This is a genomic window from Nocardia albiluteola (genome assembly GCF_018860155.1).
Taxonomy (GTDB): domain Bacteria; phylum Actinomycetota; class Actinomycetes; order Mycobacteriales; family Mycobacteriaceae; genus Nocardia; species Nocardia albiluteola.
Genome location: NZ_JAHKNI010000025.1, coordinates 1 through 57671 on the forward strand (window position 1 = coordinate 1; position 57671 = coordinate 57671).

The 57671-nt window shown below is 64.9% G+C and carries 51 protein-coding genes and 3 pseudogenes; 16 read left to right on the forward strand and 38 right to left on the reverse strand.

The genetic code is table 11. The annotated features are described in order from the left end of the window. Positions 1-348 precede the first annotated feature (348 nt). Entirely contained in the window at positions 349-1152 is an 804-nt protein-coding gene (locus KO481_RS40200) for an SDR family oxidoreductase (RefSeq protein WP_215923817.1), read from the reverse strand. A 324-nt stretch (positions 1153-1476) separates the two neighbouring features. On the opposite strand from KO481_RS40200, the gene KO481_RS40205 reads away from it, so the two are divergent. Further along, a complete protein-coding gene (locus tag KO481_RS40205) occupies positions 1477-2139 on the forward strand; it encodes a sigma factor-like helix-turn-helix DNA-binding protein (RefSeq protein WP_308166967.1) in 663 nt (220 codons plus the stop codon). A gap of 23 nt (positions 2140-2162) precedes the next feature. Here the strand turns inward: KO481_RS40205 and KO481_RS40210 are convergent, their stop codons facing one another. Further along, entirely contained in the window at positions 2163-2783 is a 621-nt protein-coding gene (locus KO481_RS40210) for a class I SAM-dependent methyltransferase (protein ID WP_215923818.1), read from the reverse strand. 240 nt (positions 2784-3023) lie between these two features. On the opposite strand from KO481_RS40210, the gene KO481_RS40215 reads away from it, so the two are divergent. Next, on the forward strand, positions 3024-3755 hold the full coding sequence (locus KO481_RS40215; protein ID WP_215923819.1) for a hypothetical protein: 732 nt from the start codon (positions 3024-3026) through the stop codon (positions 3753-3755). A gap of 111 nt (positions 3756-3866) precedes the next feature. Here KO481_RS40215 and KO481_RS40220 read toward each other — a convergent pair whose 3' ends face one another. Genes KO481_RS40220 through KO481_RS40235 form a run of 4 tightly spaced genes read right to left on the reverse strand, consistent with a single transcriptional unit; the run spans position 3867 to position 9644 of the window. Further along, a complete protein-coding gene (locus KO481_RS40220; protein ID WP_215923820.1) occupies positions 3867-5696 on the reverse strand; it encodes an ABC transporter substrate-binding protein in 1830 nt (609 codons plus the stop codon). After that, positions 5693-7789, reverse strand: a complete 2097-nt coding sequence (locus tag KO481_RS40225; RefSeq protein ID WP_215923821.1) for an ABC transporter ATP-binding protein — start codon at positions 7787-7789, stop codon at positions 5693-5695. The genes KO481_RS40220 and KO481_RS40225 overlap by 4 nt, the downstream gene beginning before the upstream one ends. After that, positions 7786-8700, reverse strand: coding sequence for an ABC transporter permease (locus KO481_RS40230; protein WP_215923822.1), 915 nt, complete (start codon positions 8698-8700; stop codon positions 7786-7788). Before KO481_RS40230 ends, KO481_RS40225 begins: the two co-directional genes overlap by 4 nt. Beyond that, entirely contained in the window at positions 8700-9644 is a 945-nt protein-coding gene (locus tag KO481_RS40235) for an ABC transporter permease (protein ID WP_215923823.1), read from the reverse strand. Before KO481_RS40235 ends, KO481_RS40230 begins: the two co-directional genes overlap by 1 nt. A 382-nt stretch (positions 9645-10026) precedes the next feature. Between KO481_RS40235 and KO481_RS40240 the strand changes: the two are divergent. Then, positions 10027-10635 (forward strand): annotated as a pseudogene (locus tag KO481_RS40240) (IS701 family transposase); the annotation flags it as partial. A gap of 234 nt (positions 10636-10869) precedes the next feature. Further along, on the forward strand, positions 10870-11415 hold the full coding sequence (locus tag KO481_RS40245; protein WP_215923825.1) for a hypothetical protein: 546 nt from the start codon (positions 10870-10872) through the stop codon (positions 11413-11415). A 158-nt stretch (positions 11416-11573) separates the two neighbouring features. Here KO481_RS40245 and KO481_RS40250 read toward each other — a convergent pair whose 3' ends face one another. Next, entirely contained in the window at positions 11574-12950 is a 1377-nt protein-coding gene (locus KO481_RS40250) for a DoxX family protein (RefSeq protein WP_215923826.1), read from the reverse strand. A 528-nt stretch (positions 12951-13478) separates the two neighbouring features. On the opposite strand from KO481_RS40250, the gene KO481_RS40255 reads away from it, so the two are divergent. Both KO481_RS40255 and KO481_RS40260 read left to right on the forward strand, forming a co-directional pair. Further along, the gene (locus KO481_RS40255; protein ID WP_215923827.1) at positions 13479-14174 is read left to right on the forward strand and encodes a response regulator transcription factor; all 696 of its coding nucleotides are present in this window, start codon (positions 13479-13481) and stop codon (positions 14172-14174) included. Then, a complete protein-coding gene (locus tag KO481_RS40260; protein ID WP_215923828.1) occupies positions 14167-15279 on the forward strand; it encodes a sensor histidine kinase in 1113 nt (370 codons plus the stop codon). The genes KO481_RS40255 and KO481_RS40260 overlap by 8 nt, the downstream gene beginning before the upstream one ends. A 494-nt stretch (positions 15280-15773) precedes the next feature. Here the strand turns inward: KO481_RS40260 and KO481_RS40265 are convergent, their stop codons facing one another. The 3 genes from KO481_RS40265 to KO481_RS40275 all read right to left on the reverse strand — a co-directional run bounded on the left by KO481_RS40265 (position 15774) and on the right by KO481_RS40275 (position 18653). After that, positions 15774-16517, reverse strand: a complete 744-nt coding sequence (locus KO481_RS40265) for a class I SAM-dependent methyltransferase (protein WP_215923829.1) — start codon at positions 16515-16517, stop codon at positions 15774-15776. Between the two features lie 492 nt (positions 16518-17009). Then, positions 17010-18296, reverse strand: a complete 1287-nt coding sequence (locus KO481_RS40270) for an Rv0964c family protein (RefSeq protein ID WP_215923830.1) — start codon at positions 18294-18296, stop codon at positions 17010-17012. 30 nt (positions 18297-18326) lie between these two features. Further along, entirely contained in the window at positions 18327-18653 is a 327-nt protein-coding gene (locus KO481_RS40275; protein WP_215923831.1) for a WXG100 family type VII secretion target, read from the reverse strand. A 508-nt stretch (positions 18654-19161) separates the two neighbouring features. On the opposite strand from KO481_RS40275, the gene KO481_RS44975 reads away from it, so the two are divergent. Further along, positions 19162-19362: a tetratricopeptide repeat protein gene (locus tag KO481_RS44975; RefSeq protein WP_504740225.1), complete on the forward strand. Its 201-nt coding sequence runs from the start codon at positions 19162-19164 to the stop codon at positions 19360-19362. Positions 19363-19449: 87 nt separating this feature from the next. On the opposite strand, the gene KO481_RS40280 is transcribed toward KO481_RS44975, so the two are convergent. Beyond that, positions 19450-20478 (reverse strand): DUF1003 domain-containing protein, encoded by a 1029-nt coding sequence (locus KO481_RS40280; RefSeq protein ID WP_215923832.1) that lies wholly within the window; start codon positions 20476-20478, stop codon positions 19450-19452. Positions 20479-20664: 186 nt separating this feature from the next. After that, positions 20665-23016 (reverse strand): arylsulfatase, encoded by a 2352-nt coding sequence (locus KO481_RS40285; protein WP_215923833.1) that lies wholly within the window; start codon positions 23014-23016, stop codon positions 20665-20667. A gap of 142 nt (positions 23017-23158) precedes the next feature. Between KO481_RS40285 and KO481_RS40290 the strand changes: the two genes are divergently transcribed. Then, the gene (locus KO481_RS40290; RefSeq protein ID WP_215923834.1) at positions 23159-24457 is read left to right on the forward strand and encodes a PucR family transcriptional regulator; all 1299 of its coding nucleotides are present in this window, start codon (positions 23159-23161) and stop codon (positions 24455-24457) included. A gap of 91 nt (positions 24458-24548) precedes the next feature. Here the strand turns inward: KO481_RS40290 and KO481_RS40295 are convergent, their stop codons facing one another. The 5 genes and pseudogenes from KO481_RS40295 to KO481_RS44585 form a co-directional block, all read right to left on the reverse strand. After that, complete coding sequence (locus KO481_RS40295) at positions 24549-24989, reverse strand: hypothetical protein (RefSeq protein ID WP_215923835.1); 441 nt, start codon at positions 24987-24989, stop codon at positions 24549-24551. A gap of 129 nt (positions 24990-25118) precedes the next feature. Beyond that, entirely contained in the window at positions 25119-25298 is a 180-nt protein-coding gene (locus KO481_RS40300) for an acyl-CoA dehydrogenase family protein (protein ID WP_308166968.1), read from the reverse strand. A 49-nt stretch (positions 25299-25347) separates the two neighbouring features. Further along, positions 25348-26901 (reverse strand): aldehyde dehydrogenase family protein, encoded by a 1554-nt coding sequence (locus KO481_RS40305; protein WP_215923837.1) that lies wholly within the window; start codon positions 26899-26901, stop codon positions 25348-25350. Between the two features lie 44 nt (positions 26902-26945). Then, positions 26946-27368 (reverse strand): annotated as a pseudogene (locus tag KO481_RS44580) (SDR family NAD(P)-dependent oxidoreductase); the annotation flags it as partial. 78 nt (positions 27369-27446) lie between these two features. Beyond that, a pseudogene (locus KO481_RS44585) lies at positions 27447-27905 on the reverse strand (AMP-binding protein); the annotation flags it as partial. A gap of 127 nt (positions 27906-28032) precedes the next feature. Here KO481_RS44585 and KO481_RS40315 point away from each other — a divergent pair. Next, positions 28033-28650: a TetR/AcrR family transcriptional regulator gene (locus KO481_RS40315; protein ID WP_215923838.1), complete on the forward strand. Its 618-nt coding sequence runs from the start codon at positions 28033-28035 to the stop codon at positions 28648-28650. 1897 nt (positions 28651-30547) lie between these two features. After that, the gene (locus tag KO481_RS40320) at positions 30548-31267 is read left to right on the forward strand and encodes a FadR/GntR family transcriptional regulator (protein WP_215923839.1); all 720 of its coding nucleotides are present in this window, start codon (positions 30548-30550) and stop codon (positions 31265-31267) included. 231 nt (positions 31268-31498) lie between these two features. Here the strand turns inward: KO481_RS40320 and KO481_RS40325 are convergent, their stop codons facing one another. Both KO481_RS40325 and KO481_RS40330 read right to left on the reverse strand, forming a co-directional pair. Further along, entirely contained in the window at positions 31499-32266 is a 768-nt protein-coding gene (locus KO481_RS40325; protein WP_308166969.1) for a sulfite exporter TauE/SafE family protein, read from the reverse strand. 102 nt (positions 32267-32368) lie between these two features. Continuing rightward, entirely contained in the window at positions 32369-33049 is a 681-nt protein-coding gene (locus tag KO481_RS40330) for a carboxymuconolactone decarboxylase family protein (protein WP_215923840.1), read from the reverse strand. Positions 33050-33222: 173 nt separating this feature from the next. On the opposite strand from KO481_RS40330, the gene KO481_RS40335 reads away from it, so the two are divergent. Then, complete coding sequence (locus KO481_RS40335) at positions 33223-34257, forward strand: AraC family transcriptional regulator (RefSeq protein ID WP_215923841.1); 1035 nt, start codon at positions 33223-33225, stop codon at positions 34255-34257. A gap of 24 nt (positions 34258-34281) precedes the next feature. Here the strand turns inward: KO481_RS40335 and KO481_RS40340 are convergent, their stop codons facing one another. The 3 genes from KO481_RS40340 to KO481_RS40350 all read right to left on the reverse strand — a co-directional run bounded on the left by KO481_RS40340 (position 34282) and on the right by KO481_RS40350 (position 38379). After that, positions 34282-35622, reverse strand: coding sequence for a DUF1254 domain-containing protein (locus KO481_RS40340; protein WP_215923842.1), 1341 nt, complete (start codon positions 35620-35622; stop codon positions 34282-34284). 49 nt (positions 35623-35671) lie between these two features. Further along, positions 35672-37183 carry a flavin-containing monooxygenase gene (locus KO481_RS40345; RefSeq protein WP_308166970.1) on the reverse strand — a complete coding sequence of 504 codons (1512 nt, stop codon included), beginning with the start codon at positions 37181-37183 and terminating at the stop codon, positions 35672-35674. A gap of 665 nt (positions 37184-37848) precedes the next feature. Further along, positions 37849-38379, reverse strand: coding sequence for a cupin domain-containing protein (locus KO481_RS40350; protein WP_215923843.1), 531 nt, complete (start codon positions 38377-38379; stop codon positions 37849-37851). Between the two features lie 96 nt (positions 38380-38475). Between KO481_RS40350 and KO481_RS40355 the strand changes: the two genes are divergently transcribed. Next, on the forward strand, positions 38476-39240 hold the full coding sequence (locus KO481_RS40355; RefSeq protein ID WP_215923844.1) for a hypothetical protein: 765 nt from the start codon (positions 38476-38478) through the stop codon (positions 39238-39240). A gap of 166 nt (positions 39241-39406) precedes the next feature. Here KO481_RS40355 and KO481_RS40360 read toward each other — a convergent pair whose 3' ends face one another. The 9 genes from KO481_RS40360 to KO481_RS40400 all read right to left on the reverse strand — a co-directional run bounded on the left by KO481_RS40360 (position 39407) and on the right by KO481_RS40400 (position 47890). Continuing rightward, positions 39407-40798: an MFS transporter gene (locus KO481_RS40360; protein WP_215923845.1), complete on the reverse strand. Its 1392-nt coding sequence runs from the start codon at positions 40796-40798 to the stop codon at positions 39407-39409. Between the two features lie 31 nt (positions 40799-40829). Beyond that, on the reverse strand, positions 40830-41198 hold the full coding sequence (locus KO481_RS40365) for an antibiotic biosynthesis monooxygenase family protein (RefSeq protein WP_215923846.1): 369 nt from the start codon (positions 41196-41198) through the stop codon (positions 40830-40832). A gap of 129 nt (positions 41199-41327) precedes the next feature. Further along, positions 41328-41522, reverse strand: coding sequence for a ferredoxin (locus KO481_RS40370; RefSeq protein WP_215923847.1), 195 nt, complete (start codon positions 41520-41522; stop codon positions 41328-41330). After that, the gene (locus tag KO481_RS40375; protein ID WP_215923848.1) at positions 41522-42724 is read right to left on the reverse strand and encodes a cytochrome P450; all 1203 of its coding nucleotides are present in this window, start codon (positions 42722-42724) and stop codon (positions 41522-41524) included. The genes KO481_RS40370 and KO481_RS40375 overlap by 1 nt, the downstream gene beginning before the upstream one ends. A gap of 61 nt (positions 42725-42785) precedes the next feature. Next, entirely contained in the window at positions 42786-43970 is a 1185-nt protein-coding gene (locus KO481_RS44590; protein ID WP_215923849.1) for a cytochrome P450, read from the reverse strand. Beyond that, entirely contained in the window at positions 43967-45124 is a 1158-nt protein-coding gene (locus KO481_RS40385) for an NAD(P)/FAD-dependent oxidoreductase (protein WP_245402227.1), read from the reverse strand. The genes KO481_RS44590 and KO481_RS40385 overlap by 4 nt, the downstream gene beginning before the upstream one ends. A gap of 131 nt (positions 45125-45255) precedes the next feature. Further along, positions 45256-45879, reverse strand: a complete 624-nt coding sequence (locus KO481_RS40390) for a pyridoxamine 5'-phosphate oxidase family protein (protein ID WP_215923851.1) — start codon at positions 45877-45879, stop codon at positions 45256-45258. A 122-nt stretch (positions 45880-46001) separates the two neighbouring features. Then, positions 46002-46808 (reverse strand): MarR family winged helix-turn-helix transcriptional regulator, encoded by an 807-nt coding sequence (locus KO481_RS40395; protein ID WP_215923852.1) that lies wholly within the window; start codon positions 46806-46808, stop codon positions 46002-46004. Between the two features lie 245 nt (positions 46809-47053). After that, positions 47054-47890, reverse strand: a complete 837-nt coding sequence (locus KO481_RS40400; protein ID WP_215923853.1) for a fumarylacetoacetate hydrolase family protein — start codon at positions 47888-47890, stop codon at positions 47054-47056. A 384-nt stretch (positions 47891-48274) separates the two neighbouring features. Here KO481_RS40400 and KO481_RS40405 point away from each other — a divergent pair, with 384 nt between their 5' ends. From KO481_RS40405 to KO481_RS40420, 4 genes are all read left to right on the forward strand, one after another. Next, positions 48275-49360 carry an S-(hydroxymethyl)mycothiol dehydrogenase gene (locus KO481_RS40405; RefSeq protein WP_215923854.1) on the forward strand — a complete coding sequence of 362 codons (1086 nt, stop codon included), beginning with the start codon at positions 48275-48277 and terminating at the stop codon, positions 49358-49360. Continuing rightward, positions 49357-49986 (forward strand): MBL fold metallo-hydrolase, encoded by a 630-nt coding sequence (locus KO481_RS40410; RefSeq protein ID WP_215923907.1) that lies wholly within the window; start codon positions 49357-49359, stop codon positions 49984-49986. Before KO481_RS40405 ends, KO481_RS40410 begins: the two co-directional genes overlap by 4 nt. A gap of 67 nt (positions 49987-50053) precedes the next feature. Then, positions 50054-50728, forward strand: coding sequence for an RsbRD N-terminal domain-containing protein (locus KO481_RS40415; RefSeq protein ID WP_215923855.1), 675 nt, complete (start codon positions 50054-50056; stop codon positions 50726-50728). Positions 50729-50842: 114 nt separating this feature from the next. Beyond that, a complete protein-coding gene (locus KO481_RS40420) occupies positions 50843-51043 on the forward strand; it encodes a helix-turn-helix domain-containing protein (RefSeq protein ID WP_215923908.1) in 201 nt (66 codons plus the stop codon). 106 nt (positions 51044-51149) lie between these two features. On the opposite strand, the gene KO481_RS40425 is transcribed toward KO481_RS40420, so the two are convergent. The 7 genes from KO481_RS40425 to KO481_RS40455 form a co-directional block, all read right to left on the reverse strand. Further along, on the reverse strand, positions 51150-51851 hold the full coding sequence (locus KO481_RS40425) for an MBL fold metallo-hydrolase (RefSeq protein ID WP_215923856.1): 702 nt from the start codon (positions 51849-51851) through the stop codon (positions 51150-51152). Between the two features lie 28 nt (positions 51852-51879). Next, complete coding sequence (locus KO481_RS40430) at positions 51880-52185, reverse strand: Dabb family protein (RefSeq protein WP_215923857.1); 306 nt, start codon at positions 52183-52185, stop codon at positions 51880-51882. 3 nt (positions 52186-52188) lie between these two features. Beyond that, the gene (locus KO481_RS40435; protein ID WP_215923858.1) at positions 52189-53115 is read right to left on the reverse strand and encodes a VOC family protein; all 927 of its coding nucleotides are present in this window, start codon (positions 53113-53115) and stop codon (positions 52189-52191) included. 12 nt (positions 53116-53127) lie between these two features. Then, entirely contained in the window at positions 53128-54000 is an 873-nt protein-coding gene (locus tag KO481_RS40440; RefSeq protein WP_215923859.1) for a fumarylacetoacetate hydrolase family protein, read from the reverse strand. A 40-nt stretch (positions 54001-54040) separates the two neighbouring features. Further along, positions 54041-55657, reverse strand: a complete 1617-nt coding sequence (gene mhpA, locus KO481_RS40445) for a bifunctional 3-(3-hydroxy-phenyl)propionate/3-hydroxycinnamic acid hydroxylase MhpA (RefSeq protein ID WP_215923860.1) — start codon at positions 55655-55657, stop codon at positions 54041-54043. Between the two features lie 522 nt (positions 55658-56179). Continuing rightward, positions 56180-56755, reverse strand: a complete 576-nt coding sequence (locus KO481_RS40450; RefSeq protein WP_215923861.1) for a cupin domain-containing protein — start codon at positions 56753-56755, stop codon at positions 56180-56182. Then, complete coding sequence (locus KO481_RS40455; RefSeq protein ID WP_215923862.1) at positions 56755-57495, reverse strand: hypothetical protein; 741 nt, start codon at positions 57493-57495, stop codon at positions 56755-56757. The genes KO481_RS40450 and KO481_RS40455 overlap by 1 nt, the downstream gene beginning before the upstream one ends. Between the last annotated feature and the right edge of the window lie 176 nt (positions 57496-57671).

Genomic DNA, 57671 nt, shown 5'->3' on the forward strand with positions numbered 1-57671 from the left:
AGGATGCGGCGATCGGTGACTACGTCCGCTGGCGCAACCAGCACGCCCGACCGATCCGAGACTTCGCCGTCGGCTCGAAAATCCGCCGCCCGGATTACCTACCCAACGTTGCGTGACGCGGCACTAGAGCACCAGAACCGATGAGCCCGCGGACAACGACGCCAAGATCGCGGCAAAAATTCCGGCGGCGACCGAGCTTCCAACGATCATAGTGAACCTCCTGAATGATCCTCATACTGGTCCGACCCGAAACCATTGTGCGGCTCGATAATTCGAATAGCCAGCCCCGCGGAGCCAGTACTTATGGGGGCTGGCGCGGCGGGCAGTGCATTGCGATCCTTCGAATGATCAGGCCAGCGGGGCGATGCCCGCGGCGGTGAGGGTGTAGGCGTGATGGGCGTGGTCCGTGGTGACGAGTTCGAGCACCGACTTGCCGACCTGCTCGGGGGTGAGCGCGGGCCCGCGCGACCGCAGGAACGTCTCGACGTCGAGTCCCTCCCGGGCGGCGTAGGCCGCCACCGCCGTCGCGCCTAGATCCGTGGCGGGGGTCAACTGCGGTAGCACCGAGACGAATTCGATGCCCAGCGCCGCGCGTTCGGACTCGTCGGCGGCATATCGTGCGATGAATCGGACGGTCGCCTTCGCCCCGGCATAGCCTCCGCTGAGCACCGACCCGTGCAGGGCCGCGCCGCTGGAGAACACGATCACCGAGCCGCCGGGCTCCAGCGGATTGCGCAGAATCTCGCCCGTCCACGAGAATGCCTGCGCCACATCGATATTCCAGTTGGCGCTGAAGCTCTCCCAGGTGTGCTCGTGGAGGGGACGCATCGACGGGGCGGCGCCCGCGCACAGCACGACCGCGCGCGGGCGGTACTCGTGCAGGAGCAGGCTCGCCGTCGGCGGATCGGCGGCGTCGGCGACCACCGCGGTGAAATTCGGGCCGAGTTCGTCGCGCACCGCGTCGAGGTGCCCGCCGGTCGGTCCGACGCCGATGACGTGCGCCCCGGCGCCCACCAGCGCTCCGGCGATACCGCGGCCGAAGCCGCGCCCGGCTCCGGTCACGACGGCCGTCGTTCCGCCGAGGTCGCCGGACTTACCCAATTCATTCACGGCCTTCTCGCTTTCGTCGAGTGATTTCAGGTCCACACTCATTCAGATACGTCGCACCATCACGATTCATCGGTTCCGCATGGCCGGGCATCGCAGAGCGTGGGGTCTCGGCCGATCGGGTGCTGCCGCGCGACGATTACGGACCGAGCGATGAATTCGGAGTTCCGGAGGGATCTGTATTGCGGAGGGGTCTACCCGGCCCCCGCGACGTCCAGATCAGGAGTACCACCGTGCCGGTCCAGGAGGATTTCATCGAGCGGGGGCGCCGTTCCGTGCCGAGCTGATCGCACACTGCTACCGCATGCTGGGCTGTACCGCATCGCGACCACCGCCTGCCTGCGCGCGCTGGAGAACCGCTCCCGGCGCGTGCTGCCCGCCGGGCTGGGCGCGGGCTCGACCGACCCCGAGGCGATCCTGGATCGCGAGCTTGGCGCGTACGAGTGGCTGCAGCCGCTGCCGGACGCCTTTACGCCCGAAACCGCCACGGTCGCAAGGGAGAGCGTGCGGCTGGCGGTGATGACGGCGATGCAGGAACTGCCCGCCCGCCAGCGCGCGGTGCTCATCCTGCGCGACGTCGTCCAGTTCAGCGCCGCCGAGGTCGCCGAGCTGCTCGAGACGACGCCCGCCGCGGTCAACAGCGCCCTGCGGCGGGCCCGCGCCCATCTCGCCGAGGTCGCCCAGAACGACGACGCGTCCGAACCGGACGACGCCGAACGCCGCGCGCTTCTCGATCGCTATCGCGGCGCATTCGAAAACGCCGACCTGAAGGCCCTCACCGAACTCCTGACCGCCGATGTCAGGCTCGAAATGCCGCCCGTGCCGGTGTGGTTCACCGGCCGCGACGCGGTGACCCGATTCCTCGTCAAACGCGCCTTCGCCACCCCCGGCGACATCGTCCTGATCCCCACGGCCGCGAACGGTCAGCCCGCCGTCGCCGAATACCGCCGCGACGCAACGGGTGTCCTGCGGGCCCCGCCTACCACCGGACGGCGTCGCCCCCAATCGGGTGCCGGTCGCTGGGGCAGATAGGCGTGATCGGTTGGGGCCAAGCCCTATTCGGCTGCTCCGACGGAGAACACCGCGACCAGAAAGTCGGATTCCTCGGTGAACGGCCGCAGATCCCAGGTCGACAGCAGCAGGTCCGCGCGCAGCCCCGCGGACTCGGCATCGGCGAGGAATTCGTCGAACGCGTACCCACGCCCGCTCCCGAACCCGACGACCACCCGGCCGTCGGGCGAAACGTGCCGCGCCAACCCGGCCAGCACGTCGCGTCGCGTGGACTCGGCCACGAAACCCATCACATTCCCCGCGCACAGCACCGCATCGAACCCCGCGGCGATCCCCCGCGCCGGCAGATCCAGCCGGGCCAGGTCGCCGACGAGCCAGCGCGGCCCCGGGTAGTCGGCCTCGGCGGCCTCGATCAGCGTGGGATCCACGTCCACCCCGACCACCTCGTGCCCGGCCCGGTGCAGATATCCGCCCGACCGCCCGGCCCCGCATCCGGCGTCCAGCACCCGCCCGCCCCGCCCGAGCATGGCGTCGACCATCCGCGCCTCGCCGAAGATGTCCTTCCCCTCGGCCGCCAGATTCCGGAACCGCTCCGCGTACCGCGCCGAATGCGTCGGATCGGCGGCGGTGATCTCTTCCCATTTACTCGGTACGCGTGAATTCATCGTCGAATCCTTTCACGGTCGGGATACGGGCATCCGGCATGCCTATTTCCCGCACGGTGGATGGTCGCCACCACCGCGCGCACAAGCACCTTCCCGGTAGGGAACCGGCGAACCCGTGTCGCGCGTGAGGACAGCTCCGCCAACATGATTCGCAAGGCCGCGGCGGACGAGGAGGTCGGCGAGACGGCCGAGGATATGTAAGCCATACCGCCGCAGCCGGTCCCGTATACCCTCGGTGGAGTGCTGGAACCTCTTCTTCGCCTGTCGAGCCGCGATCCCGGGGTTCGGATGGAGACCGTCCGGTGTGCGGACCTGACCGCCGAACGCCTGCACGAGCTGCACCGGCTGGCAAACCAACTCGCCGCCGAGGATTTGGAGCATTTCGCCGCGCACGCCGAAACCTGCACGCTCGTCAACGTTTTCCGGCGGGCCGACACTGGCGAGATCGTGGGTTTCCAGTTCTGGACCACGGTGCCGATCGACCTGCCGCGCAGCCATATCATCGCCGGCGGCAAGCTGCGGATGCTCCCCGAATTCCGCAATCGCGGGCTGCATCTGCTGGCCGGGCTGGAATTCTTTCTCCGGACCAAGCTTCGCCACCCGCTGACCCGCCACTACCGCGTCTCGCTGGCGAGCATCTTCGGCTTCGTGTCGCTGACCGGATCGCTCGCCGAATACACCATGTTCGGCGGGACGGGGGAACCGCGAGCGCTCCGGGAGGCGGTGATCGCCTGGGCGCGGCGCAGCGACTTCGTGTTCCGCCCCGAGTCAGGCCTGTTCTTCGTCGACATCTTCACCACCGAGGAGACGCTGCGCCGGTACCCGGACTCGTTCTTCGAAAAGCCCGGCGCGCGAGCGTATATCGCCGCGAATCCGGAGTTCCGCACCAACGGCAGCTATGTGGCGTTCTGGTTCCGGTTCACCCCGCGGAACCTCCTGGCGATGTGCCGGGCCGTCGCGCGCAAGCTGTGACGACGGCGGGTCTCAATGCCCGATTCTCCGTGTTAGTCTAGGGGCCGCCGCTATTTCCGCTCGGCATCGCTCTGGTTCGGGCGGCTGGCGCCGAGCCGCCGGTGAGAGCGGTCACTTGGTGAAGTACCACTCCTCGGGAGCCCGGGCGGTCTGCACAGCCGGGAACGACACTCCGCCGAGATTCTTGGCCACGACCTCCATATAGGTCCGCAGCGGCATATTGATCTGCCCGGGCAACGTCTTGACCGCGTAGTCCTCGTATTTGGCCATCGCGTCCTTGTCGTCGGAATGCATTGTGGCGTTGATCAATTCGGTGAGCTTCGGGTCGTCGTAGTTGCCGATATTCTGGCCCGAGCCCGGCAGCAGCAGCTGATCGCCGGTAGGCACCGCGTTGTACTGCTGATAACCGAAGTAGCCGATCTGCCAGTCGCACGCCGGGCCGGAGCCGTGGCAGTTGCTGACGTCGTCCATCACCGTGTTGAACTCCTGGCCCTTCAGGTCGAACACGATGCCGGCCTCGGCCGCGTCGGACTTCCACTGCTGCACCACCCGGCCGTAGATGGGATTCCCGGTGGAGTATTCGAAGGTGAACTGCAGCTTCGTCCCCGCCGCGACGCCGTCGCCGCACTGATTGTCCGAGACGCCCGGGGTGGTGCAGACCATCACGCCGTTCTGTTCGGTCCAGCCGTGGCCGGTGAGCAGCGCCTTCGCCTTGGCCTTATCGAAAGGGTAAGGGCCGGAACCACGCTCGGCGTCGGCGATGTACGAGTTCTCCGGTTTGACCGGGACCGGGCCGGTAGTCATCGCACCGTAGCCGCGCATCGCGGCGTCGATATCGGTCTCCTGGTCCAGGGTCATTTGGAGGGCCTGGCGGAGGTAGAGCTGCTTGAACGCGGCGCCGAACACAGGATTGTCCATATTCAGCATCGAGGTGCTCCAGCCCCAGCCGTACGCGGGCACCAGGGTGTAGTTGGCCTGCAAGGGATTCGTGCCGGGCAACTCCTGCGAGGCCTTCTTCGCGGGCAGGGCGGTGACCTGCACCGAGCCGACCGAAATGCTGTTTCCCGAACGCAGCGTGTTGAATTCGGCGTCGGTGCTGGTGAACGGCTCCATCCGGTAATGCGCAAGATGCGGCTTGTCCGGACCGCTGTAGGCCGGGTTCGGATCGTAGGTGATGTGGCCCTGTGCGTCGAAACCCGTCAGGTGCCAGGGGCCGTCGACGACCTGCCAGAGGGGGTCGGTGGCGTAGGTCGAGAGGTCCTTGCTCTTGGTGTAGAGGTATTGGTAGACAGCGTCGCACTTGGACTGGTCCGCGGTGCAGCCGCCGCTGCCGGGCGCCGCCGAGTCCGAGGTCTTGTCCCACGCCATCGGCAACGGGGTGATCTGCGCGAGCTCCTGGCCGGTGAACCAGGTCGGCGAATAGGTACCGTTGAGCTTGAGGGTGACCTGCTGGGGACCGGTCTGGGTCACCGATGTCACGTTATCGGGGAACTGACCGACGACGTATTGGTAGAAGTTCTGCTTCTCCGCGGCCAGCAGGTGCATCCAGAACATCACGCTCGCGGCGTTCACCGATTCGCCGTTGGACCACTTGTACGGCTTCAGGTCGATGGTGACGGTGGTGTTGTTATCGCTGTACTTCGGTGGTGCGGCAAGGCTTTTGGTCTCGTTAACGCCCGTGCTGCCCGTGCTGTCGCCGAACCAGTACAGCTCGCGGTACATGAGCTGCTGCAGATCACCGGTGGCGTAGCCGCTGTTGTGGGACGCGTCGACCATCGGGAAGATCCAGTTCGGTTGCGTGCCGGGCGCCTCGGCGAATACGGCCGTACCGCCCTGCTGTGGCGTTCCGCCCGAATGCGTGCTCCCCGAACCGCATCCGGCCAACATCGACGTCGCGACCAGGGCCGCGCCCACGGCGCTCGCCAGTCTTGTGATCCTCATCCTGCGTACCTTTCTTCCCTTGTGGGGTGCTTCTCATCCAGCGGGAAGTGACACGCGGCCTGGTGGCCGCCGGTGCCGAACGTCCGCATCCGAGGCTCCTCGTGCGCGCAAATCTCCTGTGCCAGCGGGCATCTGGTCCGGAACCGGCACCCCGACGGCGGGGTGCGCGCCGAGGGGAGTTCGCCGGTGATCACGGCATCCCCGCCGCGACCGGCCGACGGGTCGGCGACCGGGACGGTATCGATCAATCCGCGGGTGTACGGGTGGCGCGGATTCCGGTAAACGTCCGCGGCCGGGCCGCTCTCGACCAGCTTGCCCAGGTACATCACCCCGATCCGGGTGGACAGGTAGCGCACCACGGACAGGTCGTGCGAGATGAACACGTAGGTCAGGCCGTGCCGCCGGCGCAGGTCGATCATCAGATTGAGGATCTGCGCCTGGATGGAGACATCGAGCGCGGAGACCGGCTCGTCGGCGACGATCAGCTTGGGCTCGAGCGCCAGCGCCCGCGCCAGTACGATGCGCTGGCGCTGGCCGCCGGAGAACTCGTGCGGGTACCGCTGTGCCGCAGCGGCGGGCAGGCCGACCTCCGCGAGCAGGTCCCGGACCCGGGCCGTCCGTTGCGCGCGGGTGCCCACACCGTGGATCACCATCGGCTCGGCGATGATCGCGCCGGCGCGCATCCGCGGGTCCAGCGCCGCGTACGCATCCTGGAATACCAGATGCGTGTCCTGACGTTGCCGCTGTAATGCCTTGCCGCGCAAGGACATCAGATCCGCCCCACCGATCCGGACGCTGCCGCTCGTCGGCGCCTCGAGGCCCACGATGCAGCGCCCGACCGTCGTCTTACCGCTCCCCGACTCACCGACCAGACCGAACGTCTCGCCCGCGGCGACGGTGAAGCTGACGTCGGCGATCGCGGATACCGCGCCGACCCTGCGCCGCAGCACGGCGCCTGCGGTCACCGGGAAGTCCTTGACCAGGCCCTCGACCTCGAGCAGTGGCTGCCCCGGCCCGGCGCCCGGCCTCGCCGCGGAATCCGCCGGGCCGCCGGGCGATTCGGCCGCAGCCTCCGGTGCGCCGGGTGTCCGATCGCGCACGGCGATGCGGCTCCCCGCAACTCCGACGGGATGCAGGCACGCGAAATCGTGCCCCGCGACGTCCCCGCGCAGCGGCGGATCCTCGGTGCGGCATCGATCGGTCGCGTACCGGCATCGCTGCGCGAACCGGCACCCATTCGGCGGGTTCAGCAGATCCGGTGGCAGGCCGGGGATGCTGTAGAGCGGGTCGCCGCTGTCCGCCGCATTCTCCGGCAGCGCTTGGAAGAGCGCCTCGGTGTAGGGATGGCGCGGGTTGCCGAACAGCGATCTCGTATCGGTGAACTCGGCGATCCGGCCGGCGTACATCACCGCGACCCGGTCGGCGCGCCCCGCGACCACGCCGAGATCGTGCGTGACCAGGATGACCGCCATGCCGAGCCGGGTACGCAGGTCATCGATCAGTTCGAGGATCTGGTGCTGGATCGTCACGTCGAGCGCCGTAGTCGGCTCGTCCGCGATCAGCAGATCGGGCTCGCAGACCAGCGCGCGGGCAATCATCACGCGCTGTCGCATTCCGCCGGAGAGTTGATGCGGGTAGTCGTCGAGCCGCTCGGCCGCGCGCGGCAGGCCGACCAGCGTCAGGATCTCGATCACGCGCTCGCGTCGCTCCGCGGCGGTGAGGTTCGAGTGCAGCCCCAGCGGCTCGGCGACCTGCCTCCCGATCCGGATGGCCGGATTCAGCGAGGTCAGCGGATCCTGGAAGATCATTCCGATGCGGCCGCCACGCACCCGCCGGAGCTCGGGCTCGGACATCTGCGCGATGTCCTGGCCGCCGAGCAGTATGCGTCCCGAGGCGATCCGACCGCCCTCGGGGAGCAGGCGCAGGATGGACAGCGCGGTCATCGTCTTGCCGCAGCCGGATTCGCCGACCAGGCCGAGCAACTCGCCGCGGCCGACGTGCAGGCTCACGCCGTCCACCGCGCGGACGACGCCGTCGCGGACATCGATCGTGGTGTGCAGGTCGTCCAGCTGCAGCACGGGGGCATCGGTCATCGTCGCCTCCGCAGCCGGACTTCGAGTGCATCCCGTAACGCATCACCGAGAAAGTTGAACCCGATGACGACGAGCATGATCGCCACGCCCGGCGGCAGGATCATCCACCAGTAGCCGTTCTGTACGAAATCCGTTGCGTTGGAGAGCATGTTGCCCCAATCGGCGTGCGGGGGCGCGATGCCGAGGCCGAGGTAGCTCAGCGCGGCGACGAGCAGGATCGCGTCGGCCACCTGGAAGGTCGCGTTGACCACGATGGTGCCGATCGCGTTGGGCATGATGTGCCGCAGCACCGCCCGGCGGTTGCTGCCGCCCATCATCGTGACCGCCTGCACGTATTCCCTTGTGCGCAAGGACAATGTCTCGCCCCGCACCAGGCGCGCCGGGCTCAGCCAGGCACCGAAGGACACCACGACGATGAGCAGCCCGACCGACGCGCTGAAGATCGACGAGAGAATCAGCAACAGGAACAGCGTCGGAATCGCCAGCAAGGTATCGACCACGCGCATCATCGCGGCGTCGACGACACCGCCGGCGAAGCCCGCGATCGCGCCCCACATCGTCCCGAACGCGGTGGCGATGATCGCCGCCGCGACGCCGATCTCCAGCGACGCCCGCCCGCCCGCCATCAGCCGGCCCAGTTCGTCGTAGCCGACGTCGTCGGTGCCCAGCGGATGCACGGCGCTCGGCGGCTGATTGGCTCCGGCGAGGTCCGTGCCGATCTGGTCGGTGTGATACAGCGCCGGGCCGAGGAAGCAGAACAGCAGGAAGAAGACGACCAGCCCGAACCCGACCAGGGCGAGCCTGCTCTCCAGCACGGCCCGCAGGGTGATGCGGAACCCGGAGCGGGCGGCGGGTACCGCGGCGGCGGGCTCGTGCGATCCGGCGGGCGGCGGGAGGGTCTGATCGGCCATCAGTACGTCACCTGCGGATCGAGCACGGCATAGCCGATATCGGCGAGCAGCGAGCCGACCACGGTCGCGACGGCGACCATCAGGCCGATGCCCAGCAGGATCGGATAGTCGTGCACCTGCGCCCCCTGTACGAAGACGAAGCCCATGCCGGGGTAATTGAACACTTGCTCGGTGATCAGCGCGCCGGCGAACAGCTGGGGCAGCGTAAGCCCCAGCAGGGTGACGACGGGAATCAGCGAATTGCGCAGCACGTGCCGCAGCATCACCCGGCCGTCGCTCGCACCGCCGGCGAGTGCGGTGCGCACATAGTCCTGGGTGAGGTTCTCCATGACCGACGAGCGCACATAGCGGCTGAACGACGCGATGGTGATCAATGCCAGCGTCGCGACCGGAAGGATCAGGCTGGACACCTGGCCGAAGACCTCGCCGAGCGTGTCGCCGCTCGGCCCTACCGGCGAGAACCAATGCAGCTCGATGGCGAACAACAGGATCAGGAGTTCGCCGAGGAAGAAGCTCGGCATGGCGTAGAACGCGAATGACAGCCCGGTCACCGCGTAGTCGCCCAGGGTATTTCGTTTGCGCGCCTGGTAGATCCCGATCGGCACAGCCAGCAGCACCGCCACCGCTGTGGACAGCGTCATGAGCACAAGGGTCTTCGGCAGATGCTGGGCGATGACGTCGACGACCGGCTGGTTGAGTTTGTAGGAGTAGCCGAGATCGCCGTGCAGGACCCTGCCCGCCCAGCGAAGGAACTGCACGACAAGGGGCTTGTCGTAGCCGTTCTGCCGGGTGAAGGTGTCGATCTGCTGCCGGGTTGCCTTGGGCCCCAGGATCGCGCGGGCCGGTCCGCCCGGCAGCAGCTGCAGTAGAACGAAGGTGAGGACGGCAACCAGGACGACGACGATGCCCGATTGCAGCAGGCGACGCAGCAGGTACCCCGTCATGTGCGTCTCCGGTCTGCCCGGCCCGCGACAATCACCGGCATCTGCGACGACACCGCCACGAATGCGACTGATCGGTCGTCCAGCGCCATACGCGAATGTTAACCAGGCGCCACGCCCCCGTCCACCGGACAGGCCCCCGAACTCCTTGCGCGGCATCGTTTGTGCCCGATAGCGCGTGATCGATTGGGTAAAAATCCCGGCGAGCGGAATTCTCGCGATCCAGCCCGAGCCCAGCGGACTCAGCAGACGGCGGACATGACCGGTACCGCCGATGCACCGATCACGGCGGATGCGTGTTCGTGAAGGGGAACGGCTCCCGAAGGAACCCGCCCGCCTATCGGCCCGGCGAGTGCCGATGCAGTACTAGCACGACAGCAAGAAGGGCATGAAATCTGTTGGGGTGCAACGGCAACACTCCGGCACTGCGGGACGGGTGGAGAACAGTCAGCTCGGAGTGTTCCTCGCCTACGCCGGGCGGTCCGGCCGGGCGTTGATCGATCGCGAACTTTATCTGCCCGAGTCCTGGATCAGCGACCGGGACCGTTGTATAGAAGCAGGGGTTCCTGAAAACCGTTGCAGTCAAGGGGTTGTCACGAAACCACGACTGGCCGAAGCGATGATCGCCCGCGCTCTGGACGCAGGTGTTGTCGCCGGGTGGGTAGCCGCGGCCTGCGCCTACGGCCGGGATGGGAAGTTCCGGGCCTTCTGCGAGGCTCGGCGCCTGTCCTACGTGGTCGAGGTGCCGGTCAAACAAACCGTGCCCGACCTCGACGGCCGCCGCCGCGTCGATACCCTCATCGGCCGCGCCCCCGCCCGGGCGTGGCATCGGATCTCGTGCGGTCCCGGAGTCCGCGGCGAACGCGAATACGACTTCGCCTGGGCCACCGTGGCCTCCTTCGGTGACCTGCCGGCCGGGTTCGTACGCACCCTGCTTGCCCACGCGGGCTGGGCCCGATCACAGTCGCCGACATCCGCCGTCTCCTGGCGATAGTGCACCACCCAGCCCGCACACTCACCCACGCCCTCGCCGCCGCCCGCTGGCGACGACACCACCAAGCACATGTCAGAAAACTCCACTACCAGCGGAAACGATGATGACACAACGAAATACAACTGTCGTGTACTCCAGCCGTAGATCGTGACCTTCAAGTTGGAGTGGTGGGGTTCCCGCTGGTCTAGCGCAAATCGGATGTACAACGTCAGTGCTGTGCCGCATAGTGAGCGGGTGTCCTATTTCGACATCGAGGGTTACCAGCCGCAGTGGCTCCAGGGTCGCCGCGCGATCACCGCTTCCCACGGTAATCGGCTTCATGCGCTGGTCGGACGTTACCTTGACCACGTCTGGCTGGTTTGGGATCGCGATGACGACGAGTGGTTCGCCGACGGCCCGGTTGTGTTGGACTTTGAGGGCGAGCAGGTGGAGATCAATCATCAGAAGTTCGCCGACCTGTCGGTCACATGGGGCACTGTCGATCCCATCGGGCGGGCCACCTGGTCGAACGGCGATGATGATGACCCGGAGGTCTACACCTTTCATTTGGCTTGGAGACACGGCACCCAGTCCGAGTTGACAGCTCTTGGAGGCAAGCAACTCCAGGCGGTGGAGTTGCTTGAATGGGCCGGTCGGGATGTTGCCAACGGCATGGTCGCGGTCAGTTTCGTCTTCGCCGAAGGCCGGGTGACGATCAGCAACGCCCTCGATGAGAACTGCCTGGAATTCGGTGCACCGGCCTCCGACTACCGTCGCCACCTGCTCGCCGGCTCGGATTGATCGAGATCAGCGCCCGATTGCACGAGAAAATGTAAGTAGACCTCCGATTCTGCTAGCTGTCATTCCTGCGGTGCCTGATTCGGGTGCGGGTGGCGTGAATCGGGGGTCCTGAAGGCTTTGGTGGCGAGCGCGATCTGGACTCAGCAGCGGCTGCATTATCAAAGATTCGGACGGTTCTGCACCCAGTGAAACGGGGTGCTTCGCTGCGGGAAGTTGTTCGGGTCGATCCGGTCGAGTGCGAGTGTTACCTGGTGGCCGTCCAGTTCGCCGGTCAGCACGGCTTTGTCGGGGGCGGGTTGTTGGAAGGTGAGTGTGCCCAACGGATTCCGAGTGCGGTCCGGCTTCGCCGTCGATCCGGATTGCAGTGTCCCCGCGGTCAGCCGGATCCGATGGTCGGTGGCATCCAGGTCGGCGGGAACGGTTGCCAGGGTGTCGTCCATCCGTTGGTAGGTGACCGCGTCCAGATAGTCGAATACCACTGTTTTCCAACGGGTTTCGTCGGTGGTCAGCGGTCGCACCGGCTGGCCGTCGCGGGTGTACTGCGACACCGACCAGATGCCGTACAGGGGAGGTTTGGGGCGATCGGGCCCGCTGCCACGCCAGGCGTGCCAGCCGCCGTGCACCAGCGCCACCGTAATCCAGATGCCGAGCGCGACCTGCATCAGCGCCGCGATACGGCGAGATCTCGTGGTGTGGAACGGATACGGCACGGCGGAAGGGCGAGTGGTGCGGTTGAGCAGCAATACTTGGATCAGCCGTCGCGCCTCGGGCGCCAGCAGCACCAATGACATCAGCAGAAAGTGCGTGGACGAAATCTTCTCCGGCACATCGAAGGTCATGTTCAGCACGATGATCTGCAGCGTATCGATCAGGGTCAGCAGCGCGCCGAGCAGCGCGGTTCGCGGAATGAACAGCAAGATCGCCGCAGTGATTTCCGCGGCGCCGAGCAGCATCTCGTACGGTCTGGACATACCTACCTGCGACCACAGCACAGCCATCGGCGTGAGGTCACCGTATTTGGTCAGCAACGTGGTCAGCGACGGCTGCGGCATCTGCGTCGGAATCGCCTTGGCGATGCCGAAGCTCAACATCTGGCCGGCCAGCAAGAGCCGGATGACGAGAAGATACCAGCCTGCGAGCGTGCGATAGTGCGTGCGACGCCGGTCCAGCACCGACCACGCCACTGTCCCGGCCACCGCGACGGCCAGGATGCAGAACAACAGCACCCAGAAGATGGTCTGGTCACCGACGCCGTTCGGATACAGCTGTGCTGTGGTACCGAACAGGTGCTCTCCCACCCAGTTCAGGGCGGGCTGCAATTTCCGGATATGCCAGTACTGCGCGCCGTAGCCCAGCCAGTGACCGAACCATCCGGTCAGCACGAAGACGATCGGCGGAGTCAATAAGCAGAACAAGCCGAGGTACAGGAAGCAGAACCGGAACGCGATGCGGGTGAGCGGTCTCCACCACACAGGCTCGGGTCGAGCCGGCTCCTCCTCGGCGTCATCGGCGGCGATGGTTGCGACTGCTGACAACCTGAAGTCCTTTCGCTCAACAAGATGCGTTATGTCAGCGACCAGTAACGGACCGACGTGGCATATGGCGCTGCCGCAGCGTCTCCCCGGTGAGTGGCTGATAGTTACCGAGGTCGGGACCGGATCGCCGAGAGCGTCGGTCACTGCTGCATCTTCGGATCGTGCGCGGGGTCGGGATACATGGGAGGGCAACCATGGGCGATCGCCTCGGAGCACAGCTCGTAGTGCCAGGGCTTGCGGTAGATCTGGGGAGGCCACCGTCCTCCTCGGTAGCCCTGCCACCGTGGCCGCCGCGAAGGACTTCGCGGAACGAGGACACCCATGACGATGCTGATCGACGGACGCGGGTTTTGATGATCGCAGCGGTGACGGCGACCAGGCCGACGCCGGTGGTCCTGTGAGTCCTGGCGGACCTCGTTCGTGCTGCGGTTGGGTGACTCATGCTGCCAGTCAAGGCGCCGTGGTGTTGTCGGCCCGTATGTGTTTTTCGATATGCCGACGATATGCGCCGGTTCGTAGCATCGGAGCATGCGTGTGTTGGTAGTCGAGGACGAGCCCTATATGGCAGAGGCCATCCGCGACGGGCTACGCCTGGAGGCGATCGCCGCCGACATCGCCGGTGACGGCGACACCGCTTTGGAACTGCTGAGCAACAACGCCTACGACATCGCCGTCCTCGACCGCGACATTCCCGGGCCCTCCGGCGACGAGATCGCCAAACGCATCGTCGCCTCCGGCAGCGGCATGCCCATCCTCATGCTCACCGCCGCCGACCGGCTCGACGACAAGGCCTCGGGGTTCGAACTCGGCGCCGACGACTATCTCACGAAACCCTTCGCACTCCGAGAGCTCGTGCTCAGGCTCAGAGCACTCGACCGCAGGCGGGGCCACAACAGACCGCCCGTGCGGGAGATCGCAGGTCTGCGGCTGGATCCGTTCCGCCGCGAGGTTTACCGCGCCGGCCGCTACGTCGCGCTCACCCGGAAACAGTTCGCCGTGCTCGAAGTCCTCGTCGCCGCCGAAGGCGGTGTCGTCAGCGCCGAAGAGCTCCTGGAGCGGGCGTGGGACGAGAACGCCGACCCGTTCACCAACGCCGTGCGCATCACGGTCTCGGCACTGCGCAAACGCCTCGGCGAACCCTGGATCATCGCCACCGTCGCCGGCGTCGGGTACCGCATCGACACAGCATCCGGCGCCGGGCGTGCGGGGGCGCATCGTGGATAGGGCGCCCGGGTTGAGCGTTCGCCTCAAACTCACCCTCAGCTATGCCGGATTCCTCATGCTCGCAGGCGTCTTGCTGCTCACTGCTGTGTGGGTGTTCCTGCTGCGGGGGCGTACCTCAGCCGATAGTCTCGTTCCCAGCTTCTCCAATCTCCTGCGCGTCTTCGACCCAAGCAGCAACTTCGGCCCAGTCGTCTTCGTTCCAGCGGCAGCCGTAGTGCTGGCGTTCCTGCTGGTGTTCGGTCTGCTGGGCGGGTGGATTCTCGCCGGCCGCATGCTCGCCCCGCTGCATCGCCTCACAGAGGCCACCCGCATGGCCGCGAACGGATCGCTCTCCCACCGAATCCGGCTACCGGGCCGCAGAGATGAGTTCCGCGAACTCGCCGACAGCTTCGACGCCATGCTCGCACGGCTGGAAGCACATGTCGCCGAACAGCAGAGGTTCGCCGCCAACGCCTCCCACGAACTGCGGACCCCGCTGGCGATCACCCAGACCCTCCTCGATGTGGCCCGCAACGATCCGAACCGCGACAGTGACGAGCTCGCCGAACGCCTCCACACAGTCAACGCCCGAGCGATCGAACTCACCGAGGCATTGCTCCTGCTCAGCCGTGCCGACCAGCGGTCCTTCACCCGAGAACAAGTCGACCTGTCCCTCACAGCGGAAGAAGCCACCGAAGCGCTGCTCCCCCTCGCGGAAAAGCGCGGCCACACCATCGAGACCTCCGCCGAGATGGCGCCCACCATCGGCTCGCACGCGCTCCTGCAGCAAATGACAACGAACCTCGTGCACAACGCGATCGTCCACAATCTGCCTGAACAGGGCACCGTGTGGGTGACGACCAGCGCTCACTCCAAGACTGTGGTGCTCACTGTCGAAAACACGGGCGAGAAGCTCACCCCCCGGTTGGTTTCCACGCTTGTCGAGCCGTTTCAGCGTGGCACCGAACGAATCCGCAGTGATCATGCAGGTGTCGGCCTCGGCCTGGCCATCGTCAAGAACATCGCCCAAGCACACGACGGCACCCTCACCCTCACCCCCCGGGATGCTGGGGGGCTTTGTGTGACGGTGCAACTACCCGTCGCGCCACCGCACACTGGTAGATGACGATCAGCGGCATTGCCGCACGGCATCGATGGGGCGTAACCGGACAAGCGAGTGGGACAGCACGAACCGGTCACGACGACATCGTGTAATCGTCCGCCATCGACAGCGAGCATCGACAGCCACGAGCCCATCCAGAAGCTTGTGCACGACACGCCTCGGCTATGCGCGCTGAAGCACGAAAACGGTTCGGGTAACTACACATATACAACAAAGCCGCAGGCCGTTGAACTGCGGCTTTGCCGATCTGTGGTCCTAACGCTAATCAACCCGAACCACCCGACGTCCGAAGGGCCCCCGCTGCGCATCAAGCCGGTAGGCACGCGGCAGGTGACGTCCAAGATGTGACCTGCGGGTTCGGTGAATCGTTGGTGATCGACGTTCGCGACGCGCCAACTGGTCGGCGGCTGAACCATCGCGATGTCCTGCTGCCGTCGCAACCAGCGGAAAAACGCTCGATAAGCGGCAATGAGTACGTTCGAATTGCGGCTTGCCCCTCAACTCGCGAGTCGAGTCCGCGAGCAGCGGGTCACGAACGGCAGGTCGATTGCCGCGTGACCTCGCAAGGCAGGATGTGTGTTCAACAGCTCGCCGACCGAATTCAGGACCTGCTGTTTGGCGTCGGGTTCGAGCGTGATGATGTAGCTGCGGGAGGCCACCAACTCAAGTAGTCGTGCGCGGGGAAGGCGGTAGACCCACTCAACATCGTGGCGTTCGATCGGCGCGAAAAGCGAGCCGACGTAGGGGTTTTCACTGTGCATGTCCTGTTCGGAACCCTGGTGCATTATCTGCCCCAGATCTGCCACCCAGGGTTCGCGCTCGTCGCGGATATTCCACACCAGCCCGAGTCGACCGTTTTTCCGCAGGACACGTCGAAGCTCGGGTGCCGCCGCGTCTACATCGACCCAGTGCCACGCCTGCGCGACAACAATCGCATCGACAGAATCCTCCTCAAGCGGGATCCGTTCGGCGGTCCCAGCCAACACCGGAATATCTGGTAGCGACCGCGCGAACTCGCGTCGCATGTTCTCTGACGGTTCCACCGCGACCACATCGAATCCGCATTCGGACAATCCGCGGGTCAGTTGACCTGTCCCCGCTCCCAAATCGAGTACGTCCTCCGCTTCGGGGTGGACAAGCCATCGCACAGCTTCCAGCGGGTAGGTTGGTCTCGACTTCGCGTACTCAACTGCGCCAGCACCGAATGCCCCTGCCTGAGCCCGATCGAATCCACTCGTCACACCAACGACGTTAACGATCCGGAGCAAGCCACAGTGCGGCCACGTCAGAATGCCGCAAACGCGACATCGACTCCGCGTAGACCACACTCAACTCGGCATGAGCGCGCACTCGTTCCAGGTATAGCAAGCGCACGAGTGCAGCGTGTACGGCCTGACCGACCGGCCCCGACGACGCAGCCAGCATCCGTCTGCGCTGGCTGTGCCACCGCCGACTTCCGCCATCGACAGCGAGCAACGACAGCCACGAGCCCATCCAGAAGCTTGTGCACGACATGCCTCGGCTATGCGCGCTGAAGCACGGAACGGTTCGGATAACTACACATATGCAACAAAGCCGCAGGCCGTTGACCTGCGGCTTTGCCGATCTGTGGTCCTAACGCCAATCAACCCGAACCACCCGACAGCCGAAAGGCCGACACTACGAATCAAACCGGTAGGTACGCGCATGACGGCATCGAGAGCGTGACCTGTGGTTTCGAATTCTCAGTGGACTCAAGGTATCGTCGGCGGCGGGGCGGGTAACGACGAGGGCAGACCTCTCACCGGGTTGATGTCGTTCGGTTCCGGGTACGGGGTATGGAGTAAGGGGCCCACGTCCGGTAACTGTTTCGTCCCGAGCTGGCCCAGCGCCTGCGCACGTTGTGCCGGGGTAAGGGCCTCCCATGCGCGAGTGTCGGAGTACCACTGGCTGAACTGGTCGTAGTTGGCCAGCCGTGGCCGGATGGCGCCCTGCCGCGGCTCGATGTCATCGCCGAATTTCTGGTTGTAGTCGCGAACCTGCCGGTCATCCGCGGAGTAGAGCAGGAACTGTTGCGCATTGGTGTTCGCGCCGTAATGGGCCGGTTCGCCGGGTGTCGGCTCGTCCCGCAAATATTGGAGATACTTTCCGGCCAAGGCGATGTCGACCTGCTTGTCCTCTTCCATGAGCTTGGCCAGCTGTGCGTCGTTCAGCGAGGACAGCGGTGTGTCACCGACCGTGATCCCGTATTGGTCGGCCAGCATCCGGGCTGTCGGCAATTTCATGTGCGCGATTCCCAGGGACTTGGTCGGATCGACCGTCTGTGTCAGCATCCAATCGAAGATGTGCCCGAAGTCTTGTTCACCCGCACCGAACAGCCCGTCGTCGCCCTGGTACCACTGTTGCTCCTGCCACAGGATCGCAAGCAACACCGCCGGATCGATTCCGTCTGCGGTGGCCTGTTGTTCGGTGTAGGCGATGAGATCCGGGGAGAGGTTGATCGGGTGGAGACGGTTGTTCGCCAGGCGATTGGCGATGGCGATCGGTGTGTTCCAGCTAATCGCGGTGGCGAGGTCGGTGTCGGCGGCTTGTGCGCTGGCAAGTAGTTGCTGGACGTCGAGTTGGAGAATGCTCAGCTGTAGGGTGCGAGCCTGTTGTTCGGCAACTGTGAAGGGGCCGTCTCTGGTCGGCACTACCGCCCCGTCGCCGGCGATGGCGAAACCGGCCTGCTGGGCCTCCGATCGCAGCCCGGCCAACCGCGATTTCACGGCCGCTACCTCGGCGGCGGCGGATTTCACCGCCGCGGCGATCCCGGCGACCAACTGGCCGTGTGAATCGAAGTCCGTCTGGGTATTGCCTACGGACTGTCCTGCTGCGATCGACGCAGGACCGCCCCACGAGTCGAAAGCCGACAGCGAGCCCAGGTCGGATACCCGCCCATCGCAGTGGGCCGCTTGCTGGGTACAAATGTGGAATACCGCATCGATGTCGTCAGGGTTCCAGCGATCGATGTCGGCTATGGTGATATCGGTTGTGGACATGTGTCGACTTCCTCTGCGCGTGGCAGGAACTCAGAGCCGAAATGGCCGGTCTCCGCTGGCGACGATGCGAGCGATGGCGGTGCCGGATCCGCTATCGGTGCCTCGGTAGGTGCGGATTGCGTCTTCCAGTCGTGTGGAAAGTCCCGTCAACCGACCGGTCAGGACAGCAGCGTTGTCGCGGAGATGAGACAGCGCCTGTTCCATCGCTTTTCGAGATGCGCCCACCCACCCTGCCGCTGTCGCGGCCTCGATCGCCGAGTGGCCTGAATCGAACATCTGGTGACTGTCCTGGTGCCAGTCCGACAGCTGCCGCGCGGAGAGATGCATTTCGATGTAATCAACTTGAACGTCCGTCACGGGAACGCCTCCCCCAGAGGATTGATCGTGTGACCAAGTGTAACCCGGATGGGCCGTAACTCGTAGCGAAATACGTTACCGCCCCGGCCAATTCGGTCGTGCGCTACCCGTTCAATCCGGAGCTACGCGGAGACCTGGGCGGCCGATCATCAAGAGGTCGCGGAGGTCGTCGCCTTTGCCGAGGACACGCGGAGGTGGCATGGGACTCTCCGGGGCGCCAAAAATGCTGGCATTCTTTTCTCCGGGTTGAGGAGTTCCGTATAAATATACGGCAGTGCGGAAAGCGGAAACATCCGCTGGTAGGCGGATATTTATTGGTCCGGAACTGAACTTTTGCGGGCGTGGGTCGTGTTCGTGTACACCAGTCCGGTGGTCATCTTAAGACAACCGCCGCGGCCGCCCCTCGAACTCGGCGACATGCACAAAACCTACCGATCCGGGGACAGCTTCTCTGCCCGCGACCGTCCCGCCGGCGCACACGAGTCGGCGGGACGGGTGTGAAGAGGCGATCCCGGTGTACGAGCGAACCCTCGCCGACGCAGAGCGGGTCCTAGGCCACGACGATCCCAGCACTCTGACCACCCGCCACAACCTCGCCTACACCTACCAGTCGCCGCCGCCGTTCATCGTGCGAATGGTTCGGGTTACTACACGAATGCAGCAAAGCCGCAGGCCATTGACCTGCAGCTTTGTCGATTTGTGGAGCTAATGGGACTCGAACCCCTAACCCCCCACGCAGGCGTGGTGACGGCCCGCGTGGTTGTGCGCGGTCGAGCTCGGTGACTTTCAGGGCTGGTCAGGCGCGACGATTCTCCGCTTCGGATTCGACCGCGGCACGGATGTGGCTGATTGATGCCACGTCGGTCGTCGCTGAACAAGGCGCCTCACAGGGCTGTTGGCTGCACCCCTGGCTGGATTGCTTCCCGCAGAGGGGACTTCTGAATGGGCAGGCCACCCTGTCATCTGACCTTGCAGCAGTCCCGCGCCTCGTGGACACGGACCCGGTGAGCGACTCGGTCACCGGTGTCGTGCACGGATGTGCGAGCCGTTCGACGGCTCGACCGGTGACATACCCGGAGAGGCTGTCGATCACGCGGTCCTGCGCGGCGAGCCGCTGTTCCATTCGCCGGCATTCGCGCAGCACGGCCTCGGCGTCGAGGAAGGTCTGTTCGGATCGGCGGTCACCAGCGCGGCCGAGTACGTCCTGGCCGACCGTGATCACGATCATGAACAGCAGTTGCGCGAGAGTCGACAGAAAGGTCATGAACAGGAACGGGTATCGATCGAAGCGCTGGATTCCGGCCTGCGGCAACAGAATCCACAGCAGCTGCGATCCCGCCGCCAAATAGAACGCCCAGATGCTGCCCAATTTGGTGGTGAGCCAGGCCGCGATCCGATCGTTGCGGGTCACCACCCGCTCGGCAGCCCGGGGCGGATGCTGCACCTGATGTCTTTCGGTCCGGGGCTGGCGGTTCGACTCCAGCAGGCTGAGGCTGCGCCACAGCACCTCATCCTGCCGGTCCAAGTGCGCCTGTAGGTCGGCGACCTGCCGGAAGATCGCCTCGGTGTGCTCGTAGGTCTGCACCGCGCGCCGCTCCGCGTCGGCGCTCAGAACGCGCTGGCCGACCAGAATGATCAGGCACAGCACCAGTTGCGCCGCGTTGTTCAGGAACAACAGAAACGGGAACGGGTATGGGTCGGCTCGATGCAGCGGACCCCACCAGGTCGCCAGGGCCATGTACCCGCTGAAAACGACGAGCACCGCGTACACGGCGGGCATCGATCCCACCCAGCGGGTCACCGCGGCGGCAACGGCATCGTTCACCCGGATCCGTTGCTCACCTGTCCAATCTCCTTGCATGTAATTCCGTTACACCCCAATACAGTTCGAGCCGTTCACCAGTGCCCCTCGACCCATTCCGAAGACCCGGCGGGCCGACCCGAGGTCGGCCGCCGGGCATCCGAATCCGAGATCGGTGAACGCGTCCCGATACATTCGACGCATGGCCCGCTACTGGCGGGCCATGGCCGCGCGGATCTCGCCTTCCGTGTCGGTGATCGAGGTGCCGGAGACGTCGATCGTCACGGTGTGCAGGGTTCCGGTGAACCGGAACGGGGCCTCGTAGTCCACGGTCACCGCCGAGCCTGGATTGGCACCGCAGTGCAGCCCGCCTGGATTGAAGACGATCGGTGTGGTGACGGGGAAATCGGCGTGACCGATGAGACGGCCGTCGAGATAGAGCGACGCCCGACCGGGTGCTCCCTTGCCCGCGAGGAAATCCGGCAGCCCGGTGGGCTGGAACTCGAATCCCAGGCGATGGCGCCCAGCGGGAATCGGCTCGTCGGAGGACACGGTGAACCAGGACCGGCGCACGTAATTGTGCACGTAGTGCAGTCGGCCGTGCTGCAGGTAGAACGACCAGCCGCCGGTGTAGGCGCCTTCGCACAGCAGCACCCCTTCCGCTCCGGCGGCGGGAATATCGACGTCGGCGATGATCTGGTGCCGCCGATTGAAAAGCCTGGGAGACAGTGCCGCCGGGAGCATCTGGGTGCCGGGCCGCAAGGTGTACCTGGTGCGGTTGTCCGTGAGTTGTGGCCGCTCGTCCAGCATTCTGATCACTCCCCTGCCGTCGACCGGGAACACCTGGTATTTCCCGGCTTCCGCGTACCACAGACGGATCAGCTCGGCGAGCTTCTCGGGGTATTGGGCAGCCACATCGGTGTTCTCGGTGAAGTCCTCGGCAATGTGGTAGAGCTCCCAATGCCCGGCATCGAGTTCGGCGAGGTCCTGGGCGGTGATCGGCGCGCCGAAGGGACGTTCGGACTCGGCGAACGACGGGCCCGGCCAGGGGCATACGGCCCGCCAGCCGTCGTGATCGATCGCGCGGTGTCCGAGCATCTCGAAATACTGGGTGCGACGGCGGGCCGGTGCCGCGGGGTCGTCGAGAGTGTGCGCGAAACTGACACCGTGCATCGGGGTTTGCGCGACGCCGTTGATCGTGTCCGGCGGCTCGATGCCGAGCAGGTCCAGAACGGTGGGCGCGATATCGATGAGGTGCGCGTACTGGGTTCGCACCTCGCCGCGCGATTCGATACCGCGCGGCCAGTGGATGAGGAACGGATCGCTGGTGCCGCCGCGGTAGGTCTCACGCTTCCACCGCCGGAACGGGGCGTTGCCGGCCCAGGTCCAGCCCCACGGATAGTGGTTGAAGGTGGTGGGCCCGCCGAGGTCGTCGATATCCGCGAGGCTATCCTCCACCGGCTCTTGCGCGTTGTTGAAGAACTGCGCCTCATTGGTGGTGCCGGTGACGCCGCCTTCCGAGCTGGCGCCGTTGTCGGAGACCACCGCGATGATGGTGTTCTCGAATTCGCCGATCTCCCTCAGGAAGTCGATCACCCGGCCGATGTGATGGTCGGTGTGCGTGAGGAACCCGGCGTAGACCTCCATCATGCGGGCGGCCAGCCGGCGCGCGTCGGGGCTGAGGGAGTTCCAGTCCGGTACGTCGGGATCCCGCTGTGACAGTTCGGCATCGGCCGGGATGATGCCCAGCCGCTGCTGTTCGGCGAACACCGTCTCCCGGTACGCCTCCCAGCCGTCGTCGAAGCGGCCCTGGTATCGGTCGGCCCATTCCCGTGGCACGTGGTGCGGAGCGTGGGCGGCCGCGGGGCAGAAGTAAAGAAAGAACGGTTTCTCCGGCGCCGCCTGCCTGGCGTCGGCGATGAATTGAATCGCCTTGTCCGCCAAGTCCTCGGTCAGGTGATAGCCCTCTTCCGGGGAGCGATCCGGCTCGATCTGGTGGTTGTCGTAAACCAGGTCGGGATACCACTGGCTGGTGTCGCCGCCCATGAACCCGTAGAAGCGTTCAAAGCCACGCCCGAGGGGCCAGCGGTCGTACGGTCCGGCGGCCGACTCCTGATCGCTGGGCGTCAGATGCCATTTGCCGACGGCGTATGTGTTGTAGCCGTGTGCCAGCAGGGTTTCCGAGAGAAATCCGTTGGAGAACGGGATATTGCCGTCGTATCCGGGGTAGCCGGTGGCGAATTCGGTGATCGACGCCATGGCGTTGGCGTGGTGGTTGCGTCCGGTCATGATGCACGAGCGCGACGGCGAGCACAGGGCGGTGGTGTGCATATTGCTGTAGAGCAGGCCACCAGCCGCCAGTTCATCGAGCCGGGGTGTGGCGATCGGGCTGCCGTAGCACCCGAGCTGTCCATAGCCGACGTCATCGAACACGATGACCACGACATTGGGTGCGCCCGCGGCGGCCCGGACCCGCCGCGGCCATGCGGGGCTGGATTCATCGACAGTATGTCCGACTTTGCCGGGAAAGGCTGTGCCAGGGGTGTATTCGGTCAAGGCCATTGATCGACTCTCCGTTTCGAAGCATGGTGGACGGACATGGCCCCAAGCTAGGAGGGACACGGCCCGGAGCGCTCGTGTGCCGATGCCAAAGTCTCCGCACCGGATTGTCGCCACACGACAAACACGGGTAGATTCCGCGGTCATGAACATCGAGTGGTTGCCGACCGGGCGCCCCGACGCCGAGCGGTTGTGGCGCGAGGTGCTGCGGCCGATCGCGGCCGACATACGATCCGCGGCCGGGGAGCTGGCGCAGCGAACCGTCGCCCGGACGCGAGCCGAACTGCCCGACCTGTTCCCGGACACGCAGACCGTCGCCGAGCAGCTGGTCGCCACCGAAGCGGGCCTGCGGCAGCTGGCGCAGATCATGGAACTCGGCGCGGATCCACGAGGGCTGGAACTACCGCCGTCGATCCAGGCCATCGTCCGGTCCGGCGTCCGGCGTCAGATCGCGCTGGCGGACATGATGCGGTTCTACCGCTTGGCTCAAGAGCTGCTGTGGCAGTGGATATTCGCCCGCATCGCCGCCACCGCCCGGGATGCGGCCGCCCAGTCCGCCGCCGTCGAACTGGTCACCGGATGGATCTTCGCCTACGCGGATGCGGCGATGGTCCGCGTCGAACGCATCTACGAGCTGGAGCGCGAGGCTTGGCTGCACACCGCCGCGTCGGCCCGGTCGGCGGCGATCGAGGAAATCCTCACCGGCCGCGAACGAGACAGCCTGCGCGCATCGACACAGTTGCGGTACGAGGTGAACCGGCACCATATCGGCGCGATCATCTGGGCGGAGAGCGGGCCGGGCGACGACGCCCTGCCCGCGCTCACCGGGGCCGTCGCCGCCGTGGGGCGTCTCGTCGCGGCCGAAACCACCCTCGTCCAGCCGATGGGCACGCTCGCCGTCGCGAGCTGGGGCAGCCGGCGTGTGGCTTTCGACGACGCCGACCTCGACGCGCTGCGATCGCCGCGAGTCACGCGGGACGTTCCACCTGGCGTCGCCGTCGCCGTCGGCGAGCCGGGCCATGGGCTGGACGGGTTCCGGCGCACCCATTCGGAAGCGGCGCACGCCCGCCGCGTCGCCGCGCTGGCCCGCGGCCGTGGCGAGACCGTGACCCGATACCGGGACATCGCGGTCGCGGCGCTCGCCACCGCCGACAGCGCGCACGCGCTCGACTTCGCGACCAGGGCGCTGGGGGCACTGGCCGCAGACGACGAGTCCACCTACCGGCTGGCCGTGACCCTGGCGGTCTATCTGGACGAAAACTGCAGTCGCGTCCGCGCCGCCGAACGGCTCACCGTCCACCCCAACACGGTCGCGTACCGGGTCCGCCAAGCCGAAGCACTCCTCGGCCGCAGCGTCGGCAACGACGCCCTGGAGTTGCGGGTCGCCCTGGCGATACTGCCCACGCTGCCCGGCCTGGCCCACACCCGGTCAACGGATTTGTGATCCGGCGACAATCAGCGAGCATACCAACCGCCGCGCCGATGCCGCGGACCGACACCGGGTTCGCAACGACCGGCGACCGGCTGCGCCGCCTTCACGGTCGAACGGATCCCGCACCCGCCGGTGGGACGGTCAGGTGCCGGTGCAGCAGCGGACCGCCGACCCCGATGGCAAGCGCGAGCGCGAGGCCGACGAGCCCATGGACCCCAGGCAGCGTCGGCTCGAACAGCCAGGTCGCCAGCATCGCGGCCGCGACGAGGACGGCCTTCGCTGCCGCGAGCCGAAGCAGGGATATCCGGGGAGCGGTGGCGGGCCGACCGGCCTCCCACCGCCGCCTGATCAGATGCGCACCGGTCGGGACGACCAGCAGCACGGCCCCCAGCCGGAGGCCGTGCTCCCACAACGGCCCGGTCTGCAGCACCCACAGCAGGCCGACCACGACGCCGACGATCAAGTATCCGGCCCACATCAACACCGCCACCCGGCGCGCCCTCCGGGCCGAAATATGCTCCGGTGCACGGCTTTCCACGAACATTGGGCCTCCCTCACACTCGGACGACGGCCGATCGGGCGGCAGCCCCGCCGACCGGCGGAATCGCGAGGCGAGTGCGACGCGTCCGTACTCGCCCCCTGCCGCGGAATCACTTCGCCGACGCATCCGCTTTCACCAGTGACGTCGCGTCGAAACGTGCGGTGTGCCGTCGCCGATCTGGGCGCCCGAGACGTCACGCAGCATGGCTTGCAACGGCATCTCCTCCGACCAGCCGAGATACCCGTGCGGGACGACGGCGTCGTTGATCTCGGCGAACGCGGCCTGGGGCGCCCACCACTTGAAAGGATTCACGGTTCGTCTCTGTTCGATGCTCATTGATGTTCGGGGACTTGATGTTTCGTCATCGGGTGCGCGCGGGCAGCCGCCACATCGACGCGCTGCCGACCGTGGCCGCCACGGCGAGCAACCAGCGCACGACCCGTGCTTTGCGCGGGCCGTACGGGTACCACAGCGGTTCCCAGGGCAGAGGGCGCACGCGTGGTGCGGTGATCGCCTGCTGACGCGTGTACTTGCGCAGTCCCGCGGCTCCGCCCAGGCGCGCACCGGATCCCGACCGCTTCCATCCGCCGTGCGGCAGCCCCATCTCGAAGAGATTGGCGACCACATCGTCGACGTTGACCGCGCCGACCTCGAGCGCACGGGCGATCCGCTCGCCGCGGGCCCGGTCTCGGGTCCATACCGACGCCGACAAGCCGTATCCCGACTGATTCGCGCGCCGGACGGCTTCGTCGGCGTCGGCGACCTTGACGATCGGAATGGTCGGCCCGAAGGTCTCCTCGCGCATGCACGACATCGTGTCGTCGACGTCGACGAGCACGGTCGGCGCGAGAAAGGCGCCGTTGTAGCCGTCGTCGCCACCGGTGAGCGCTCTGGCTCCGGCGTCGAGCGCCTCATCGATATGACGCTGCGCGATCGCGCGCTGGGCCGGTGTGGCCATGGCGCCGAGGTCCACGGTGTGGTGCACGCGGTCGTCGCCCTGGCGCAGCGCGGCGACCTGGTCCACCAGACGCGCGACGAATTCGTCGTGGATCGGCGCTTCGACGTAGACCCGCTCGATCGAGACGCACGCCTGGCCCGAGTTGAGCAGTGCGCCCCAGGCGATTCCGCGCACCGCGCGATCGAGGTCCGCGTCGGCCAGCACGATTGCCGGATCCTTGCCCCCGAGTTCCAGGCTGTAGGGGATCATCCGGTCCACGCATCGGTGCGCGATGGCCTGCCCGGTGCGGGTGGACCCGGTGAACTGGACGTAGTCCACGTTCTCCACCACCGCGGACCCGGTCACGCCGTCGCCGGTCACCACGGCGAACACCGCCGGCGCCCCGATCTCCCGCCAGCCTCGCTGCAATTCCAGCGCGGTCAGCGGCGTCACCTCCGATGGCTTGAGCAGCACCGCCGCGCCGGCGAGCAGGGCGGTGACGGCGTCCGCGCCGGGAATCAGCATCGGGAAGTTCCACGGCGAGATCACACCCACCACGGGGTAGGGACGGTGGATCCGCGTCATCCGCTTCGGCGCGCTCAGCAGTCCCGACGGCCGGATGCGTTCGTCGGCGAGGAATTCCGTTGCGTGCCGGGCGAAATAGCTGATCGCCTCGGCCACGAACGGCAGTTCGATCTCCGCCTCGGCGCGCGGCTTGCCCGACTCGGACTGCAGTACGTCAGCGATCCGATCCTGTTGCGCAAGCAGCCAGTCGCGCAGCTCGCGCAGCCATCCGGCCCGGGCCGCGGACCCGATCGCCTCCCATTCCCGTTGCTGCTCACGCAGTTCCCGGACGATCGCGGCCACCGCCTCGGGCCGCTCGTTCGGCACCTTCGCAAGTACCGTGCCGTGGATCGGAGACAGCACCTCGATCTCGCCGGTACCGAAGGGGTGCTGTGCCGTGTCCGACCCGCTCATGCCGCACCGCCGGTGAGTCGCCGGTGGTAGCGCTCTCGGAGCACGGGGTCGACGGTCGAGATGCCCGTCATCCACTTCGGCATTCGTGTTCCGGCGGACAGCTCGGTGCGCACCACGCCGGGCAGGACGAGCGTGACGGCGATGCCGTCGGCGCGCAGCTCGCGCTCGAGCGTTTCGGTGAACCCGATGACGAAACGCTTTGTCCCGCAATAGGTGGCCAGACCCGGCAGTACCGTCACGCCGGCCAGCGACGCGATGTTGACGAGGTGCCCGCTGCCCCGCGGCCGGAACCGCTCGACGGCGAGGCGGGAACCGGTGAGTACGCCGTTCACGTTGATGTCCACCATCCGCGCGGTCATCGCGGAATCCTCGTCAGAGAACAATCCGGTCGGCATGATGCCGGCGTTGTTCACGAGCATGTCGAGTGGACCCAACCCGGCCTCCGCGGCGGTGAGAAAGGCAGAGAACTTGAGGATGGCGAAAACCGTGCGCCACGCGGCCTCGAAATCGAAGTCCGGGCGTCCGGCCGACTCCAATTCGGCCAGACTCATGATCTCGGCTTCGTCCCGGTCTTCGTCGACGCAGACGACGTGCTGGACCTTGCCGTCGCGACGCGCCTCGAGCACTTTCGGCAGGAACTGCGCCTCGCACACGACAACGGTGTTCTCGGCGTTGGCGAACAGGTAGCCGATCTGCTCGACGCTGCTGGCGTTGTAGATCGAGAACGGGGTCGCGCCAAGGTGATAGGCGGCGGTGTCGACCAGGTGGAATTCGGGCCGGTTGGTCAGCATGAGCGCGACGATGTCGCCGCGGGAGACGCCGAGGACCGCCAGTCCCGCGCCGATGCGCCGGACGCGCTGGGCGTATTCGCGCCAGGTGATCGACACCGCGCCGTCCGAGGTTCGCAACGCGATCTGGTCGGCGCGGGCCGCCGCGGTGGCCTGAAAGAGTTCGCAGAAGCTGCCGGCCGCGCGTATCCGCTCGATCGCCGTTGACTCGGGCATAGGAATCCTTCAGCAGATGGGTACGTGTATCGGTAACTTAGTACCCAAATGTGTACCCAGTCAAGGGTCTCTGTACGATGAGCACCTGAATTTCGAGCCAAGGACAGCCGGAAGCAAAGGATCACCGATGCCAGCTACGCGGACCAGCCCACGCCGGACGGGCACGGTGCGCCGGATGAGCGAGGAGCGGCGCGACGAGATCCTGCAACGCCTGGAGAACATCATCCTGGCCGAGGGTTTCGCCGCCCTGACGATCGACGAGATCGCCGGTCGGCTGCAATGCTCCAAGTCCACCCTGTACGGCGTCGCGCCGAGCCGGGAACAGCTGATCATCAAGACGTTCGAGCGCGTCTTCCGCGTCCGAGCCGAGAAGATCGACCGGCAGGCCCGCGCGGCCGGCGCACCGCGAGAACGAATCATCAACCATATCAACGGAGTTCGCGACGAGATGGCGACCCTCTCGCGGGCCTGCTACACCGACATGCGAGCCTTCGAGCCCGCCGACGATCTGTACCGCCGCAACGCCCACGCCTCGGCCGACCGATTGCGCGAATTCATCGACGAAGGCATCTCGGATGGATCCTTCCGGCCGGCGAACGCGGAATTCCTGGGCCTGGCGGTGAATTTGCTGCTCGAGGCCGTGCTCGACGGAACCTTCGCCGACCGCCTGCAACTGTCGGACGCCGACGCCTACGTCGAGATCACCACCCTGATCTTGCACGCACTGTCCGCGCCCCCACGGTAAGGGCGCGTTCACCGTTGCAAGCAGGAGCAGCAGGACCAACAGATCCACTGCAATCCGGTCGCCGCCGGAGCGCTGCAATCGCATATGCATCGGGGAATACCGACCAGAAGCGTAGTTCTCGACATCGCCCAAAGGCGGATTCGCAATCACGACGTCGACGGTATTAGCTCTGTGATGTCGGTAGAACTCACTGGCAGTGGGAGTTTCACCCCACTGCGGACCGCGACACACGCGACACGCCGAGGTAATCCCTACCGCCAGTAGGGGTGCCGCTCAAGGGTTGATCATCGGTGAGCGCGGCGACGTCGAGCCCGCGGTGAGTTCGGCTCTGTCCCTCTAATGGTCTTTCCGGCGTTGTCTGTGAGTGGGTAGGGCAGACTCGGACTCTCCGACCTCCACGATGTGGGATGGCCCGGCGACCAGGATTTCGCGGTTCGCATTACCGGGCGCCTGCGACCACGCCGGGACTCGAGCACCCACCTCCGGACGCGGACCCCAATCAGCCCGGCACATCACCGACCCCGAAAAACAGCATCCCAGCCCTGGCGTCGCCATCACCGACCCGAAACAGGCCGGGCCGGACAGCTCGACAGCAAGACCTCCATCGACTCGTGGTCGGGGGCGATGCGAGCGAAGCTTTTCCACCTCCACCCCGCCACGTCCTCGACAATGGTGATTGCGGATCCATTTCGACATCTGATAATCAAATGCGCATATATAGGTACCGAGGTATTTCTGGCAGGCACCCGCACGGCACCGACCCACCGAGAGCGACGTAGCAGATTCCAAGACATTCATGGGTCCCCCCGAACTCGCTGCCACAGATTTTGTGGCAGGCGGCAGACGATCCGGCCGCGCGCTAACCGGCCGCCCAGCGCAGTTCCAGCACCAGCCGAACAGCCCCGAAACGGCACAGGACGTGGCCGAACCGCGTCAGTATCAGGACGTCCACAGGACGTCACAGGTCCACGAACAACAACGAACAACAACCGCCAACATGCCCCAACAACAACGAACCCGCAGGTCGCAGCGGTTCGGCGGACGAAAGCGGCCGGTCGCCAGTAGCATCCAAGGATGCGATCGATACGCAAATAGTCGACCCCGCTGTCGTCCGGATAGTTGGTCGATATTCGCTGCAAATAGAGCAAACCCGCAGCTCAGCAGTTGTTTGGCACGGCGTGGACCAGTGGATTCAGGCTGCCGATATTAGTGATCGCCGATTCTCCGGGGACCCACAGAACGTCGACAGGACGTCGCGGAATCATTGAATCATTACCACCCTCTCCCGGCACCCTCCGACAGACTGCTGGCGAGCCTGCGTAAGCGTCACGGCGTCCGGATCGTCGTGCATGATGAATCCACCACATATGCCGAAGCCGTCCGACGTTGCGCTGCCTACTGCGCAGCAGGTATCGGATCGTTCGAGGCCCGCGCAGCGTCGTCTTCGACTTCTGCCGCTGCACCTACCGATTGGAAGGTCCGCGTGATCTCGTGGTCGATGCGTCCAGCGCGCGTTTCCGAACAGCTCCGGCCAGCGCTCGAACACCGCAACGCGGTGCCCGGCCTTGCCGAGCAGGGCGGCGGCCGTCTGCCCTACGGGTCCGTATCCGACCTGCACTACGTCGTACATGTCATTCAACATTGGTTCTGCATCAGCTCCAGGGAGTACATGCATAGCTGTCGCGGCGCTGGCGCCGGTCTGCGACAACAGCCAATTGAGCATATTCAATAGTGGCAAATGTCGCGAGGTAGCTCTCACATGAAGAAAGTGGCATGATCGATACGTATTGATCATGTCTGGATCGGTACTATGCCTGGTAGGGCGGAGAGGCTGGCATGGGCGAGTGACTGCGCTCGAAGATCGAGTAGCTCCAACACGAGACCGGGGACGCCGGCGATGATCGAGCCAGCTCGGTACACGACCGTGGACGCAGCGTTGAGTCGAACCGAACACGCGGTGCAGGCGATCACGCATCTCGCTGAGCGCGCGGCGCCCGGGGCCAGGTTGGGTACCAAGGGGGAACTGCAGGAGTGGTGCGGAGTTGCCAAGGGCACGTTCAACGAAGCGCTTCGCATCCTGCAATCGCGTGGCGTGATCTCGGTCAGACCCGGGCCCGGTGGGGGACTGTTCGTGGCGTCTCCGACGCCGATCGCTCGTCTGGGTAACTCGATACTCTCGCTCGACGCCGCTGAAGGCGACGTCGCGGACGCGGTTCGCATCCGAGACGCGCTCGATCCGCTGTTGATCGAGGATGCGCTGGCGCACGGATCCGCAACCGACATCGCGCGAATGCGTGCAGACTTGGCGGCGATGCAGCGGGCGATCGACCAGACCGATGCCACGGACTTCGTCCATTCCAATTGGAAGCTGCACGCCACGATCGCCCGGGTCAGCCCCAATGCAATCTTGAAGTCGATCTATTTGAGTCTGCTCGACCTGATCGAGTCCCATACCGTGTCGGTTGAGCCGACCGGCGAAGAACCGTTGTGGGACTACATTCGTCAGCGATACCAGTTACATATCGACCTCGTCGACGCGATCGACTCCAGAGATCGCCACAGCGCGTTGCGACTCATCCATACCCACAACACAACACAAGGCGAGGGGCCTGGTTAGGACTCGCGGCTCCGCCCCGTTCAGCCGCTCCAGGTACCGCCACCCGCGTACCCAAACCTGTCATTCCCGCGTGCTTTTGGCGGGAATCCACCTGGCACGTAACAGGTCAACTATGGATCCCGGCCAAAGGCACGCCGGGATGACGACATCGAGCGCCGGACGCACGGCCCGTCACCGGGAGCGGGCCGCCAGGACCGCGGCCTGCACCGCCACCGAACCTCTCACGCAACGCTAGCCGTGAAAGATGAGATAAGGGGCGAGCCCGAGCAGGCTGACGACCAGAGTGTATTTCAGTGTGCGGATGGGCAATGCGCGTGCGACAATCCAGCCCAGAAGTGCTCCGGCAAGTTCGGGGATGGCGATTACTGCGGCCAATCGCCAGTCGATGACGCCGACGGCGAAGTAGCCGAGGGTGCCGATGCCAGCGATGGCTACGGACTGCACTTGAGCAGCGGCGATTGCCGACAGCACGGGCACATCGAGCGCGATCAGCAAGGGCACGGCGAGAACGGGGCCGCCGACGCCAACCAGCCCGCTGGCGGTCGCGACGCCGAATCCGAGGGCCACGACCGTGATCGGACTGGGGTGCCGGTGTGAGGTATCGACCGGGGAATGGCGGTCGCGGTACCACACGAGTGCGGCGACGGCGGCGACGAACGCACCGAGCAGAATGCCGAATGCCTGACTGGATACTCCCTTGTTGATCACGACGCCGAGTGGGGCGCCTATGACGGCGGTGGCGGCGAGGATCAGGGCGGTTCGACGGGTACTCCGGTCGCGGAGCTGCCCGGAACGGGTGTAGGCAGCGGCAGCCAGTACGCCGGTAGTGATATTGGTGACCATCGCGGTACCGGCGATCTGTGCCGGAGACAGGTTTGTGAAGGCGAAGAGACCGATGGTGACCAATACGCCGCCGGGACCAAGGGCGGTGACCCCCACACCGGCGACGAACCCGAGTACCGCCATGCCGATGAGCAATGCGGGTCCCAACCCGGTCACCGACGCACCAACTGCCGACGATTAACAGATATTTCCGAATACGTGACAGCCACGGCGAACCTCCAACAGGCGATCAAACGGATGAATCGGCTGATCAGGCGTTCAGTGGCCACGCAAATTTTCGGATTCGTCGTCCAGAATCGGCAGTGCTGACTCGTACACTTCGTTGCCCTGCTGGGCGACGATCGTGAGGACCTCGAGGACCTGTTCACGGGTGGCGCCGAGCTCGAGTGCGGCCTGAATATGCCGGCGGGTACCGGGCTCGTACATGTGGGTCAGCGCCGCGTTACCGGCCACGCTCAGCAGCTCGATCCACAGTGCGGGCAGCACGCCATCGCGCGAGAGCGCAACCTTGATTTCGAGAAAGGTCTCCAGCAAGTCGGGGACCAATTCGTACATACTCTCCCACCGCGGATTGAATTCACCTCGATCGCGAAGCCGGTCACATGTTGGCGTCGGATGCGCGGGCGTTGCGGGTTCGCCGCGCTTTCCTTTCCGGTCCAGTTCATCCGCCAATATCGGAGTGCTGGTGGCGCAGGCGTTGATGCCGATCACCGAGGACAGCTCGATGACTTCGAGGAGTTCATCGCGAGTCGCACCGAGTTCGAGCGCGCGGCGGATGTGGCGGCGAATTCCGGGCGTGTACAGGTGAGTGGCCGATACGTCGATCGCAAACCGGATGAGCTCTACCAGTTTAGTGTCCAGGACACCGCTCGAAGTCGGCGGAACATCAATCTTTCCGGCCAGTTCATCAGCGAGGCTCGGCGTATTGTCGATAGTCAATTTGATCCTTGTCAATAGTTGCAGCGGGTGCTGTCCAGATATGACTCGAACTCGGGAGTTCCGGGGGCAGCTGCCGCACCGATCGATGTGCAGTCACCGTAACGACGATCGTGTGTGGTTGTTATTCTTTTCGTCGCTCGGTTTTAGCATTTAGTAACGTGAGGTGATCATCAATGGGGTTTCGGTCCGATGACCTTGGGCAGAAGTCCATCCCGGTCGGCGCGCTGTCGCCGCTTCCCGAGATCATGCGCGATTTCGGCCAGGACCCGTGGGAGTTGCTGGAATCACACGGTGTGACGGCGCGACTGTTGGCCGACCCGAAGCGGCCGGGGATCCCGATCACCTCGCACGGCCGCATCGTTGCGGACGCCGTGGCCGCGACACAATGCGACCACCTGGGCCTGTTGCTCGGCCAGCGAGGCTTCCTCGACAACACCGGGCCGCTTCGATTTCTCATCCTCAACACGCCGACGGTGCGCGAGGCGATCGAGGCGCTCGTTCGATTCGGTCCGATCTGGCATCGCGCGGTCGACAGCGCGTTGTCGTACGAACAGGGCTACGTGAGTCTTTCCATCACGATCGACGGCGTGTTCCCGGGCCGCGACCAGATCCTCACGTCCTATCTCACTGCCGTCGTCAAGATTCTGGAGATGGTCCTGGGACGGTCGTGGCGCCCGACCGCGGTGCGGATCTCCCATCGGGAGCCCGAATCCGCCGCGCTGTACCGGCGATTCTTCCGCGCGCCCGTGCTGTTCGACCAGCCCCAGCACAAGGTGTTCTTTCCCGAGCAACTGCTCGACGAGAAGCGGGCCGGGTCCGACCGGCGACTGGAGAACTTCCTGCGGCAGGAACTCATCGAATTGCAAGGCGCCGAACAGCCCGACCTGGTGCGTCAGGTCCGCGATGCCATCGAAAGCCTGCTGCCCACCGGAGAATGCACTATCGAGCGAGTGGCCGCGCTCTTCGCCGTGCATCGACTCACGCTGCACCGCCGTCTCGCCCGGCACGATACGACGTTCGAGGCGCTGGTGGACGACACCCGGCGTCGATTGGCCGAGCAAATGCTCACCTATACCGACCTCCCCATCGCCGAGGTCGCCGCAGCGCTCGGCTACCGCAACCAAGGCAACCTCACTCGCGCCTTCCGGCGCTGGCACGACACCTCCCCCCGAGACTGGCGCGCACGACCACCTGCCGACCCGGCCTGACGAGCAATCGACGCTGTCCCGCCGCTATGTCACGCCCTGCACGGGTGGGGGGGACCATGATCCGTCGATGGCTTCATCGCTGGGCAGAATAAGGCGCAGAACCAGGAAGTAGGGTCCGGTCTGCGGGCAGGGCAGCCAGTTGGATTCGCCGGTGGCCGGCGGAGTGCTCCGAATCTCGAGGGTCAAGCCACCGTGCTCGTCGTAGGTGAGGTCTGGTGTGCGGTCACCGATGGCGTACCGATTGATCGGGTTGTCGACGAAGTTCGTATCCAGGCCGTAGAGCGTCAGTGACCAGAACGCCCGCCCGAGAAGTTGTATACCGGCCCCGAATCGGATCTCGTACGCCTTGTCGCCGGTCAGAGCGTCGCCGGCCGAGTCGACGAAGGTGAGGGCAATGATGGCCTCGTCGGGATCGTCGGCGACGATCGCTCCCAGACACTGCACGGCGGCACGGGTCAGGAAGTCGCCGCTGTCTCCCGAACGCCCGATGTTCGCGGGTGGGGAGATCCAGCCGTTACGAACTATCCCCCGCCCACCCATCGCCACGCCGATCAACTCACGGCCACGCACCGCCGCGCGGGCGAGTCCCCTTTTCGTGGCGTCGTCCAGAGCGTCGACGTCCAGTCCGGGACCCAGCCCTATTTCTGCCCAGGAATCGACGAGGTCGCTGTGGCGGCCGGGGGGATTCTCGGCCATCGCCTTGTTCATCGTCTTCCACGGGGCCAACGGATCCCCGTCGTCGGCAAACGGCGGCCACACGTTTCGGTCCTCCGGTGCCGGCTCGTCACTACCCCAGCGGCTCAGTGGGGTAAGACGGTACTGGTCCTGCAGCGTTGTCACGGTGGGCAGATCCGCCGGCCCGTCGATGAGGGTCCTGCCCATTATCAGCACGGCCGGGGTGCGCGAGGCGGGCAACGCATGGACATCCGCGGGTAACGTCCCGTCCCAGCCGGGCCCGATGATCGCGAACGATCCGGCGGCTGAGCCGGTTGTGCGCGTTCCGACGTAGGCGAAGTTGTCGGAATCCATGCCGGCCATCAGAAAGGCGAAGTACCGGTCCCCCATGTGAGGGTGGGTCAAGATGATCGGCTCCTTGCCCACGTCGAGCCACGCGATCGAATACAGCACGTCCTGGTTCGGTGAGCCGCCATCGCGATAGGAGGCGTCGGTGAGCTGGCGGGCATGCCAGAACTGGTTCAACGCGGCATACGGTGACCGCTCCGGGTCTCTGGGCACATTAGTCCACAGATAACGCAGCGACGATAGATGAATCCAGGGGAACCCGTAGACAAACGCCTGCACTCCCTGGGTGTAGGCATGCTCCTCACGCCAGTCCAACTCCCCGGCGCCGTTGCCGTTGATCACGATCAAATCCTTTCATTGTGCGTATAAGCCTCAGTGTTTTCGGCGAAGTTCACGACAGTGCTCGGCTGCCGGCAAACCGTGGCGAGCGGGATGACGTGCGCGTCCCGGACCGGCGGGAGAAACGCAGGACGCCGTCGTCGATGCGGCCGTTGCGCAACCGGAACAGGTTGATCACGTAACTGGGGACCTTCCACGGGAATCGTGAACCGGCCATGGGGAATTCATGCACGGAACGCTGCACGTATCCGGACTGAAGATCGAGCATCGACCGGGTGGCTCGCGTGGGGTCGTCGTTGATCGGGACGCATTGCTCATAGCCATGAACGTCCAGGTACCGCAGCAGCCGGACGACGTATTCGGCGGTCAGGTCGGCACCCAGAGTCCAGGAGATCTTGACGCCGCCGAAGGCAAACGCGAAGTTCGGGACACCGCTGAGCATCATTCCCTTGTACGACATCGTTTCCGGCAGTTCGATGTCGTGGCCGTCGACGCCGAGCTGGATTCCACCGAGGGCAAGCATCCGTAATCCGGTGGCCGTCACGACGATGTCCGCCTCGAGTTCGGCGCCGGATTCCAGGCGCAGCCCGGTCTCGGTGAACTCCTCGATGTGATCGGTGACCACCGATACCCGCCCACTTCGAATCGTCGAGAACAGATCTCCGTCGGCAGCCAGGCACACGCGCTGGTCCCACGGCCGGTAGCTCGGCCTGAAATGGGTGTCGACATCGTAGCCGGGTGGAAGCTGGCGGATAGTCGCCTTGCGGATCGCGGACCTCACGAAGTCCGGGCGGCGTTGGCCGATCTGATAGAGCAGCGTGCTCTTCAGAATGTTCCGCCACCGCACAACGGAATACGCACGACGAGATCCGAGCACGCGTTGCAGAGTTCTCGCGAGCGAATCCTCGCGGGGCCGCGCGAGGATATAGGTGGGTGAGCGCTGCAGCATCGTGACATGCGCGGCTTGGTCGGCCATGGCCGGGACAAGACTCACAGCCGTTGCGCCACTGCCGATTACGACGACCTTCTTACCGGCGTAGTCGAGATCCTGCGGCCACGCCTGCGGGTGACACACGGTTCCGCCGAATCGCTCGATACCGGGGAATTGCGGCGTATGGCCGGCGTCGTAGTGGTAGTAGCCGGAGCAGACATACAGGAAGTCACAGGTCACGGTGACCGTTTCTGCGCCGTGGCGCGCCGCCACCGTCCAGCGGGCGCTCTCGCTGGACCATTCCGCGCGGACCACCCGGTGCCCGACATGGATATACCTATCGATCCCGGACTCGGCGGCGGTGTCACGGATGTAGCGCAGAATGGATTTCCCGTCCGCGATGGCGTTCGCACGTGTCCACGGCCGGAACTGGTAACCGAGCGTGTACATGTCCGAGTCGGACCGCAGGCCGGGATACCGGAACAGATCCCATGTCCCCCCAGTGGTTTCGCGCGCTTCGACGATGGCGTAGGTCCGCTCGGGAAAGGCGGACTGGATGTGGTGTGCTGCGCCGATGCCGGACAGGCCGGCACCAACGATCAGCACGTCGACGTGCTCGGGCACGGTGGTCACAGGACCTCCTCGTGGAACTCGCACGCCGACGTGCAGGTGCGAGACCGAATCAGGCTGGTGCGTCAGCGAACCGGTGAAACTGCCGTGGCCGACGAGCACCGCGCGGGTGGATTCTGAATGATCAGAGCAGCCACTGTAACTACGATCACGCGACTACTTTTCTCATTAGGTTCCAAGCTTTTAGCATTGCGTTTCAGGTTCGTCGACCAGTAATCCACACCGACAACGGGGCTGGAAAATGCTGCGGCTGTTCACCGAACATGTCCTCCCCGCAATCAGCCCCAAGCGACTCTCCTACCCGCCGCCGTGGAGGACGGGACCGAAGAGCTGTTCACCGATCGGCTTGCTGACGGCAGCCTGACAGTCGGCCCAGCCCTGTTCCTGTGCAGCGCGGCCGGAAGCGGTTGGTGCAGTTCGGAGTCGATAGCAGCGCGATCCATTGGTTCGCGGCATCCGGTGTGCCGTAGGGCACCAGCCCGAATGCGATCGCGGACACGTCGATCAGAGCACGCTGCAAGCGCGGCTTGCGCGAAAGCTGGTCGGGTGACTCGAAATTCGGCGGCAGACGGAAAACGAATAGCCGAAAAGTTCGGTGGCCCGGGCGACCCGCTGCAGGACGGTGTTGCGGCGGGCGTGCAGCCGCCCGCCTGTTCCTCGATCGCTTGTCAGGCCTGAACCCAGCCGAGCGAGGCGAGGTCCAGTTGTGAGGCGACGGAACCACATTCGTCGCAGGTGCGTACGGTGACGTCGGCGTTGTAGTTTGCGCAGGCTCGCTGGTAGTAGGCCAACGCCGAAACGTCGTTGTCGTGGTCCCATTCGTAGCGCCGCAACTCGCTGCCGCAGTTCGCGCAGTACCATGACGCGCCCTGGCGACCGGCCTGCAGGGCCTGGTAGCGGATCGTTACACCCTCCTCGACGGGCACGATCCGGTGTGGTGTGCCCGCGGGAATGTAGACATGGTCGCCGACGCCCATCCGGAACCGGTTGACCGAGCTGTCGTGCAGATGCACGTCGACGGCCCCGGAGAGCTGGCTGAGCACCACGTCTTTCTGGCAGATCAGGTGGAACGGCTGAGCGACCCGATTGCGCGAAAGGTAGATCTGCGGATCGGTGTCGGCGGGCAGTACAGCAGCGTCGGCATAGTCCCCGAGCTCGCTCGCGGCTTGGAACGCGTGCAGCATGCGACGACGGTTCACTCTTGTCCTCCTCCGACCGAAAACCTAAAGTATCACCATAAGGAACAGTGTTTACGATTGTGACACCACCGGCAGGCGCCGACAAGAGGAGGACGTATGGACCAGGCTGTCGTCGATCAGGTCCAGCTGGCGGACACCAAGCAGATCCAGCCGCCCGATCCCGATCGCGAGCCCCTCAAAGCGAACGTGTTCGAGCGAATGGCCAAAGGCGCCGCCCAGCTCATGCCGCTGTTTCCCTACGATCACCCGGGAGCGATCGTGCCCTGCGGCAGCGTTCTGATCGGCGGTCCCGAGGAATCGTATGGTCAGTTCTTCCACTGGAACACGGTCTCCGAGGTCGTCGTCTGCTACGGTTCGCACAATTCAGCGCTCGCGCCGGCGCAGATCATTGCTACGCGGAATCTGCACGGCGTCAATTCGCGACTGTCGGACGAACGCGACCCGGACGCTTTCGCCGTCATCATGGTCACCCAGCATCAAGCCGAGGACGGTGCGCAGGCGGAGGCGATGATCGCGCGCTGCTCGAACTGCCATGCCGAAATCCTGCGCCACGACTACGACTCCACGCCGCCGAAGCCCGAGGACAGTCGGCAGATCGGAGTTCGCCAGTTTCCGACCACTGTCGGCTCCGCGCGGTTCGCCGAGCTGCGCAACACCGATGAAATTCGGGCCTGCTCGGAGTGCGGGTACCGCAACGAGCCCTTCCCCACCGCCGGATGGGGTTGGAGTCGACAAGTCAAGCAGACCACCGCCGCCAATGCCGCGGAACATGCATTGCGCCGGGCGGCGAGCGCTGCTGCCGCCCCAACCGATCATCCAATCGTCAACGCTGGCGCACCTGCTCCTGAGCCCTCGTTATAACGCGATATCGCGGACCGCATCAACCACAACTCCGAGCAGTTCGGCGAACTGCTCGGAGTTGCGGGGTCCCACCGGCCCGCAGGACCTCGGCGACATAATCAATCTGTATTAACAACCGAATTCGATGCGGACTGCTTTGCGCCGCACCGGGCTGCGGCAATCCCTGTCATCGCGGACGAGCTGTGCAGTTCCGTTCAGAGCTGGTTAGCTGCAGCCCCACCACGGGGGACGAGGCCGGACCGACCCGCCGATCGGCGCCATCTAGGACAGGCCGCAGTGCCAGGCCGGTCGCCGCAGCGACCATGACCGGCAGGGCGGTCAGGAAGTAGATGCTTTGCGGCGAGAACACCGCCAGCAGGTATCCGACCAGGATCGGGGCCACGATCGAGCCCAGCCGCCCGACACCGAGCACCCATCCGGTCCCGGCTGAACGGGACCGCACCGGATACGCCATCGGCGTTGCCACGGCAACCGCTGTCACTGCGCAGTTGACTGCCATCCCCACCGCCGCGGTTAACACAATCGCGACGGTGGGGACGGTGAACAGCGCGGCGAACCCAGCGATGATCACCGCAGCCGCCACCGCCGTGGTCCACAGCACGCCAGAGAGCCGGTACCGCAGCGTGGCGGCACCGAGCAACACCGATCCGATCACGCCGCCGAGGCTGAGCAGCAAACCGGCCGCCGTGGCCTGCCCGGTGCTGCCGCTGCTGACCTTGACCAGCTGCGGAGTCCAGGTGTTGAGGAAATACCAGGCCGCCATCAGCATCGCCTGTGTCACCGATAGCAGGACTGTAGTGCGCCACGCGCCGGCGGCGAACAGCCCGGCCGGCGGCGGATCCAGTGGCGCGGCAGCGAGTGCACCGTGAGCGCCGGTACGGTCGGCCTCGATGCCGAGTCTGGTGGCGATGGCGACGATTCGGGCGCGAGCGGTTTTCGTGCCGACCGAATACAGGTAGTCGACCGACTCCGGCACCCAGATCACGATGGCCGACAAGGCCAAGCCGGTCAATGCCACACCGACGACGAAGATCGCCCGCCAGCTACCGCCGCAGAGCGTGACAACCGATGCACCGATCGCACCACCGACGAGTGCTCCCAACGGCATTCCGGTCAGGTAGATGCCGGTCACCAGGCCGCGGCGCTGGTCGCTGGAGTACTCCTGCACGATAACCACCAGGCTCGGCACGAGGCCGCCGATGCCGAAGCCGGTGATCGCACGCGCAGCGATCAGTACCTGCACGTCGCCGGCCGCCGCCGACCCGACCACCCCCACCAGAGTGACGGTCAGCGCGCAGATGACCAGTCTGCGACGACCCACCCGGTCGGCGATCGGCGCCAGCAGAAAGGATCCGGTCGCCATACCGGCCAAGCCGCAGCTGAGCAGAAATCCCCTGGCTCGGTCGGAATCGACGAAGCCGTGCGGGAGGCGCGGCAAAACGAACCCCATGGCGAACACATCGAAGCCATCGACCGCGACCGCGAACAGGCAGATCGCCACGACGGCCCACTGGTATCGCGTCATCGGCGATGTACGCAGCAGTTGCCGGATGTCCACTACCGGCCCTCTCCACGTGATCACCGGGCGGTCAGGCGACACAGATTCCGGGGACGGCGATCTTCTTGTACAGGTGCGGCGCCGCGGTGCAGGATTCGGGGTATTTGGCGATCATCTCCTGGAACTCCGGGGTCTGGAACGCCCGTGCGATGTTCTGCACGCTCTCCCAAACCGCCACATTGATGTAGCTGCCGCTGCCGTCTATACCCTTGTGCAGCTGCGCCGAAATACAGCCATGACTCATCATGAAGGTACCGTCGTCCTTCCACAGCCGCAGGAACTCCTCCTCGTCGTCCGGCTCGACGTGGAATACGTTGACGAGGACTATAGGACCCTCCTCCTGTGAGGCGAGCTGTTGGAAGAACGTAGTGCTCTTATCCAATTCAAGTAGTTTCACCATGGAATTTTCCTTTTCTGATCGAAATTATTAGATTCCGGTTGGTTGTCACAGCGACTCGAGAGTTTGCAGCCGCAGACTTCGCAGTGACGGATGTGCGACAGAATCACAGTCGTCGGTACCGCCGAAGCCCTACTCCGACAACAGCTTCAAGGCCGCAACCGGGCAACTGAGCACAGCGGAATTCACTGCAGCCTTGTCCGACTCCGACACCCTTTCCTCGAGGACCGTCAGATCACCCTCCTCATCTACTGAAAAGAATGAGGGGGCAGCAGCCTCGCACATGGCGTGACCTTCACAGCGGTTTCGATCGAGTTCGATCTTCATCAAATCTCCTCTCCATTGATCCAGACGGGGACCGCATTAATCCGCCTGGTCAGAATTCCTCCGCACTTCTCCCACGTAGCATCCGGCGTCAGCCGCATCGCAGGATAGGCATCCATGAGTGCGCCGATCGCCAATCGGGCCTCGATCCGCGCCAGCGGCGCCCCGATACATGCGTGGATTCCTCTTCCGAACGCAAGGTGCGCGGCGGAATCCGGTCGATCGATTCGGTAGCTTCGCGAATCGTCACCCCACCGCTTCTCGTCGTGATTGGCCGATTGGATGTTCAGATAGAGCTTCTTGCCCGCAGGAATCGGACATTCGGCGAGGGTGACATCCTCGATCACCGACCGGACCATGAATTGCGCAGGCGAGTCCAGGCGCAGTGACTCCTCGATCGCATTCGGCAACAACGACCGATCGGCCACCACCGCCGCCCACTCATCGCGATTCTCGAGCAGTCGATAGAGGCAGTTGGCAATCAGCCCGCGAGTTGTGTCGGTCGCAGCCACAACGAGCTGGAAGAGATGACAGACGACATGGAGTGTCGGCAATTCCTCCTCGCCTGCTTCCTCGAAGCAGAGGTTGTCCAGCACATCCTCATGACGATCTTCGGGGTGGGACCGCCGCTGTTCGACCAGTTGCGCCAGGAACCCCATCAGCGAGGCGAACTCGGGCAAGCCGTCCGTCGGTTCCGGTACAACACTGACGATGACGTCGGCCCAGCCCTGGACTTCGCGCCACGCAGGCTTCGGGATCCCGATCAGCGCATAGAGAACCGCAGCGGGAATGAAGTGCGCATAGTCCGCGTACACATCGACGCGACCGGAGTCAGGAAGCGCCTCGACTGCGTTGCGGACGATACTTTCGACCTCGGGCGTGAGCTTCCGCAGACGCGCCGGCGCCAAGTTCTTCAGCAATCTGGTTCGCAGTATCCCGTGTTCCGGTTCATCCGCCTGGGTTATGAGGGTGATGGGAGTCTGCACGTCCTCGGCGCCCACCGTGAAGTTACCGCGGCTCGAAAAGTGTTCGGTGTCATCGAATACTGCTCGGACAAGATCGTCGGTGTTCGCGGTGTAGAGAATATCGCTGACCCTACCGACGGGGCATCCCCTTCTGGATGCCTGCATGAAGTCATCGGGATCAGGGATATGCGCGGGATTCAGCGGATTGAAAAATTCATCCGAGTCCACGGGAGTTGCCATGTCGTTCCTTTCCATTCACCCGAGAAAACTCGGGATCGAGTACCTGGACCGCCGGGAGATGTCAGCTGGCGGTCACAGTGACCGGCAACGACTCCAGGCCGCGCAGAACGTTGTTGAAGTGGCGGACCGGTGTCCCGGCCTCGATGCGTGCGACCTTGGCAAGCAGCGCGCGGAGGATTGCCTCGCCTTCGAGAACCGCGAGAGCCTGACCGGCGCACCCGTGCAGGCCATAGCCGAAGGCGAGATGGTCGATATTGCTGCGCTGGACGTCGAAGCGGTCGGCATCCGACCACTTGCGCTCGTCTCGATTTCCGGAGCCGTAAAGCACAGCCAAGCGGGCGCCGGCAGGTACCGTGACGTCCTCGGCCACCCAATCGACGCGCGCGGTGCGCCCGAAGACCTGGACCGGCGATTCATAACGAAGGACCTCTCGAAAGGCCTGCGGAACGAGAGAAGGGCTGCTCCGCAGCACATTCCACTGATCCGGGTGCTCAGCCAGCAGCCAGACCAGGTGACCGAGTGCATGCACGGTGGTGTCCATCCCCGCGGTGACGTAGGTCATCACCAGCCACGGTGCGACCTCGGCCGGAATTCGGCCAGCATCGACAGCGTCGTACACGGCCCTTCCCATACTCCCTTCCGCCAGAACGTCCCGGTTGGCGCTGACCATCACGTACTCGGCCAATTCCGCCAGCCTCGGGACCGCGGCGAGAGTCCGGTCGTTTTCCGGGCCGAAGCAATTGAAGTTCGCGTCGATCAACTCGAGCAGCGGTTCCCGCCCGGACTTCGGCAACCCGATCAAGTCACCGACGATCTCGACAGGGAAACGGCGCGCAAGATCGGCCACCGCGTCGAACGAGCCCCGAGTGAGCAGGCGATCGACAATTTCTTCGGCGCGCCGGTTGATTTCTGGTTCCAGATTCCGGACCCCTCCCGGCGCCAGGCGAGAAGACAGGACGCTCCGCAGCGCGTCATGCACCGGTGGATCCGCCCGGATGATTCCTTCACCGATGTAATCGTTGAACGGCTTGTTCAACGAGATGTCCACAGAGGAGAACGCTTCCCACTCACCGAGCACGTGACGAACTTCTCGATAGCGGGCAACCGCGAATACATCGTGTCGATCCAGGTAAACCACCGGCCCCGCGTCACGAAGTGCGCGAAACTCGGAATACGGCGCGGCCATGACCTCTTCGGAGAAGAGATCGACATCAAAGTGTGGAATCGTATCTGTAGGCGCGTTCACTGTGCATCTCTTCGAGCGTCCGGATTCCGGGCCAGTCTGGTGAGTTTCGGCGCTGATATCGGAAAATTCACCGCGGCGGCGGTACCGAAGCCCACGTTTCCATCGGCCGGTGGCCAGGCCAGCAGGACCCGACGATCCTCGAACGATCCGTCGATCACCATGGGCTCACCGCACGGAGGCAGCTGCCCGGCAAGTCGGATGCGGAGCCCGAAGACCTCGGTCCAGAAGAACGGAGCCGCAGCGCCGAGCCGGGCTTCAGGCTCGCGGCCGAGTAGTGTGGCAGCCGCGATCGTGGCCTGTGCGGACGCATTCCACCAGTGCGGACTGCGAGTGTGCCGGCCGCCGCCGCTCGAAGTGCTTGTGACATCGCCGGCCGCGACAATGCCGGGAGCAACCCGGCAATCGCTGTCGACAACTACGCCACCACTCAGGGCGATACCGCTGCCGCGTAGCCACTCGGTATTCGGGACGTCGCCGACCGCCGTGACGACCACATCTGCTTCGGCGAGCACGGACCCGTCCGCCGACTGCACCCGATCGACCCCGCGGTCGGTAGGTCCGAGTTCCACACCGCCGGTGGAGACGCGGATCTTCACCCCTTTCTCGGCCGCGGCGGTCAGAACCATATCCGACAGCCGGGGGCCGAGACGGCCGGCCAATGGAGTGATTTGATCGACCACCGTGACCGTCTTACCGAGGCTCGCGGCAGTCGAGGCGATCTCCAAACCCAGGAATCCGCCGCCCGCGACCGCTACATCGCGAGCGTCCTGGAAGCGTTCGCGGAGCGCGATAGCATCGTCGAACGTTCGCAAGGTGATCTCATCGGCGTGCTGCGACAACCGACGAGCTCGAGCGCCGGTCGCGATGACCAGGCCGTCATAGCGGATGCTGTCGCTGTCACTCAGCTCGACGCGCTTTCGCTCCATATCGAGACCGACCGCCGTTATGCCACTGACAAGGTTGAAATCGTCAGCGGTAGAAAGAAATACACTGTCATCGGGCTCGGCGCCGCTCAGGACACCCTTCGACAGGGGCGGTCGGGCGTAGGGCCGGTGCAGTTCGTCTCCGATCACGGTGATCTCGCCGTCGAACCCGAGCCGGCGCAGGGCTGCAGCCGTAGCACAACCTGCCTGGGATCCTCCGACCACCACCATGCGACGGAGTCCGCTCACGATGCCGCCGTCACAGAGAACCGGTGAAACTTGTTCTGCCCCATTATAACTCCTGCCATCACTACTTTGATCAATCCGCCGACCCGCGGCGAGGCCGATATCTCACCCGATGGTCAATGTCTGGCTCGCCGGCCGACCGCGACGTTGTAGTCCTCGACATTGGTAATGGTCTTGCCGCCGTCACCGAACTCGAGCAGAACTCGCCACAGCAGCCGAATGCGATTGTCCGACCACAATCCCTCCACCGGCTCGATGCGGTAGAAAACCTGCTGCCCCTGGTCGGGCACCTTGATGTTGTCGTACATGGATGTGTCTGCAGCCCAGGGGAATTGCTCCAGGCTGAGTTCTACAACCCGCTGAATCTCCGCAGGATCGGTAACCAGAGTGGCGCGGCCTTGGATCTGCAGGTAGCGGGTTTCACGCCGGCCCGCGTAGCCGCTGGGCGGCAGATAGCTCATGGTGTAGCTGACATCAGGATTCCGCTGCATTTGCACATGCTTGCGGGTGTAGCTGAAGGTGTGCGTGTAAACGACGAGTCCGTCGCTGGCGAAGTGCATATACGACGCCGACGGGCGACCGTCAGCATCGATGGTGGCGAGAATCCCGATCTCTTCGGTCCGCAGCAGTTCGATGATCGCCTCTTGAACCTCTGCCACAGACGGCTCGGGACTGGGCATCATTGCCTCCAATTGAGGTGCGATAGAAACGTTTTGGAGACGGAAGTGGGTGGCCGTCATACCGGGGTCGATGAATGCGACCCTTGACGACAACTGTGGGCGTCATCACTTCACGGGTGCAATGCCGTTCCGCTGTGCAGAAATCGCGGGACATCTCGACAAAGAAGCGACTGCTGCGCAGGTCAGGGGTGCACCACTACGGTCAACTGTCGCATCAGCTTTATGAAATGCGGCGATTGCACGTCGGTCAGCGGGCGGAGCAGTTCACGTTGCACGTTTCGCACCGATGGCGTGTGCGCCAGGAGCTCGCGACGTCCCTCGGTCGACAACCGCACCGTGTTTCTACGCCCGTCCACGGCATCGCGAGCGCGGATGACAAGCCCGCGGGCCTCCAGGCGGGCGATGACGTCACCGCCGGTCGACTTGTCGAGAGAGGTGAGGCGCCCGAGCATGCGCTGGTCTATCAGAGGGTGTCCATCCAGCACCAGCAGCACGCTGTACTGAACGGACGTCAGCTCCGTGGACACCAGATTCGTCCACAACAAGGTGTGCAGCTGTTGGGCTCGACGAATCAGATGCCCCGGCGCTGTATGCAATCGCAGCGCGGGTAGGCGCAGAGGCCATCCCGGCACGGGTGCATTCACCGCGATATCCGCAGTGCCGCTGGGCGGTTCACCGCGGTAGGCGACCTCACGGAGAAGTCCGAGCAAGTCCTCGCCGTCGTCGAAGGACAGCGGTTGAAGCAGTTGGTGCTGCACCTCGACCACAGCCGGCGCGGCCGTCAGCAACGCGACTCGGCCTTCGGCTGTAAGCCGAGCCAAAATCCGGCGGCCATCGACACGATCACGACGTCTGGCCACCGACCCCCTGCGTTCCAGACGACGCAAAATGTCGGCGGCAGAGGCCTTGTCCAGCGACATCAACTCGGCGACGGTCCGCTGGTCCGCCTCCTGTTGTTGTCCCAGCACAAGAAGTACGCCGTACTGCACGGAAGTCAGCTCTCTCGGCGACAGCTGCTGCCATGCCGCAACATGAGCCTGTTGAGCACACCGAATGAGATGCCCCGGAGTATTCATCAACGCAGGCAGCCCACCCGGTTCCACCCTTGTACCTTCCGTCTCCGGCAAGGTAACTCATCACCTCGCCTCGGTAGTCCCCCGTTTCCGGACCTGAAGTCTACGGGGATCCGACGGCCCAATTGCCGCTGTGCAAGGGCACTCCCACATCATGCCGGTCAGACCGGGCACCGATTGGCCCCCGAAGTCGGGCACGCAATCGTGTGGTCGGCGGCCACTCGCGCCGTCAGAGGCAGGCCGATGCCGGAGAGTTCGAGCCGGATGTCGTCGCCGGCCGCGATCGGCCCGACACCGGCGGGAGTGCCCGTGGTGACCACGTCTCCCGGATAGAGGGTAGTGACGGACGAGGCGTACGAGATCAGTGTGGCCACACTCCAGATCAGGTCTGCGGTATTGGCCTGCTGGCGCAGCTCACCGTTGACCCAGCAACGCAATTCGACATTGCGCGGGTCACCGAACTCATCGGCGGTCACCAGGACCGGTCCCATGGGAGTGAAGGTGTCGAACGACTTCCGAGTCGAGCGGTCCTCCCCGCCGCGCATGGTGATATCCAGCAGCCCCGTATAACCGAATACGTAGTCGAGAGCTTCGTCTTCGTCGACCTTGCATGCGGTCCGGCCGATGATGACCGCGAGCTCGCCCTCCTGGTCGAATCGCCGGTCGTGATAGGGCAGCTGGATCGTGCCGCCCGGATCGAGCAATGACGAAGGAGCCTCGAGGAAGAACCCGAGCGCACCGACCTGGGCATCGACACTCATCTCGACCTGATGGTCGCGGTAGTTCACGGGTGCGGCGATGATCTTCGACGGATCCATGACAGGGGTCCTCAGTGTGGCGTCGCGCAACAGGGTCACATCGGCACGCAGTGGCGTCGGCCGCGCTCCATCCCGGGCCCAGCGCTCGATCACCGTCCGCATGCTGCCGGCCAGCGGGATGATCTCGCCATCCCCGATCAAGTGACCTACTCGACCATCGTCGTAGGAAACCAATCGCATGTCGTGTTCTCCTGACCAGTCGGCCGAGCTGCGCGGCCCACTACCAAACTAGGATGTATACGTACTATATTTCTCGTAGCATATCCGCTGAGCAGGTGGTACATCCCACGAGATTAGTCCGTATACAAACTTTTAGACTCTGCGCCACACACGTGCCGCACCTGGCCCGACACCGAAGAAGGGACATCGTGACCGAGTACACGCCAACGGGCAGGACCGCTTCGCCCACGCGGTCTCCGACGGCAAGGGCCTCACCTTCGGCTGAGACAGCCCATACAGCCCTCCCGGGTTGCAGCGCGTGACACTCCGTGTGCCGCGTTCGTGGGCTCGAGCTCTTTTCCGCCCCGGCGTGGGGCGCGTTCGTGTAGTTATGAAAGGAATTGCGTGTCTCAGATAGTGCGCGGCGTCATCGCCAGGTCGAAGAACGCTCCCGTGGAGATGACCGCGATCGTCATCCCTGACCCAGGCCCGGGCGAGGCGGTGGTTACCGTGCAGGCGTGCGGCGTGTGCCATACGGATCTGCACTACCGCGAGGGCGGCATCAACGACGAGTTCCCGTTCCTGCTCGGGCATGAGGCCGCGGGCATCGTGGAATCCGTGGGCGAGGGCGTCACCGATGTGGAGCCCGGCGATTTCGTCATCCTCAACTGGCGCGCGGTGTGCGGTTCCTGTCGCGCCTGCCGCAAGGGCAAGCCGTGGTACTGCTTCTCGACATTCAATGCGGCACAGCCCATGACGCTCACCGACGGCACCCCGCTGACCCCGGCGCTGGGCATCGGTGCGTTCGCGGAGAAGACGCTGGTGCACGCCGGCCAGTGCACGAAGGTGGATCCGAGCGTGTCACCGGCCGCCGCGGGACTGCTCGGCTGCGGCATGATGGCCGGCCTCGGCGCGGCCATCAACACCGGCGGCGTGAGCCGCGGTGACAGCGTGGCCGTGATCGGTTGCGGCGGTGTCGGAAACGCGGCCATTGCGGGTGCGCGGCTGGCAGGCGCGACCACCATCATCGGCGTGGACATCGACGAGCGAAAGCTGCAGTGGGCCAAGAGTTTCGGTGCCACACACATTGTCAATGCGACCAACGACGATACGGTGGAGCAGATTCAGGAGCTCACCGGTGGCTTCGGCGCCGATGTGGTGATCGACGCGGTCGGCCGCCCGGAAACCTGGAAGCAGGCCTTCTATGCCCGCGATCTGGCCGGCACCGTGGTGCTGGTCGGCGTGCCCACGCCGAACATGACGCTGGACATGCCACTCATCGACTTCTTCTCACGCGGCGGCGCTGTGAAATCCTCCTGGTACGGCGACTGTCTGCCCTCTCGCGACTTCCCCTACCTGATCGAGCTGTACAAGCAAGGCCGCCTTGACTTGGATGCGTTTGTGACCGAGACGATTTCGCTGACCGACGTGGAGTCGGCCTTCACCAAGATGCACCACGGCGAGGTGCTGCGCTCGGTGGTGCTGTTCTGATGGCACGCATCGACCACACCGTCACCACCGGCACCTTCAGCCTGGACGGCGAGACCTTCGACGTCGACAACAATGTCTGGGTGGTCGGCGACGACCTGGAATGCGTGGTCATCGACGCCCCGCACGATGTCGACGCCATTCTGGACGTGATCGGCGCACGCACGGTGCAGGCCATCCTCGCCACCCACGCCCACGACGACCACATTCGGGTCGCGCCCGAATTGTCCAGGGCCACCGGCGCTCCCGTGCTGCTGCACCCGGACGACCTGGTGGTCTGGCGGCTCACCCACCCGGACATCGATCCCGACGGCGAGTTGGCCGACCAGCAAACAATTGCGGTCGCGGGTACGACATTGCGCGTGCTGCACACCCCTGGGCATGCGCCGGGCGCCTGTTGTTTCCATGCGCCCGACCTCGGGGCGGTATTCACCGGAGACACTCTCTTCCGGGGTGGCCCCGGAGCCACCGGCCGGTCGTACTCCGATTTCGATACCATTATCAATTCGATCCGCGGCAAACTACTCGAGCTGCCTCCCGATGTGAAGGTCCATCCGGGCCACGGGGAGTCGACAACCATCGCCGCCGAGACGGCGCACCTCGCCGAGTGGATCGAGCGCGGACACTGAGCGCTCACTGCATTGAGGACGCTAGGCGCCGGTGGCGGTGGCTATGGGCGGTGACACACTGTCAGGGTTGACCGGTGAGACAACTGCCCTCATCGCGGCTGGCGCCGACCGTTTCCAGACCCGCCTGGCGAGTCTGGAGCGGGAGATTACCGAGGCGATCGTGGCGGAGATTCCGATGCTTGCCGCCGAGCCCGTGGCGATCGCCAAGCTGCGCGTCGGCATGGCCGCCAACCTGCGGCAGCTGCTGGTTCTGATGCGCCAGCACGATGATCGGCTGCTACCCGGTGTGCCGCCGGACGCCCTGGACAATGCGCGGGAGCTGGCCCGCCGGGGTGCCGGAGTCGAGGTGGTCCTCCAGGTGCACCGGGTGGCCCAGCGGGAGATCTGGCGGCACTGGATGGACGACGCGGTCGCGGGCTCCTCGCGCCGCCTGATCGCGGTGCTGGACCGGTCGCTGCAGGTACAGCCGGGGTATGTCGATCACGTGCTGAGCCAGGCGCTGGCGGAGCTGCAGCGCGAACGAGACCCCCTGCTCAGCGGCGATCTCGCGCGGCGCGGCGAGATCGTGCGCTCGATACTGGGCGGTGCGGTGCCAGGCGACGGCCTGCTGGCCCGGCGGCTGCGATACGACATCCACGGCCGCCACACCGCGGTGATCGTGTGGGCCGAGGACGGTGCCGAGGACGATCTCGCGTCGGTGGCGTTACGGTTGCTTCCAGCGCCGGCGCGCCGCCACCGCTGACGGTCGCAGCGGGCACGGCGTTGCTGTGGGTGTGGATCGCCACCGCAATTCGTCACGGCCACACTCGGCCCGCTCGCCGCGGAATCGGGCACGGCGCAACGACTTCGGGAAACACTGCGGATCTATCTGGCAGAGGCGGACCACGCGCCGCGGACCGCTCGGCGGCTGCACACCCATCGCAATACCGTTCTGCAGCGAGTTGCCCGCGCCACCGAACTACTGGGCTATCCGCCGGGCGAACGGCGCTTGACGGTAATGCTGGCCCTGGAACTCGACCGTTGGGTGCGCTCACCGACGGGAGCTGTGCCGGAGTAACTCCCAGGCGTTATGTGCAGCGGCACATGCCGTAGGCGAGCAACTGCTCGGCCCGATCCTTCAGGGCGGCGCCGGCGGCTGAATCCAGCACCCCGAGGAACCGAGTTCAGGCGGAGATGTCGTCACCTGTGGTTATGGAAAAATACTGCGGCACACCATGTTCGAGCACGACAATCTCGGTACCGTTCGGGGCCAGATTCTTCAGCAGCCCGCAATGCATGTTCTGGTGGATTTCGGCCAGGCCGGCCTGGTGGATCGGTATCGCCACGCGTGGTGCAACCGCACGCAGATAGTCGATGCCCTCCCCGATCTTCATCCACGGACCACCGATGGGCAGCAGGAGAACGTCGATGGGTTGCGCAGGATTGTCGAAGGCGTCACCGGGGTGTAGCAAGCCGCCACCGAGGATGAAACCGAGGTTGTCCGAGGGCGGCAGCGCGGAGTGGATACAGGCGTGCTCACCGCCGACGACACGGATGTCAATTCCTCGGACCGACCGTTCGTCGCCCGATGCTACGACATGACTTGCAGAGCCCGCCGCATCCTTGTGTCCTGCTTCCGCCAGCACTCCGGCACTATGCGTACCGAGCACCAGTTCGGCAGTCGGGTTGTCCGCAAGGAGCTGCGAAAGCCTGCCGACATCAAGATGATCCGGATGGCTGTGCGTGATCATGATCAGATCGAGATCGCGAAGCTGCTCGAAACCGCGTGAATAGGTACCGGGGTCGAACAACACCCGGCGCTGTGAACCATGCGCGTCGGAAATCTCGGCGTAGACGCACGCGTGGCCGTAGTGGGTAATTTCCATGTCAGGCTTCCTCCCAGTCGAACTGTGATCAGGCGGTGGTGGACAACCTGAATTGCACCGCCGAGCGTGATGTGACGAACGGACGGAGTTGCTCCACCAGACTCAGGTGGTCTGGGTGTTCCAGATATGCGGCCAGCGAGTCCTCGCCGTCGAATACCGCGCTGATCGCGTACGACACATTGCCAGGTCGCAGTCCGAGGTCACGCCCGTGCCGATAGGACACAACACCCGGAAGCGACGAGGACAGGGCATCGAGCCCCTCTTTGAGCGCGGTTATTATCTCTTCGGGCAGGTCGTCGCCGAAGCCGAAAGCCACGACGTGGGCCAGGCTCATGCGTTATCCCTTCGTGGAGTGGGCACCGGTCATCAGTGCCGCGAGGTCGTCGGGTTCGAGGAACGAGGGCGGCGGAGGGGGTCCCCACGCGTACAGACCTTGCAGCCCGTGCAGAACCTCCGGGCTCCACAGCTCGTCCTCCGGACAGGTGTCCATGTCCGAGTAGTATTCGGAAAAGTTGCCGGCGGGATCCTTGAGATACCAGAAGAAGTTGGCGCCCGCGTAATGACGGCCCAGGCCCCAGATGTGACGCTCCGGGTGGTCTTCCAGCATGCTGAAGGCACCCCGGCCGACTTCATCGATATCGTCGACCTGCCAGCTGGTGTGATGCATGAAATTGACCGGAGCCGCCATCACCAGGACGTTGTGGTGTTCGATCGAACACCGCAGAAACGCCGCCTTGTCACCCATGTAGTCGCTGACTTTGAATCCGAGGCCGTCGACGAAGAACCGCATCGTGGTCTGCAGATCCGTGGTGCCGATAACCGCGTGCCCCAACTTGCGCGGCCGCACCCGGTCGGTGCGGGAGATGAACGGAGCTCTCCCCCATCGGTCGATACGCCCGGGTCCGTTGTAAGGCGTTGGCAATACGGGCGGTGCAATGACAATCCGCGGCCGGACAGCGACTCGAACCACAGTTCCGGTGACCGGTTCCACGGCCCGCACGGAATCGAGTTCGGATCGGATGATAATTCCGAGCTCGGTGAGTTTGCTTGCGACGGAGCCGATATCGTCCGCATCATCGGCGGCGATCGACAGTTCCACCAAGCGTCGCTGCGGCGCATGAACAAGTTCGAGCTGTTCGCCGCCGTTGACCGTGGCGAACCGACCAGCTCCGAGCGGTTCGAGTCCGAAATCGGTGTAATAGCGGATGGTTTCGTTCAGGTTCGGTACGCCGATGGTGACCTTGCCCAGTCCGTGCAGTGCCATGATTCTGTTCCTTTATTCGGCGGCTACGAACTTCTGATGCAGCGTCCCGATGCCCTCGATCCAGGTATTCAGGCTTTCACCCGGCTGCAGGAACCGCTGGGGCTCCCGGCCGACGCCGACACCGGCCGGAGTCCCGGTGAAGACCACATCGCCCGGGTACAGCGTCACAGTCTGCGATAGACCCGAGATAAGTTGTGGCACAGGGAAGATCAGATCCCGGGTACGCCCCTTCTGGACGTCCTCGCCGTCGATCGAGCAGCCGATCTCCAGGTCGTCCGGATTATCCAGCTCATCCGGAGTGACGAGCCAGGGCCCCTGCGGCGAGAATCCCGGGAACGACTTGCCCAGGCCGAACTGCGGTGCCGGACCGCGCAACTGCGATACCCGCTCCGAGATATCCTGGCCGACCGTCAGGCCGGCCACCGACTCCCAAACCTGACCGGGCTCGGCTCGGTGTAGCTCCCGCCCGATGACGACAACGAGTTCGACCTCCCAGTCGACGTTGCCGCCCCTGGGCAATACGACAGTGGAGTAGGGGCCGCTGAAGCTGGAGACGTACTTCGTGAAAACCGGCGGGAGGTGATCGGGGGCTTCGAATCCGGATTCCGCAGCGTGCGCTTGGTAGTTCAGTCCAACCGCGAACACCTGCCGAGGTGCCGGTGAGGGCGCGCCCAGCAGCATACGATCCAACGGGAAGGAATGTGCTTGCAGCACATCAGCGGACACCGTGGACGCCCATTGCTTGAACTCGTCCCACTTGGCGAAGATCCGAGCCGGGTCGGGACCGAAACGCCCAGCCGACACCGCCACGATCTCCGCCGCCTTCTCGGCGCCGTCGGCACCGAGTACGAAGACCCCGCGACCGTGTAGGTTCGCAATACGCATAGCAGTAGTTCTCCTCGAAGTAGTGGATTGAGTCGGGCCCTCAGGCAGCACCGGGAGCCGGCACCGTCGCGACGCCATTGCGCATGCGGGCCGTGTACCCGGCAACGAGTTCGGGCGCGCCGGCCACGCCCGGAGTGGTGCCGAAGATGTAGTGATCGGGCCGGATCAGCACCGCGGCAACACTATTGGCGTCGAACCAGCGTCCCCACTCGCCGGTGAAGTCGCGGAGATCGGAATTGCCGTTCGCCGCTACCGATGTTGCGATGATGTCGAGCTCTGCGAGCGTCTGCTGTACCGACGCGCTCAGCAGCTGCCCGGCCGGCTGATCGGATGCCAGCAGCAGGACCGCACCATTACCCGTAGCGATGTCGAGTAGTTGCGGCGAACGGTCGACTTCAACGGCGAACTGCGGGGCCAGAGTGCCACTCAGCGCGCAGTCCGCGAGAACGACCCCATTCCCCAGAACCGGGCGGGCCGCCACCGGCAGCACCTTCGCAGGGTCGGCGCCGCCCGCGATCATGCGCGCATCGCGCTGTGCCGCCTGCTCGGGGTCGAGTACGCAGATCACCTTGCCGAGCTCCACGGACATCGCGATCGCATGCTGCAGGTGAAGGCTTCGTTCACTGGTGTAGGTGTCGAGCAAGGCGGGTTCCGCGACCCCGCGCAGCACGCGATCCAGCTTCCACGTCAGGTTCGCCGCATCGCGCAGTCCCGAACACATGCCCTGGCCGGCGAAGGGAGGCATCTGGTGGGCGGCATCCCCTGCGATGGCGAGTCGTCCCTTGACCCAGCTCTCGGCCCAGCGGGCGGCAAAGGTGTACATCGCGTGCCGCTCGAGGCGTGTGTTCTCCTCGGTTCTTCCCCATCCACCGAGCAGCTTCCACGCTGTTTCGCTCGTGCCGAGGTCGGCAGGGTCCTCGCCGGGCAACCGCATGAACTCCCAGCGTCGACGCCCGGGGCCGCCGGAAACGATCGTGGTCGGGCGAACCGGGTCGCACAGCTGCCAGTTCATCGGCAGCCATTGCTTGTCGTCGGTGGGGATGGTGTCCACGATCAGCCAATCGAAAAAGAACCCCTGGTCCTCCATTGCGACGCCCATGCGACTGCGCACGAAACTGTTCGCGCCATCGCACCCGATCACGTATCGAGCGGTGAAGGTCCGGGCGACCTGTGTGGGCGACACGACTTGGCCAGGCTTCGCCACTCGGGTGTCACCAGCCGAGACAACGACCCGATCTTGGTGTTCCTCGATGTCGATGACGTCGGCGCCACGCACCAACTGCACGGTGGGCATGGATTCGACGGCGCGCGCGAGCACCTGTTCCAGCTGCGGCTGGGAGAAGAAGTTCGCGGTTGGCCAACCGTTGGGCCCGGTCCCGGACCAGTCGATTCGCAGTAGCGCCTCGCCTGCGGCGTTGCGCCATTCATAGAAGTCCGGCACGGGTTCGGTGATGGCTGTGACCTCGTCGGCGAGGTCCATCGACTGGAACACCCGGCCGATCTCGTCGTCGAAATGCACCGCGCGGGGCAGCGGATAGGCTTCGGGCCAGCGTTCGACCACGACGACGTCGTGCCCCAGCTGCCCGAGCATGCGTGCAGTCGCCAAGCCGACCGGGCCGGCGCCGACAATCACCACGTCGTGATGTGAGTTCTGCATGAATCCTCGCTACGGGAGACACCCGATGGGCATAATTGAGCCCTATTGAGCATGATTAATACGACTAGATTTGCCCGGCTTGCGCGTTTTGTCAAGCCAACGGGCGAGATTGATCAGGTTTGATTCGCCGCCGAGGTCATCGCCAGGTTGGCCGAAAGTGCTTCGGCCGGCGCACATCTGGGCACGAAAGTGGAGCCGCAACGGCGTTGCGGAGTCGGCGAGAGCACCTTCAACGCAGCACTCCGCATCCTGCAGACACGCAGGGTGATCGCCGTCCGCTTCGGACCCTCCGGGGCGTGTTCGCAGCGAGACCGAATCATATTGTGCGACTGGGTAATTCACTTCTCTCGCTGGATGCCACCGAAGCAGATGGGGCCGACGCGATTGCGACAAGCGGCCACCGACGACGGGGGCGGGAGACCGGTCGCGGGCGATGCAGCTGATCGATCAGCAACGCATTGCCGCTGTCCCGCAACCGAATCCGCCAGGTTGAGTCAAGCGTCCAGCCTTCTGGGTCTGCGGTCAAACGGTCGCGGAACCGGCGAAATCCCCGGCAGGGCCCGACACGACCAGATCATCCCAGCCCAGGGCCGCGAGGTCGATTTCGTCGGCAACCGTGCCACACTCACCGCACGTACGCGCCACCGTGTCGGAGTTGAACCGTGCGCACGCTGTCGCGTACACGCGGTTGGCCTCAGCGACGTTGTCGTGCTCCCACTCCAGTCGATACAGGTCCGCACCGCACTTTTCGCAGAACCATGCCGCCCCCTCGGCGCCGAGCTCGAGTGGCACGTACGACAGCATCACACCTTCCTCGATCGGCTCGATACGATGTGGCGTTCCGGCCGGCACATAGACGTTGTCACCGGTCGTGAGGGTGAAGTAGTTGACGGAGCTGTCGTGCATCCGGATCACCGACCGGCCCGACAGCTGCGCGATGACAGTGTCGTGGCTGTAGAGGTGGTAGAACGGTTGCGGCAGCCAGTTTCTCGACAGAGCGACCTGCGGGTCCACGTCGAGGGGCAGCACCGCGAGATCAGCGTAGTTCCCGATCTCGGCCGCGGTTTTGAAAGCCGACAGCATACGACGACGTCCCATCAGAGCTTCGCCTCCTTCGCAGCCTCGGTGAGCGCTCGGTGTGCCGCGTTGGCGACCCGGGTCTGGCCGACCATATTCGCCCACCGCCAAGCCTCGGTATTGTGCGGCGGATTGACATGACCGCAGTTTTTGCAGGTCCGGCCCTCTTCGGAGTTGCGTATCACCGCGAACTCCGCCGAACCGACCATGGTTGAGAACTGCCGGACCACATCGTCTTCCTGGCCGCCGAACTGCGTCGGGTCGAAGTCCGGCGCGCCCTCCGCGGCGGCGGAGTACGCGTGACGGACGATTTCCTTCTTACACTTCTGGCATTTACCGACCATCGCCTCCTCCTGCCCGGCCTCCGTCGATTGCACCTGGGTGACGGTGACGAGGACGAACGCCTCCGGGTTCTTCTCATCCCGCAGGAACGAGTTGACGCCATGGTATTTCTGGGTCGCCATGATGGAACCGCTGTCGAGCATCGCCTGGTTCGACCCGTAGGTGACCGCTACTTCGGAGACCGTATTGGCATGGAAGAAGTGGCCATGGTTCTTGTCCGGCCCGCCCCACATCACCGCGCCACACGGCACGACGGAACCGGCGTCTTCATAAGGAAACAGCGGCATCAGTTGCGCCGCGGCCTTGGCCATGCGCTCGTAGACGCTGACCTTGAGCGGCTCCTTCCTACCGGTGGGCCCGGGAATACGCCGAGTCGCACTCAGTTCCGGAATCCTCACCGCCTCGACAACTTCAGTCATCGTTTCGACTCCTCGTGCTCTATATGAACCCCGGGTTACCGACACCCAGGCGACGATCGGGTTGCAGCCGCAGCCCTGAAGAACCCCTCGCGGGGAAGAGGACGTGATCGCCACCGTCACGCATCAAATGTGTCATCATGCGTGACGGTGACCCACATCACGGAACAACTGTAGCA

What these genes read in the sequence shown, in the direction of transcription:
- KO481_RS40305 (WP_215923837.1), bottom strand. Translation starts at nt 26,901, where the DNA reads ATGAGCGGGTCGGACACGGCACAGCACCCCTTCGGTACCGGCGAGATC.
- KO481_RS40440 (WP_215923859.1), bottom strand. Translation starts at nt 54,000, where the DNA reads ATGCGTATTGCGAACCTACACGGTCGCGGGGTCTTCGTACTCGGTGCC.
- KO481_RS40355 (WP_215923844.1), top strand. Translation starts at nt 38,476, where the DNA reads ATGGACCAGGCTGTCGTCGATCAGGTCCAGCTGGCGGACACCAAGCAG.
- KO481_RS40220 (WP_215923820.1), bottom strand. Translation starts at nt 5,696, where the DNA reads ATGAGGATCACAAGACTGGCGAGCGCCGTGGGCGCGGCCCTGGTCGCG.
- KO481_RS40315 (WP_215923838.1), top strand. Translation starts at nt 28,033, where the DNA reads ATGCCAGCTACGCGGACCAGCCCACGCCGGACGGGCACGGTGCGCCGG.
- KO481_RS40200 (WP_215923817.1), bottom strand. Translation starts at nt 1,152, where the DNA reads ATGAGTGTGGACCTGAAATCACTCGACGAAAGCGAGAAGGCCGTGAAT.
- KO481_RS40335 (WP_215923841.1), top strand. Translation starts at nt 33,223, where the DNA reads ATGGGGTTTCGGTCCGATGACCTTGGGCAGAAGTCCATCCCGGTCGGC.
- KO481_RS40365 (WP_215923846.1), bottom strand. Translation starts at nt 41,198, where the DNA reads ATGGTGAAACTACTTGAATTGGATAAGAGCACTACGTTCTTCCAACAG.
- mhpA (WP_215923860.1), bottom strand. Translation starts at nt 55,657, where the DNA reads ATGCAGAACTCACATCACGACGTGGTGATTGTCGGCGCCGGCCCGGTC.
- KO481_RS40290 (WP_215923834.1), top strand. Translation starts at nt 23,159, where the DNA reads ATGAACATCGAGTGGTTGCCGACCGGGCGCCCCGACGCCGAGCGGTTG.
- KO481_RS40285 (WP_215923833.1), bottom strand. Translation starts at nt 23,016, where the DNA reads ATGGCCTTGACCGAATACACCCCTGGCACAGCCTTTCCCGGCAAAGTC.
- KO481_RS40450 (WP_215923861.1), bottom strand. Translation starts at nt 56,755, where the DNA reads ATGGGACGTCGTCGTATGCTGTCGGCTTTCAAAACCGCGGCCGAGATC.
- KO481_RS40295 (WP_215923835.1), bottom strand. Translation starts at nt 24,989, where the DNA reads ATGTTCGTGGAAAGCCGTGCACCGGAGCATATTTCGGCCCGGAGGGCG.
- KO481_RS40230 (WP_215923822.1), bottom strand. Translation starts at nt 8,700, where the DNA reads ATGGCCGATCAGACCCTCCCGCCGCCCGCCGGATCGCACGAGCCCGCC.
- KO481_RS40270 (WP_215923830.1), bottom strand. Translation starts at nt 18,296, where the DNA reads ATGTCCACAACCGATATCACCATAGCCGACATCGATCGCTGGAACCCT.
- KO481_RS40225 (WP_215923821.1), bottom strand. Translation starts at nt 7,789, where the DNA reads ATGACCGATGCCCCCGTGCTGCAGCTGGACGACCTGCACACCACGATC.
- KO481_RS40435 (WP_215923858.1), bottom strand. Translation starts at nt 53,115, where the DNA reads ATGGCACTGCACGGACTGGGCAAGGTCACCATCGGCGTACCGAACCTG.
- KO481_RS40455 (WP_215923862.1), bottom strand. Translation starts at nt 57,495, where the DNA reads ATGACTGAAGTTGTCGAGGCGGTGAGGATTCCGGAACTGAGTGCGACT.
- KO481_RS40210 (WP_215923818.1), bottom strand. Translation starts at nt 2,783, where the DNA reads ATGAATTCACGCGTACCGAGTAAATGGGAAGAGATCACCGCCGCCGAT.
- KO481_RS40430 (WP_215923857.1), bottom strand. Translation starts at nt 52,185, where the DNA reads ATGAGCCTGGCCCACGTCGTGGCTTTCGGCTTCGGCGACGACCTGCCC.
- KO481_RS40385 (WP_245402227.1), bottom strand. Translation starts at nt 45,124, where the DNA reads ATGGTGGTGGTCGGAGGATCCCAGGCAGGTTGTGCTACGGCTGCAGCC.
- KO481_RS40320 (WP_215923839.1), top strand. Translation starts at nt 30,548, where the DNA reads ATGATCGAGCCAGCTCGGTACACGACCGTGGACGCAGCGTTGAGTCGA.
- KO481_RS40400 (WP_215923853.1), bottom strand. Translation starts at nt 47,890, where the DNA reads ATGCGATTGGTTTCCTACGACGATGGTCGAGTAGGTCACTTGATCGGG.
- KO481_RS40390 (WP_215923851.1), bottom strand. Translation starts at nt 45,879, where the DNA reads ATGACGGCCACCCACTTCCGTCTCCAAAACGTTTCTATCGCACCTCAA.
- KO481_RS40425 (WP_215923856.1), bottom strand. Translation starts at nt 51,851, where the DNA reads ATGGAAATTACCCACTACGGCCACGCGTGCGTCTACGCCGAGATTTCC.
- KO481_RS40235 (WP_215923823.1), bottom strand. Translation starts at nt 9,644, where the DNA reads ATGACGGGGTACCTGCTGCGTCGCCTGCTGCAATCGGGCATCGTCGTC.
- KO481_RS40370 (WP_215923847.1), bottom strand. Translation starts at nt 41,522, where the DNA reads ATGAAGATCGAACTCGATCGAAACCGCTGTGAAGGTCACGCCATGTGC.
- KO481_RS40255 (WP_215923827.1), top strand. Translation starts at nt 13,479, where the DNA reads ATGCGTGTGTTGGTAGTCGAGGACGAGCCCTATATGGCAGAGGCCATC.
- KO481_RS40375 (WP_215923848.1), bottom strand. Translation starts at nt 42,724, where the DNA reads ATGGCAACTCCCGTGGACTCGGATGAATTTTTCAATCCGCTGAATCCC.